Here is a 55735-nt window from a genome sequence, read left to right as displayed (position 1 = left end):
CGCGAGCTCCAGCCCGCGCACGATGGCTTCGCCCGCGGCCATGCCGAGCGAGCCGCCCATGAAATCGAAGTCCTGCACCGCGACGACGACGGCGGCACCTTCGAGCTTGCCGTAGCCGACCTTGATCGCATCGTTGAGGTTAGTGCGTGCGCGGGCATCCTTGATGCGGTCGACGTATTTCTTCTCGTCGCGGAACTTGAGCGGATCGGGCGTGACGTCGGGCAGCGCGACATCGAACCAGGTCTCGTTGTCGAAGATCGACTTCAGACGCGCCAACGCGCCCATGCGCATGTGGTAGTTCGAGCCGGGGATGACGAACTGGTTGGCCTCGACGTCCTTGTAGAACACGAGCTGCCCGGAATCCGGGCACTTGATCCACAGATTCTCCGGCGTCTCCCGCCGCAGCATGTTGCGGATCTTCGGCCGGACCACATTGGTAAGCCAGTTCATGGTTTGCTCCGATGTGCGATCCCGCTGGGAATCGCCTGAAGGAATATATGGCGGCCGGGCCCCTGCCCGGCAAGCCGCCGTGTCGCCCGCCCCAGAAGCGGAATTTTGGCCTATTCGGCCGCTTGTTTCGCGCCCTTGACGCCCTGGGCCAGAGCCGCGGTCAGCTCGGCCACGGCGTTAACGGTCTTGGCGGTGGCTCGTCCCTCGGCATCGAGGCTGTTTTTGAGCGCATCGACCAGCGCGGTGCCGACCACCGAACCATCGGCCTTCTCGGCAATGGCGCGCGCCGCCTCCGGCGTGCGGATGCCAAAGCCAACGCAGATCGGCAGCTTGGTATGCCGCTTGATGCGCGCGACAGCTTCGCCAACGGCATTGGCGTCCGCCGCCGCTGCACCGGTGATGCCGGCGATAGAGACGTAATAGACAAAGCCCGACGTGTTCGCGAGCACCGCGGGCAGGCGCTTGTCGTCGGTGGTCGGGGTCGCGAGGCGAATGAAGTTCAGGCCCGCCTTCAGCGCGGGAATGCAGAGCTCGTCGTCTTCCTCCGGCGGCAAATCGACGATGATCAGGCCGTCAACGCCGGCCGTCTTGGCATCAGCCAGAAACTTGTCGACGCCGTAAATGTAGATCGGATTGTAATAGCCCATCAGCACCAGCGGCGTGACGTTGTCGTCCTTGCGGAAGTCGCGCACCAGTTCCAGCGTCTTCTTCAAGGTCATGCCGTTCTTGAGCGCGCGCAGACCTGCGGCCTGAATCGAGGGACCATCCGCCATCGGATCGGTGAAGGGAATGCCGAGTTCGATGACGTCGGCGCCTGCCTTGGGCAGCGCCTTGACGATATTGAGCGACGTCGTGAGATCGGGATCGCCGGCCATCACATAGGTGACGAAGGCCGAGCGACCTTGCTTCTTCAGCTCGGCAAAACGGGTGTCGATACGCGTGGTCATGTTTCCGCGGCCGCTGTGCTATACCTCTCCCCTCCGGGGAGAGGTCGGCTGCGAAGCAGCCGGGTGAGGGGGATGGAGAGGTTCAAGTCCAGAGCGCGAAGGCTCCGCGAGTCGCAGACGAGCGCCGAAGCGAAGCTTTGGCAAGCGTTGCGCAACCGGCAGCTCGCCCGCTGGAAGTTTCGCCGCCAGCATCCGGTCGACCGATATGTCGTCGATTTCGTGACGCTGGACGGGAAGCTCATCATTGAGGTTGACGGCGTCACGCATTCCAGCCCGACCGAAATCGAACGCGATAAGGCGAGGACCGAAGTCCTTGAGGCCTGCGGATTTCTCGTCCTTCGTATCTCGAATACGGACGTATATGAAAATCTCGAGGGTGTGCTCGAGCTCATCGAGACATCACTGAGGTTCGAGTGAGCGGAAAGTCCCCTCACCCGGCTGCTACGCAGCCGACCTCTCCCCAACGGGGAGAGGTGAAGAGAGTGCGATACCCGCCTCACTTGCTCTTGCCCCTCAGGATGTCGCCGACCTGCGGGACGTCCTTGTCGCCGCGGCCGGAGAGATTGACGACCATCAGGTGGTCTTTCGGCCGCTTCGGTGCGAGCTCCATCACCTTGGCGATGGCGTGCGCGGGCTCGAGCGCTGGGATGATGCCTTCGAGCTTCGACAGCAGCTGGAACGCAGCGAGCGCCTCGTCATCGGTCGCGGAGAGATAATTCACGCGGCCGACCTCGTGCAGCCAGGAATGTTCGGGGCCGATGCCGGGATAGTCGAGACCGGCCGAGATCGAATGCGCGTCCTGGATCTGGCCGTCCGCGTCCATCAGCAGATAGGTGCGGTTGCCGTGGAGAACGCCGGGACGGCCACCCGCGATCGACGCGGCATGCAATTGCGTGAGGCCATGGCCAGCGGCTTCAACGCCGAAGATCTCGACAGAGGAATCATCGAGGAACGGGTGGAACAGGCCCATCGCGTTGGAGCCGCCGCCGATGCAGGCGACCAGCGAATCCGGCAGGCGGCCCTCGACCTCCTGCATCTGCGCCTTGGTCTCGTTGCCGATGATCGACTGGAAGTCGCGCACCAGCGTCGGATAGGGATGCGGCCCCGCCACTGTGCCGATGCAGTAGAAGGTGTTGTGCACGTTGGTGACCCAGTCGCGCAGCGCCTCGTTCATCGCGTCCTTCAGCGTGCGCGTGCCGGACTGCACCGGGACCACCGTTGCACCCAGCATCTCCATACGGATGACGTTGGGCTGCTGCCGCTCGACGTCGACAGCGCCCATATAGACCACGCATTCGAGGCCAAAGCGCGCGCACAGCGTCGCGGTGGCGACACCGTGCTGGCCTGCGCCGGTCTCGGCGATGATGCGCTTCTTGCCCATGCGCCGCGCCAGCATGATCTGGCCGAGCACGTTGTTCACCTTGTGCGAGCCGGTGTGGTTGAGCTCTTCGCGCTTGAGGTAAATCTTTGCGCCGCCGAGATGCTCGGTCAGGCGCTCGGCGAAATAGAGCGGCGAGGGCCGGCCGACATAGTTCTTGAGATAGCCGTTCATCTCGGCCTGGAAGGCCGGATCGGCCTTGGCCGCGGTGTAGGCCTTCTCGAGATCGAGGATCAGCGGCATCAGCGTTTCGGCGACGAAGCGTCCGCCGAAAATGCCGAAATGGCCGCGCTCGTCGGGGCCGCTGCGATAGGAATTGGGTTTGGCGATGTTCATCGAACGCTCAACTCTTGACTTGCATCCTGGGTGGCGCGCGCGGCGCGAATGAAGGCCTGGATCATCTCGGGGTCCTTGACGCCGGGGGCGCTCTCGACGCCCGAAGACACGTCGACGCCGCCGGCGCGGGTGACGCGGAGCGCTTCCGCAACGTTGCCGGCGTCCAGCCCGCCCGAGACCATGTAGGGCAGTTTCAGATCGAGGTTTTCGAGCAGGTGCCAGTCGAAGGGGGCACCAAGGCCGCCGGGCCGCGTCGCATCCTTGGGCGCACGGGCGTCGAACAGGATGCGGTCGGCGACCGCGGCATAGCCGGGCAGCACGGCAAGATCGGTAGCGGTTGCGACCGGGACGGCCTTCATCACGGGGCGGCCGAACCTCTGCTTGATGTCGCGCAGCCGGGCGACGCTCTCCTTGCCGTGGAGCTGGAAAATGTCCGGCGACAGCGCGTCCATGATGTTGTCGAGCGTGGCGTCGTCGGCATCGACCGTGAGCGCCACTTTAAGCGCGCGCTGCTTCACCTGGCGGCCGAGGTCCCGGCCAAGCTCCAGAGAGAGATGCCGCGGCGACGGCGGAAAGAACACGAACCCCACCATGTCGGCGCCGGCGTCGAGCGCTGTTTGAAGCGTCTCGCGCGTGGACAGGCCGCAAATTTTGACGAGCAGGGACATGGTCTCAAAGCGGTGTAGCGGCCACAAGCTGCGGCCGGAAAACGGGGTTTTCGGTCGGGGCCGCTTCTACAACGTCGCGCGCTGCTTGTCTCGCCCGATGGGCCCGTAAAGGCCTACCCCCGAGGGAACGGGGAGGCGCTGCGTCTCGGGCCTTGCCGCGGCCACCTGGGCCCGCAGATCGGCCAGTTCGCCCCGCACAGCCCGGGCGTCGGCCTCATGCCGGCGCGCGGCACGCCGCCAGCGCCGCTGCCCGAACCAGACCGCGCAGCCGCCCGCCACGACGCCCAGCCCCGCCACCAGGATCAGGAGCAGGAACAGCGGCATGGTGGCGGAGAATGAGGGGTCGTCGGAGATAAAAGGATCGAAGGAGACCGTGACGAAATGCCGGTTGGCCACCGCAAAGGTCGCCAGGATCAGGCCCAGCGGAATCACGATCAGCGCGGTCAGGAACTTTCGCATCTGGCTTCGCTCGCCTTGAATCAAGCTGCCGGCCGCATCGCTCGCGACCGCAAAAAATCCTGGCGCCGGCCTCAGTCTGCCGCGCCGGGATCCGGATGGTCGCGGTTCAACCGCTCGCGCATTTCCTTGCCGGTCTTGAAGAACGGAACGCTCTTCTGGTCGACGGGCACATGGGCGCCGGTGCGCGGATTACGCCCGGCGCGTGCTGGGCGATGCTTGACCGAGAAGGCACCGAAGCCGCGCAGCTCGACGCGGTCACCGCGTGCGAGGGCCGCTACGATCTCTTCGAGAATCGCATTCACAATGTTCTCGACATCCCGCTGGTACAGATGCGGGTTGTGCTCGGCGATACGCTGAACAAGTTCGGATTTGATCATCGAGAGATAGGACCCGGAAGCGTGCGGATGACCATTTCCGTGAAAATACCGTGATCTGTCAAGACGCTAAATCAAGGTTGAGCGTCGTGAAATTGCGTGACAAATGCCGAAAAAGCGGGCTGTCCCGACACTCGCAGCGCGAGAAAAGCTTCGGGAACTCGCCCATCCCAGTCAGTTTGATGCGGCCGGTTGCCACAACGCCAGCATTCCATCCATTCCGAGCCGGTCAACGGCCTGCGCGACGCCGGTTTGCCCGATTTGATGCGCGATCGAGCCCAAACCAAGCGCTTCCAGCGTCACGGCGGCCGCGGTCTTGAGGAACGGCAGATCGCCAAAGCGCGGCTGGAGCTTGTAATCGCGAACGGGAAGCCCCTTCTTGACGCCCTTCTGCTCGACCAGCCAGGTCACCGCGGCCTTCTCGTCGCCGATCTGATCGATCAGCTTGAGATCGATTGCCTGGCGTCCGGTGAAGACGCGACCGTCGGCCACTTTCTCGAGCTGTGCGTCATCCATGCCACGCCTTTCCTTCACCAGTCCCTTGAACCAGGCGTAGGAGTCTTTCACGAGCGCATCGAGCGCGGCGCGCGCTTCGGGACTCGTCGGCTCGAAGCCGTTGGGCGCCGCCTTCAGCGGCGAGGATTTCACCTCCTCGACCTTGACGCCGATGGTCTTCAGGAGCTCGGTGACGTTGGGGTACTGGAACAGCACGCCGATCGAGCCGACCAGCGAGCTCTGCTGGGCGATGATGTGGTCGCTCGCGATCGCCGTGATGTAGCCGCCGGAGGCGGCGAGACCTTCGACCACGACGACGAGCGGCTTCTTCGCCTTGAGCCGCACGAGCGAGTCATAGAGCTGCTCGGAGCCGGCGGTGGTGCCGCCCGGCGAGTTGATGTGAACGATCACGGCGGCGGCCTGCGAATTCTCCAGCCGCTCCAGCGCCTGCGTGCGATCGGAATCGCTGCGGATCAGTCCCTCGATCTGAACCCGTGCGATCGAGCCGGCGGCCGCGAACGTGCCGCGCGCACCGGGTGTCGCGATCAGCGCAAAGCTCGCAATCGCCGCGATCACGATCAGCGCCGCCATGACACGCCAGAACGTCAGCTTGCGGCGGATCCTGCGGCGATCGACGATGATGTCCGAATCGAGCGACATCGGAATATCTCCAAATGAAAGGCCAGAGGCGTTGTGCCGTCACAACGTAAGCATTGGCTTGTCTGGATACATCAATTGCGGCGCAATTTGAAGAAATGAAGGCTGGGCCTGGTGGAGGCCGAGCCCCTGTCACACACTCCTCGTCATCCCGGACAAGCGCAGCAAAGCGGAGCGCTGATCCGGGATCCATACCCACAGGATTGAGTTTGGCGAAGACTTGGAGTTACCAGCCCGCGCCAAACCGCTCCCTGTGGCGTCGCGACGAGCGCAAGCGCTCGCGCGGGGGTCCCGGATCTACGCGCGCTTTGAGCGCGCTTGTCCGGGTCGACAGCGGAGTTCGTGGATGCCGCAATAAAAAAGCCCCGGCTTGCGCCGGGGCTTTGATGCAGCAAAACGGAAGTTTCGCTTACTTGTTGTCGCGGTTCTTGAGCGCGGTGCCGAGGATGTCGCCCAGCGTCGCACCCGAATCCGAGGAGCCGTACTGCGCGATGGCTTCCTTCTCTTCGGCGACTTCGAGCGCCTTGATCGACACCTGGACCTTGCGGGCCTTCTTGTCGAACTGGATCACGCGGGCATCGACCTTCTCGCCGACGGCGAAGCGTTCGGCACGCTGGTCGTTGCGGTCACGCGCGAGCTCCGAGCGCTTGATGAAGGTGGTGAAGTCGGTACCGGCGATCTTCACCTCGATACCGCTCTCCTTCACTTCGAGCACTTCGCAGGTCACGACCGCGCCCTTCTTGACATCGCCCGGCTCGGCGAAGGGGTCGCCTTCGAGCTGCTTGATGCCGAGCGAGATGCGCTCCTTCTCGACGTCCACATCGAGCACCACGGCCTTCACCATGTCGCCCTTCTTGTAGTTGTCGATCACCTGCTCGCCCGGAAGCTTCCAGTCGAGGTCGGAGAGGTGGACCATGCCGTCGACGTCGCCCTCGAGACCCAGGAACAGACCGAACTCGGTCTTGTTCTTGACCTCGCCCTCGACCACCGAACCGGTCGGGTGACCTTCGACGAAGACCTCCCACGGGTTGCGCATGGTCTGCTTGAGGCCGAGCGAGATGCGGCGCTTGACGGAATCGACTTCCAGCACCTGCACGTCGACTTCCTGCGAGGTCGACACGATCTTGCCGGGGTGCATGTTCTTCTTGGTCCACGACATCTCGGAGACGTGGATCAGGCCTTCGATGCCCGGCTCGAGCTCGACGAACGCACCGTAGTCGGTGATGTTGGTGACGCGGCCGGTGAAGCGGGCACCCAGCGGGTACTTGGCTTCGATGCCCTGCCACGGATCGTCCAACAGCTGCTTCATGCCCAGCGAGATGCGGTGCGTCTCGTGGTTGATCTTGATGATCTTGACCTTCACGGTCTGGCCGATCGAGAGCACCTCGGTCGGGTGGTTGACGCGGCGCCACGCGATGTCGGTGACGTGCAGCAGGCCGTCGATGCCGCCGAGGTCAACGAACGCACCGTAATCGGTGATGTTCTTGACCACGCCGTCGATGACCTGACCCTCTTCGAGGTTCTGCACCAGCTCCTGACGCTGCTCGGCGCGGGTCTCTTCGAGAACCGTGCGGCGGGAGACGACGATGTTGCCGCGGCGACGATCCATCTTGAGGATCTGGAACGGCTGCGAGTTGTTCATCAGCGGCGCAACGTCGCGGATCGGACGGATGTCGACCTGCGAGCGCGGCAGGAAGGCCACGGCACCGTCGAGGTCGACGGTGAAGCCGCCCTTGACTTGGTTGAAGATGACGCCGTTGACCTTCTCGTTGTTCTGGAACGCCTTCTCGAGCTTGCCCCAACTCTCTTCGCGGCGCGCCTTGTCGCGCGACAGCACGGCTTCGCCGAGGGCGTTCTCGATGCGATCGAGGAACACTTCCACCTCGTCGCCGACCTTGAGGTCAGAGTCACGGCCGGGGCCGGAAAATTCGCGAAGGGCAACGCGGCCCTCAGTCTTCAGGCCGACGTCGATGACGGCCATGTCCTTTTCAATTGCAACCACCTTGCCCTTGACGACGGAGCTTTCCTGCAGGTTGCCACCTGCGAAGGACTCGTCGAGCATCGCGGCGAAATCGTCACGCGACGGGCTATAGGTATCAGCAGAAGTCGAAGCCATTTGTTCTCCAGTTGCGGAAGTCTTGCCGGCCGTTGGGTTCATGGGCGCATCGCACACGCAGTGTCGGAAGGTCCGCAAGACCTTCGAGCGACCGCTCGTTGCTCCGACCCTAAAGGCGGAACAGCGGAAGCGGGCCGGCAGAGGCCCGCGCGTTCGATACGTGAAAATCTTGTCCGGAGCCTGGATCGCGCCGGTCCCCGAAACAGGGACCGAGAGTATCGACCTCAAAGAGCGGGAGCGGGCGCTTCCTCCAATGACGGCGGCGGCTTAACCCCGCGACCGGCCCGCTCGGACGGCCTCGATAATGTCGATGGCGGCCCGGACGCCGCCTTCTATATCCAGTTGGGAGTTATCTAGCAAGTAAGCATCCGGGGCCGGTTTTAGAGGCGCAATCGGCCGGTTCTTGTCGCGTTCGTCGCGCCGGATGATGTCGGCGAGCACGGCTGCCTCGTCCGCCTCCTCGCCCCTCGCCCGCGCCTCCATGGTCCGGCGGCGCGCACGAACCTTGGGGTCGGCCACGACGAAGATCTTCACGTCGGCATGGGGGCAGATCACGGTTCCAATATCCCGGCCGTCCAGGACGGCCCCCGGCGGATCAGCGGCGAATTGCCGCTGGAAATTCACCAGGACCTCGCGCACCCCAGGGATCGCCGAGACGATCGAGGCACCCTCGCCGGCCTCCTGGGTCTTCAACGCGGGATTGCCGAACTTTTCGGGATCGAGCTCCAATGCAGCCTGCACCGCGGCCGCCTCGTCCCGGAGATCATGACCGGACTGCATCAAGGTGTAGGCCACCGCGCGATAGATCACGCCGGTATCGAGGTGACGATAGCCGTAATGGTGGGCGAGACGCTTGCCGAGCGTGCCCTTGCCCGAGGCCGCGGGCCCGTCGATGGCGATAATCATGAAAACTCGGCCCCTAGCGAACGCATCATCGGAATGAAATCCGGGAAACTGGTGGCGATGAAGGCGGTGTCGTCGACGGTCACCGGCTGGTCGGAGGCGCAGCCCATCACCAGTGCGGACATCGCGATGCGGTGGTCCATGTGAGTGGCGACGGTGCCGCCGCCGGGGACATGGCCCCTGCCCTCGACGATCAGATCATCACCGGACACCTCGACCTTGACGCCGTTGACGCGGAGCATGGCGGCAGTGGCCTCCAGGCGGTCGGATTCCTTGACGCGCAGCTCCTGCAGGCCGCGCATGATAGTGGTGCCTTCGGCGAAGGACGCCGCCACCGCAAGCACCAGATATTCGTCGATCATCGAGGGCGCGCGCTCCGGCGGCACCACGACGCCGCGCAGCTTTGACGCGCGCACGCGCAAATGCGCCATCGGCTCGCCGGCATCGCCCCGCACTTCGCTTTCCTCGATGAAGGCGCCCATTTCACGCAGCGTGGTGAACAGGCCGGTGCGCAGCGGATTGGTCATGACGTCGGACAGCATGACGTCGGAGCCCTCGACAATCAGCGCCGCGACGATGGGGAAGGCGGCCGACGACGGGTCAGCGGGCACCACGACATTGGCGCCGCGCAGCTCGGGCTGGCCCTGAAGCGTGATGCGGCGGCCGTGCTGACCTTCCTGCACCGAGGCGATGTCCGCGCCAAAATGCTTCAGCATCAGCTCGGTGTGGTCGCGGCTGGCCTCGGTCTCGATGACGGTGGTGATGCCCGGCGCGGCGAGGCCCGCCAGCAGCACGGCCGATTTGATCTGAGCCGAGGCGACCGGGGTCTTGTAGGTGATCGGCAGCGGATCGCGCGCGCCCTGGAGGGTCAGCGGCAGACGCCCGCCCTCGCCGCCGGCGATGACCTTCGCGCCCATCTTTTCGAGCGGATCGAGGATCCGGCGCATGGGCCGGCTGCGCAGCGAGGCGTCGCCATCGAACACGGCCGAGATCGGGCAGCCGGCAACGGCGCCCATGACCAGCCGGCAGCCGGTGCCGGAATTGCCGAAATCCAGCGGCGCCCTGGGCTGGGCGAAGCCGCCGACACCCACGCCGTTCACCTTCCAGGCGAAATCGCCGGTGCGCTCGACCCTGGCACCCAGCGCATGCATGGATTTGGCGGTGTTGAGGACGTCCTCGCCCTCCAAGAGGCCCGAAACCTTGGTCTCGCCGACCGCCAGCGCGCCCAGGATGAGGGCGCGATGGGAGATCGACTTGTCCCCGGGCACCCGTACTTTCCCGGTCAGGGGACCGCTGGCGCGAGACTGGAGCGGCCTCGGTTGGTCGGAATGGGTCAAGATTGTGTCCTTGGGTAGGCCCTTTGGGCTGGCGCGCAGGTACCACATGGTCTGCGCCCCGTCACGGGCATGTCTTTCTCCCGTAATGCGCTATTGACAGCGGGCCGCCAACTAGCCAAGTGAAACACCGCTTTTCAGACATTCCCAGGATTCCTGCCGTGGCCAAGTCCGAACTCGGAACCAAACGTATTTGCCCGACCACGGGCAAGAAGTTCTACGACCTCAACAAGAATCCGGTGATCTCGCCCTATACAGGCGAAGTCGTGCCGATCGCGCCCGTGGCGCCTGCGCGCGTGCCCCGCGGTGCCGAAGCCCGGCACGCTGCGACGGCAGATACCGCGCCGGAGCCGGCAGAGGTCGAAGAGGTCTCGCTCGAGGAGGCCGACGCCGAGGAGAACACCGGCAAGGTCAAGGCTGCCGTGCCCGAATCGGAGGACGATATCGAGGTCGACGAGACCCTCGACGACGATGACGACGATGATTCGACCTTCATTGCCGACGAGGAAGAGGGCGATGAGGACGTGACCGACATCATTGGTGATGTCGGAGGTGATGAAGAGACTTGAGATCAGTCCTGATCTGTGAAAAAGGGTGCACCGCGCGAGTCGGAAGGCTCGCCGGCCGGGACGGATCCCCCAGGATCCTCCCAACTGGAAGACTTAAGGGGCCATAGCTCAGCTGGGAGAGCGCTTGCATGGCATGCAAGAGGTCGGCGGTTCGATCCCGCCTGGCTCCACCAGCCTTCGCTCGCTTCGCGAGCTTCGGCTGGGCAAGCCCGGGAAGTCCCTCGTAGCGAAGTGAGCGAAGGCTGTCCCGCCATAGCCCGAAGGGCGACGGCGGACTTTTGAGTTTAATCTCCCCTACTCCCCAATCACCGCATTCAGCCGGTCGCGCAGCGCGATGATCTCGTCCTTCATCGCGACCAGCTCCGACACCGAGCAGTCCGATGCCGCGAGGATCGACTGCGGCACGCTACGCGCTTTCTCCTTCAGTGCATGGCCCTGCGCCGTCAGGGCGATCATGACCTGACGCTCGTCCTCGCGCGAGCGGGTGCGCTTGACCAGATGGGCGGCTTCGAGGCGCTTGAGCAGCGGGGTCAGCGTGCCCGAATCCAGGAACAGCTTTTCGCCGATCTCCTTGACTGGCACGTCGTCGCGCTCCCACAGCACCAGCATGACCAGATATTGCGGATAGGTCAGGCCGAGCCGATCGAGCAGCGGCTTGTAGACGCGGTTGAAGGCGTGCGCGGCGGAATAGACCGCGAAGCAGATCTGGTTGTCGAGCCGCTGTGGGTCGAGGGTCGATAGTTTCCGGGCCATAGAGAATCTCACGCGTTTCTTCCATTCTGGGCCCGGCCGTCGCCATATTCAATTGCGAACAATTAAATGTGAGGCATGCCGATTTATATTGCACACAATCTAATTGCCTGCAATAAAGATCGCACCCCAACCCGGAAAGACCCGAGGAGACGACAATGTCCGTGAACGTGCTCTACAAGATCAGCGCAAAAGCCACCGGCGGCCGCGACGGCCATGCTGCGACCCTCGACGGCGCGCTCGACGTCAAGCTGACCACGCCGAAGGAGCTTGGCGGCGGCGGCGGTGCCGGCAACAATCCCGAGCAGCTGTTCGCGGCCGGCTATGCCGCCTGCTTCATCGGCGCGATGAAGTTCGTGGCCTCGCAGGGCGGCCCGAAGGTTCCGGCCGACGCTTCCGTCACCTCGACCGTCGGCATCGGCCCGCGTTCCGAGGGCGGTTTCGGCCTCGACATCGACCTCGCCGTCTCGCTGCCGGGCCTTGCCCGCGCGGAGGCCGAGGCGCTGGTCGCGAAGGCGCACCAGGTGTGCCCGTACTCCAATGCCACGCGCGGCAATGTCGACGTTCGCCTGACGGTCGTCTGATCAAACGGCGGATTGGCTGGCCCGGGATCCCCCTCGGGCCGGCCGCTTCCGCGTGATTTGCCACCCCGCGGGATAGACGCGCGGCGGCGCATACGGCTCCACGCGAGGGGCCATTGCTGGCGCAAACAAACCTCGCTAGGCCTGTGATCCAATGATCGTTAGAGGGGAAGCGAAGGCATGACTGAAGCCGTTTTGGGCGCAATGAGCGGACTGCGCGTCATCGATCTCACGCGCGTGCTCGGCGGTCCCTATTGCACCCAGATCCTCGCCGACCATGGCGCCGACGTCATCAAGGTCGAGCCGCCCGCGGGCGACGAGGTGCGCGAATGGGGCCCTCCCTTCCACGAGGAGGACGCGGCCTATTTCGTCGGCATCAACCGCAACAAGCGCTCGATCGGCCTCGACCTCGCCTCCGAGGGCGGCCGCATCGTGCTGCTGAAGATGCTGGAGACGGCCGACGTCCTGATCGAGAATTTCAAGCCGGGCACGCTGGAGAAATGGGGCATCGGCAACGATGTGCTCAGCAAGAAATTCCCGCGCCTCGTGCATTGCCGGATCTGCGGCTTCGGCGCCGACGGCCCGCGCGGCGGCAATCCCGGCTATGACGCCATCATCCAGGCCATGACCGGCATGATCGCGGCGACCGGCTCGCCCGAGAGCGGGCCGATGCGGATCGGCGTGCCGCTGGTCGACATCACCACCGGACTTTATGCCGCGATCGGCATCCTGATGGCGCTGTCGGAGCGGCAGCGCTCGGGCAAGGGCCAGTTCCTGGAGACCACGCTGTACGAGACCGGCCTTGCCATCATGCATCCGCACACCGCGAACTATTTCATGCACGGCAAGCCACCCTCGCTCACCGGCAACGAGCATCCCAACCTCGTACCCTATGCGATCTTCCCGACGAAGACCGACAACATCTTCATCGGCGTCGGCAATGACGGCACCTTCCGCAAGCTTGCCAAGGAGATCGGCAAGCCCGAACTCGGCACCGATCCGCGCTTTGCCCGCAACAAGGACCGGATCGCCAACCGCGAGGCGCTGCGCGCCGAGCTCGCCGCGGTGTTCAGCCAGCACGAGGCCGAGCCGCTGTGCAATCGCCTGCTCGCGGCCGGCCTGCCCGCAGGTCCGGTGCAGAAGATCGACCAGGCGTTGACGAACCCGCACACGATCGCACGCGGCGATATCATCGAGAAGGACTGGTACAAGGGCGTGGCCTCGCCGATCCGGCTCGATCGCAGCAAGCCGAGCCTGCGCCGCCTGCCGCCGAAATTCAGCCAGCACGCAGCCGAGGTGCTGGGCGAGTTCGGCTATTCCAAAACCGAGATCGACGCGATGGTCGAGAAGGGCACCGTCTGCGGCCCCGAGCGCAAGCGCTAGGCGCCCTCGCCTTCACAGCCTCCAATGCCGCACTGCGGCGCGCCCACGCATGTGCAGCGCGAACGGCTGCGGCTGTCGCTGCGCATTCGCCTATTTGACGGCTTCCCTTTTCCAGCGCTTGCCGCTTTCGTTTCGGCCGCTTACACAGTCATGTGAACGTCATATGGCGCTGCTAGCGCAAGCGCTTCTTTAGTGACGGGCAAGGGAGGTTTTCTTGATGGCTCTTCGACATTTTGGCGCGGCTGCTGCTGTCGCACTCACGGTTGGTCTCGGCGCCTCGCCGGCCCTGGCCGTGACCGAAATCCAGTGGTGGCATGCGATGACCGGCGCCAACAACGACGTCATCGTCAAGCTCGCCAGCGACTTCAACGCCTCGCAGACCGACTACAAGGTGATCCCGACCTACAAGGGCAACTACCCCGACACGATGAACGCCGGCATCGCCGCGTTCCGCGCCGGCAACGCTCCCCACATCATGCAGGTGTTCGAAGTCGGCACCGCCACCATGATGGCCGCGACCGGCGCCGTGAAGCCGGTCTACAAGCTGATGGCCGAGACCGGCGAGAAGTTCGATCCGAAGGCCTACCTGCCCGCGATCACCGGCTACTACTCGACCTCGAAGGGCGAGATGCTGTCGTTCCCCTTCAACTCATCGTCCACAGTCATGTGGATCAATCTCGACGAGCTGAAGAAGGCCAATGTCGAGATCCCCAAGACCTGGCCTGAAGTGTTCGAGGCCGGCAAGAAGCTGAAGGCCGCCGGTCACGACACTTGTGGCTTCTCCGGCTCCTGGATCACCTGGGTCAATCTCGAGCAGCTCTCCGCCTGGCACAACGTGCCGCTCGCCAGCAAGGCCAACGGCCTCGACGGCTTCGACACCGTGCTCGAATTCAACGGACCGCTCCAGGTCAAGCATCTCGAAAACCTGGTCGAGCTGCAGAAGACCAAGGTCTACGACTATGCCGGCCGCACCAACACCGGCGAGGGCCGCTTCACCTCGGGCGAATGCCCGATCTACCTGACCTCCTCGGCGTTCTTCGGCAACGTCAAGGCGCAGGCCAAGTTCAACTTCACCGCGGTGCCGATGCCCTATTATCCCGACGCCAAGGGCGCGCCGCAGAACTCGATCATCGGCGGCGCTTCGCTCTGGGTCATGGGCGGCAAGCCGGCCGACGATTACAAGGGCGTCGCAAAATTCCTGACCTTCCTCTCCGACACCGATCGTCAGGTCTACATCCACAAGGCCTCGGGCTATCTGCCGATCACCAAGGCGGCCTACGCCAAGGCGAAGGCAGATGGCTTCTACAAGGATCAGCCCTATCTCGAGACACCGCTGCTCGAGCTGACCAACAAGGAGCCGACCGAGAATTCGCGCGGCCTGCGCCTCGGCAACATGGTGCAGCTGCGCGACGTCTGGTCGGAGGAGATCGAGCAGGCGCTCGCCGGCAAGAAGACCGCCAAGCAGGCGCTGGATGCCGCCGTCGAACGCGGCAACACCATGCTGCGGCAGTTCGAAAAGACCGCCGTGAAGTAAGGCGACTGGCGGCAGGCCGTTCACGCGGCCTGCCGCTGCTGGGGCATCATGCAGAAGCAAGCCATTTTCCAATCGAAGCTGTTGCCCTACGCGCTGGTTGCGCCGCAGCTCGCGATCGTCCTGATCTTCTTTTACTGGCCGGCCCTGCAGGCGGTGATCCAGTCCTTCCTGCTCCAGGACGCCTTCGGCCTCTCGACCAGCTTCGTCTGGTTCGAGAATTACGTCGAGCTGTTCAAAGACCCCGCCTATTTCGCGGCGGTCGTCCGCACCTTCTTCTTCTCGTTCGCCATCGCGATCTCGTCGCTGTCGTTTGCGCTGCTGCTCGCCGTGATGGCCGACAAGCCGCTGCGCGGCTCGATGCTCTATCGCACGCTGCTGATCTGGCCCTATGCGGTCGCGCCGCCCGTGGTCGGCGTGCTCTGGATCTTCATGCTGCATCCCTCGCTCGGCGTGATCTCGCGCTACTTGCGCGCCGCCGGCGTCGACTGGAATCCGCTGCTCGACGGCAACCAGGCCGCCGGCCTCATCATCCTCGCCGCAGCCTGGAAGCAGATCTCCTACAATTTCCTGTTCTTCCTCGCCGGCCTGCAGGCGATCCCGAAAAGCGTGTTCGAGGCCGCCGCGATCGACGGCGCGCGTCCGATGCGGCGGTTCTGGACCGTGACCTTCCCGCTGCTGTCGCCGACCATCTTCTTCCTGCTGGTCGTCAACATCGTCTACGCCTTCTTCGACACCTTCGGCATCATCGACACCATGACCCGCGGCGGTCCCGGAACGTCGACGGTGACGCTGGTCTACAAGGTCTATTCGGACGGCCTGCTCGGCGGCAATCTCGGCAGCTCGGCGGCGCAGTCGGTGGTCCTGATGATCATGGTCATCGTGCTCACCGGCATCCAGTTCCGCTTCGTCGAACGCAAGGTGACCTACTGATGGTCGAGGACGAGGGCATCAGGCGCTACGTCGCCCATTTCATCCTCTGGATCGGGATCGCGATCGTCGCATTCCCGGTCTACATCGCGATCATCGCCTCGACCCAGGACAACGCGCTGATCGCGAACGGGCAGATGTCGCTGCTGCCGGGCGGCCACTTCTTCGAGGTCTACTACCAGACCATCTTTGTCGGCACGAGCGGCTCGACCCGCGAGCCCGTCGGCAACATGATGCTCAATTCGCTGGTGATGGCGCTGGCGATCGCGATCGGCAAGATCGCGATCTCGATCATCTCGGCCTACGCGATCGTGTATTTCCGCTTTCCGTTCCGGATGTCGATCTTCTGGATCATCTTCATCACGTTGATGCTGCCGGTCGAGGTCCGCATCTATCCGACCTACAAGATCGTCGCCGACCTGCACATGCTCGACAGCTACGCCGGCCTGTCGCTACCGCTGATCGCCTCGGCTACCGCGACGCTGCTGTTCCGCCAGTTCTTCATGACCGTGCCGGACGAGCTACTGGAAGCCTCGCGCATCGATGGCGCAGGCCCCTTGCGCTTCTTCTGGGATACGCTCTTGCCGCTGTCGCGCACCAACATGGCGGCGCTGTTCGTGATCCTGTTCATCCTCGGCTGGAATCAATATCTCTGGCCGCTGCTCATCACCACCCGCGACGACATGCAGACCATTCAGGTCGGCATCCGCAAGATGATCACCACCACCGACGCGCTGACCGAATGGCCGATCGTGATGGCGACCGCCGTGCTGGCCATGCTGCCGCCGGTGTTCGTCGTCGTCGCCATGCAGAAATTGTTCGTGCGCGGCCTGGTCGAGACGGAAAAGTAAGAAGTGAGTTTTCATGGCTAACGTCACCCTGCGCAACGTCCGCAAGACCTACACCGGCGGCTTCGAGGCCATCAAAGGCGTCAACGTCGATGTCGCCGACGGACAGTTCTGCGTGCTGGTCGGCCCTTCCGGCTGCGGCAAGTCCACGCTGCTGCGCATGGTCGCAGGCCTCGAGACCGTGACCGGCGGCGAGATCGACATCGGCGGCCGCGTCGTCAACCAGATCGAGCCCGCCGATCGCGACATCGCGATGGTGTTCCAGAACTACGCGCTCTATCCGCATATGAGCGTCTACAACAATATGGCTTACGGCCTGCGCAACCGCGGCATGGCCGAAGCCGAGATCAAGACCCGCGTCGAGGAAGCCGCGCGCGTGCTCGAGCTCTCGGCGATGCTGGAGCGCAAGCCGCGCCAGCTCTCCGGCGGCCAGCGCCAGCGCGTCGCCATGGGCCGCGCCATCGTGCGTCAGCCGAAGGTGTTTTTGTTCGACGAGCCGCTCTCCAACCTCGACGCAAAACTGCGCATCGCGATGCGCGTCGAGATCCGCAAATTGCAGCGCCGGCTGAACACCACGTCGATCTACGTCACCCACGACCAGCTCGAGGCGATGACGCTCGCCGACATTCTGGTGGTGATGAACGGCGGCCAGGTCGAGCAGGTCGGCAATCCGCTGGCGATCTACGAGAAGCCGGCCACGACCTTCGTCGCCTCCTTCATCGGCGCGCCGCCGATGAACCTGATGTCGACGCGCCCCGACGAGATCAAGTCACAGCTCGACGGGGCCGCGGACGAGGCCGGCATCGTCGGCATCCGCCCCGAGGATTTCGCCATCACCGACCAGACCCCGGCCGGCGGCGTGGCATTGCCGCTGACCGTGGAAGCCATCGAGCGCGTCGGCGCCGAGACCTTCGTCTACGGCTCCCGCGAGCAGGAGGACCAGCGCGTCGCCGCCACTCCTGGCGAGCTGCCGCCCGGCGAGGTCATCGTCCGCATCCCCGGAACCGACGCCCCCGCCATCGGCCAGAAGATCCGCGTCGCGGCGGTGCGCCCAAAGCTGCATTTGTTCAGCGGCGACGGACGGACGCGGATCGAGGCCTGACAGGCTCCACAAGGCCCCTCACTCAAAAAAGCGCGAAAACAACCCCATGCACAGTAGAAGGGGACCTGTTTTCATTGGGGAATTTCTACCCACGTAGATCGCCATACGGCTTAATCCGGACACTTCCCTAACGGGGTATTCATGGACACAAGCTGAGGCATCGGTGCGGGTCTCAAGACCTCATCCCGGGACTAATTGTCCTGATTTTCAGGCCGATTGTTCGATAGATCGTCGTTTCCCGTTGGGGAAAACCTGGATGGCCACAGGAATCAGCGCCGCTGGCGTGGACTCCGGAAACGCGAGACATCACCATGATTGCGTGAGTCGGCTCGCCGATTCGTATGTGGTGGCAGGGCCGGTCTTGACCTGCGAAGTTTTGATCCGGCCCCGCCCCACTGGCGATCCGTGTACTCTCGCCTGAGAGCTACTGGACCATTCAAACGGCTCGTTGGGAGCAATCCCTTCGGGCCGTTTGTTTTTGCGAATCGGGATTCACCGATCCGACCATCAGTTGCAGCGTATGCAACAACGCCGGGACCGTAAATCCGTTTTCCACTGTTTCACGTAAAACATCCCAAGCTCTGTGAAACAACAATCACTAACGCCAATCGAACCCCAAATCCCAAATCAACCCCAGATCAGCACTAATAGGAATGAGGCTGTGCAGGCCCCCGCTACGTCCTTGAACCCACAAGCGGATATGCCCATATTGCTGACCAAGGGGTGCCTTGATCGGGCCCCGAAACACCAAAGTCGCTTCGAGAGGACTTTGTAAACTATGTCTCGTGTTCCCACGTTATCCAGTCCGTTCCTTCTGGGCTTCGACGAGATCGAGCGCGTGCTCGACCGCGTCGTCAAAGGCGCCGACGGCTACCCTCCCTACAATATCGAGAGGTGTGACCGGTCGGACGGCCAGCCCGAGCGGCTGCGTATCACGCTGGCGGTCGCCGGATTCACGCGCGACCAACTCGATGTAACCATTGAGGAAAACCAGCTCGTGATCCGCGGGCGGCAGCAGGACGACAAGACCCGGCAATACATCCATCGCGGCATCGCCGCGCGCCACTTCCAGCGCACCTTCGTGCTGGCGGAGGGGATGCTGGTGCTGGGGGCGGATCTGAAGAACGGGTTGTTGTCGATCGACCTGGCCCGGCCTGAACCGGAGAGGATCGTTAAGACAATCGCTATCAATGAGCACGAATAATGGAACGAGTAGCGGACTCGACCGCTTAGTTTCTGTGAAGGAGTCGAGACCATGAGTGAAGGTCACGTTGCGTTCGAATACGAAGCCAAGAACGTCTCTCCGGAGACGCTGGCAACCCTCGGCGAAGGTCACATCGCCTATGTGAAGCAGATCCGTTCCGAGGACGTGCCGGACCTGTTCCCCGAGGCGCCCAAGATTGCGCCGGGCCTCAAGCTCTTCGCGCTCCACGCCGCCGACGGCACGCCGATCATGCTGACCGACAGCCGCGAAGCCGCGATCGCCAACGCCTGGAGCAACGAGCTGCAAGCCGTCAGCGTGCACTGAGCGCACGCGCGTCGCAAAAATAGAGTTTCAAACGGGCATGCCTTCACGCGAAGGCGTGCCCGTTTTGCTTTGAGACCTCCACGTTGCGCCGTCCAAATTGATCGTCGAATTCGAAGCTGCTTAGATACGGCATGTCGCTCAAAGCTGAACGTCTGCCCAAGCAGCAATTGTGGTTTCCGGCCGGACGCTATTTCCTGCGCTCAATAAAGCGCGATGACGCCTCGCAGCGCTGGGCGGACTGGTTGTCCGATCCCTGGACGGTGCACGTCCTCAACACGTCACCGCGCGCGATGACCAAGGCGGAGGTCGCCGACTACATCAAATCCTTCGATCAGCGCGAACGGCTCCTGCTCGGGATTTTCGAGCGCGGCAGCCGCACGCATGTCGGCTTCATCCGCCTCGACATCAACGCGGCGGCGAGTGAGGCGCTCGTCAGCGCCGTGATCGGAGAAAAGGAGCATCGCAATGCCGGAGCAACGGTGAACACCTTCATTCCGCTGCTCAAGTTCGTGTTCGATGATCTCAAACTGAGCCGCATCCGCGCCTTCGTGCTGGAGCGCAATCAGACGACCATTCAATATCTGTCGAAGCTCGGCTGGACGCTCGAGCCCGAGCCCGAAAAGCCGGTGCGATCGCACACCGACGGAACGCTGCTGGTGCTGCGTCGAATGAGCTGGGACCGGCCGGGTTTCCAGACCTGGCTGAAGAGCCCGGTCGGGCAGCGCATCGTCAATCGCATGGAAGCGGCGCGGGGCTGAGCCCGGCCGCTCCGTACGTCAACCCGCAATCAGTACTTCGCGACGACGGGCGATCCGCCGAAGCGGTAGTTGATGCCGACCTTCACGATGTCGATGTCCTGACGGATATCGAGCGAAGCCCTGATCGGGAGGTCAGCATGCGCAAAGCCGACGCGCTTGCTGTCGAAACCGTAGTGATCGTACTCGACCAGGGCCGACCAGTTCGGCGCGAAGGCCCACTCGAAGCCGACGCCTGCAGTCCAGCCGACCCGGTCGGTGCTGGCGCTGGAGTTACAAGCTACGAAGAAGGCAAACGGTCCGCAGCTGGCTCCAGCGATGAAGGCAAAATTGTTCAGGCTGTAGCGATCATGCGCAAAGCCGACGCCGCCCTTGCCATAAACCAGGAACCGATCCCAGGTGTAGCCGACACGTCCCGTGACACTGGCGACCCAATCCGTTCGGCTGGAGAGCGTTGCCGGATTTCCGGCCTTGCCGCCGAAGAACGGGTCGTTCGCGACGCCATGGATATCGGTTGCGGTGAAATCGCCCGCGATGCCGATGACCCAATTGTTCGAGAACTGGTAGTCGCAGCCCACTTGGACGCCGCCGACGGCGCCAACATCTCCATTCACGCCGATCCGGTCACCCGGCGCCAAGCCGGTCGTCATCACCACTGCGCCGGGGATCTGCGTCGAAATGCCCGGATCCGTGAAGCCCGTCCGGCTCGCGCCGCCGCCGACATGGCCGCCGACATAGCAGCCGGTCCAGCTGAAGGGGACGGCCGCCGCGACCGGCGCTTTCGTGTAGGGACGAGCTCCGAGATCGGCACCTTGAGCAGAGCCTGCGACAATCAGAGCCGACGTCGCCAGCAGCAGTCGTTTCATTCGTGATTCCCCCAAACAATCAGCAATAGAAATTTCCGGCAAGGTACATCGGTGGACTGACTCGCGCTGTATTCAGTCAGCAACAGTCAGACACATTCAGAAATGCCCGTTCCGTTCAAAAGTGAACTCAACGCGCCGCTGCACGGCGCCTCGAGCTTGAAGACGACGCTTCAGACCTGATTCTTGGCGAGCGTGCCTTCACGCGAAGACGTGACGCGAAGACGTGTCCGTTTTCATGTGTGAGATTGTCGACAGTCTCGTCGTTATGCCGGAGCTTATCCCTGCGATGACGCCGCGGAGATGTCGGCGTGCACCAAAGGTGATGCGAGCGATCGGCTCCGACCTAAGCCGCGCTTGCCGGCGGCAACGCGAGGACCGAGTAGATCGCCTGGGCGTCGCGCGAGGCTCGGAGCTTCTTGGCGATGTCCTGGTCGCGCAGGAGGCGGGCGATGCGGGCGAGCGCCTTGAGGTGGTCGGCGCCGGCGCCTTCGGGGGCGAGCAGCAGGAAGACGAGATCGACCGGCTGGCCGTCCATCGCCTCGAAATCGATCGGGCGATCGAGCCGCGCGAACAGGCCGAAGATCTTTTCCAGCTTGGGCAGCTTGCCGTGGGGGATGGCGACGCCGTAGCCGACTGCGGTGGTGCCGAGCTTCTCACGCTGCAGCAGCACCTCGAACACCGAGCGCTCGTTCTGCCCGGTCAGCTCGGCGGCCTTGGCCGCAAGCTCCTGCAAGGCCTGTTTCTTGCTGTTGACCTTCAATGCCGGGAGAATCGCCTCGGGTGCGACCAGATCGGTAATCGGCATGGAAGGTTTCCGAGGTGAATTAAACCGACGGGTTCCGAATTGGCCAGCTTGGAAAGAACCACGCCGGGCCGGCGTCAAGAAGGTCAAGCAGGAAGGGGACTTAGCCCCGATCCTGATGTGGGGCGCTTCTACTCCAACGCAATCCCGGTGCCAACTGCTGCGTGCGGCTTTGCCCCGGTCATTGTTAAGGCCTGCGGATGATACGGGGCCCGATTTTCGGCCCTAACCGCCCGCCTTGCCGTCGGCTTTGGCCCCGGGCGGGTCGATCCAGCCCACATTGCCATCGGCGCGGCGGTAAATGATGTTCACCCGGCCGCTCGAGCCATGCTGGAATACCAGGCAGGGTGCCCCGCTGAGGTCGAGTTCCATGACGGCTTCGCTGACCGAGAGCTGCTTCAGCGAGGTGGTTGCCTCGGCGATGATCACGGGGCTGTAGCCGGTGATCTCCTGCTCGTCCTCACCTTCGCCAGGCGCCTCCAGGACGTAAGCGGTGGCGTCGAGCGCGGCCAGCGCCGCATTGGCGACATGGGTCTTGCGGGCCGAGCGATCCTTGAGCCGGCTCTTGTAGCGCTTGAGGCGCTTCTCGATCATCAGGAGGGCCTGGTCGGCGCTGGCATAGGCGTCGGGCGCGTTCGAATCGGCCTCCAGCGTTATTCCCGAATCCAGATGCAGCGCGCAGTCGGTGCGGAAGCCGAAGCCATCCTTGGAGAGCGTGATGTGGCCGGAATAATTGCCGTCGAAATATTTGCGCAGGACCTCTTCGGTCCGGTCGGTAACGCGGCCGCGCAGGGCCTCGCCGACGCTGACACTCTTTCCCGAAATTCGAAGGGTCATGTGATGCCTCGCTTGGTTACGCCGAGCTGCGATGATGCGTCATCGCAGCTGGGGTTGTTCCCTGCGCATGGTCAGCTCGGAAAACCGCTCGGCACTTTTCCGGATCATGCGCATGCTTGGACCGGTCTCGATGGGGGATGTGAGAGTAGCGCGATTTGGCGCGAGCGCAATCAGGCCGGCTCGGTGTTGCGGGAGCGATCGGACAGTGCGGTGGAGAGGACGTTACCAAGAGCGCTCTGCTTGTCGCGGCGGCGTTGCACCGAGGAGGGAATGCGCATGGCTTCGCGGTACTTCGCGACCGTGCGGCGGGCAATATCAATGCCCGAGGCGCGCAACCGTTCCACGATGGTGTCGTCCGACAGGATCGCGGAGGGCTCCTCCGAATCGATCAGCTGCTTGATGTGGTGGCGCACGGCTTCGGCCGAATGCGCCTCGCCGCCGTCGGCCGAGGCGATCGAGGCCGTGAAGAAATATTTCAATTCGAATGTGCCGCGATTTGTCGCCATGTACTTGTTGGCGGTGACGCGCGACACCGTGGATTCATGCATCTGGATGGCGTCGGCGACGGCCTTCAGGTTCAACGGCCGCAAATGCGCGACGCCGTGGGTGAAGAAGCCGTCCTGCTGGCGCACGATCTCGGTTGCAACTTTCAGGATGGTGCGGGCGCGCTGGTCGAGCGCACGCACGAGCCAGGTGGCGTTCTGCAGCGCATCGGTGAAATAGGACTTGTCGCCGTCCTTGCCGATCTTCTTCGACAGCTCGGAATAATAGGTCTGGTTGACCAGCACGCGCGGCAAGGTGTCGCTGTTGAGCTCGACATGCCAGCCGCCGTCCGGACCCGGGCGGACATAGACGTCGGGCACCATGGTCTGGAGCCGGGCCGAGCCGAACTTCATGCCGGGCTTGGGATTGAGGCGGCGGATTTCGCCGATCATGTCGGCGATGTCCTCGTCGTCGACGCCGCAGAGCTTGCGCAGGGCGGCGATGTCGCGCTTGGCGAGCAGGTCGAGATGCTCGACGAGGGCCTGCATCGCCGGATCGTAGCGGTCGAGCTCGCGGAGCTGGATCGCGAGGCATTCGCTCAAGTTACGCGCGCAGACGCCGGGCGGATCGAATTTCTGCAGCACGGCAAGGACGTCGTCGACCTCCTGCTGCGACGCGCCAAGACGTTCGGCAGCCTGGCCGAGATCGGGCGGCAGATAGCCGGCCTCGTCGACGAGATCGATCAGGTACTGGCCGATCATCCGCTGCGCGGACCCGGTGAAGGCAACCGAGAGCTGCTCGGCCAGATGGTCCGACAGCGTTGTCTCGGCCGCGACAAAAGCTTCGAGATTGTAGTCTTCGTCACCCGAGGCGCCGCCGCCCCATTCGGTATAGGTGGTCGGCGCCGCGTCCTGGGCGTTGCGCGCGGCGGCCTCGGCCGGCTCCTCGGAGAAGACGTTGTCCAGACCCGTATCCAGGGTCTGCTCGATCTCGGCGCGGGTGCCGAGATCCTTGCTCATCCATTCTTCCTGGCCGGGCTCGAAGGCGTCGGCACTGCCGCTGAAGCCGTCCTCGCCATGGCCCTCGCCTTGCCCCTCGCCCTGGCTGCCGTCGGAATCGCCGTAACTGGCAGCCTCGGCCGGGGCTTCGCCCACGGGGCCCTCGTCACTGGCCCGTTCCAGCAGGGGGTTACGCTCGAGTTCCTCTTCCACGAAGGTCGTGAGATCGAGATTGGACAATTGCAGCAGCTTGATCGCCTGCATCAGCTGCGGCGTCATGACCAGCGACTGCGATTGCCGGAACTCTAATCTCTGCGTAAGCGCCATGAAGCAAGAACCGATCCCGAAAAGTTGGTCCGATTTTTGCTTATCCTACTCCGAGCCCGATGTACACGTCTTGACGAAACGCAAAAACGGGCTAGAGGCGGAATTCCTCGCCAAGGTAAAGGCGGCGGACATCCGGATCGGCGACGATCTCATCCGGGGTGCCCTCGGTCAAGATTTCACCGGCATAGACGATATAGGCACGATCGGTGAGGCCGAGCGTCTCGCGCACATTGTGGTCGGTGATGAGCACGCCGATGCCGCGATTGGTGAGATGGCGGACGAGGTCCTGGATGTCGCCGACCGCGATCGGATCGATGCCGGCGAAGGGCTCGTCGAGCAGCATGTAGTTCGGACGCGTCGCCAGCGCGCGCGCGATCTCGACGCGGCGACGCTCACCGCCGGACAGCGCGATCGACGGTGATTTCCTGAGGCGCGTGATGTTGAATTCGTCCAGCAGCGAATCGAGCTGCTGCTCGCGCTTCTTGCGCGAGGGCTCGACCACTTCGAGCACGGCACGGATGTTCTGCTCGACGGTGAGGCCGCGGAAGATCGATGCCTCCTGCGGCAGATAGCCGATGCCGAGCCGCGCGCGCTGATACATCGGCAGCTTCGTGACGTCGTGACCGTCGAGCTCGATCGCGCCGCGATCGGCCTTGATGAGGCCGGTGATCATGTAGAACACGGTGGTCTTGCCGGCGCCATTCGGGCCGAGCAGGCCGACCGCTTCGCCGCGGCGGACATAGATGCTGACGCCGCGCACCACCTGGCGGCTGCCAAAGCTCTTTTCCACGCTATGCACAGCCAGGAAGCCCGGCCGCTTCAGGAGCTGCGGCCCGCCGGCGCCGTTCGGCTTGGCGGCAGCCCTGACCGGGTGGACCGCCTGCGCACGCGGTGCCTCGGCCTGATAGTCGGCCTGATAATCGACTTGATAGTCCCCTTGATAATCCCCTTGGAACTGGTCGGGCGCAGGCATCAGCTGGTCACGGGCGATCGGCGGCGCGTCCCGCACGGGGCTTGGCACCAGCCCGCCGACGCTGTCACCCAGGGCGGTGATGTCCTGACGTGCAAATCCTGGCCGGCCGCGCTTGGCGGGGCGCCGACGGAACATGCTGAAGAGATCGACCATCCCCGCCTTCTAACTTTTCGCGGCATTCGCGCGATCTGCCGCCCCGGCCCTATCGAGTAGCCGACGCAGCATGAGTGGAGGGATGTCCCATGCCCAATGAAACACGCCCGGTAAGCGGCGGACCCCGCTTCGAAAGCCCTTCGCGCTAGATACAGTCTCGCCGGGCAAGCTTCAACCTCGGATCGGGAGCTTCCGAAACAAGTCTTTGAAGTTACTTCGGTTTACTTGCACCGGGCAGTTGCAAAGGCGGAGCCGCACCGGACTTGCCTCCCTGGCCGCCTTGCCCCCCCGAGCCGCAATCATTGCCGCCCCCCTGCGGCAGCAGAACCTGAACGCCCCGGCCGCTATCGGATTCCACACGAGAGACGCCGGTGGTCATGTCCACTGTCAGCCGGTCGCCACGCATCACATTCTTGCACTGTGTCATGACCACAGGACCCGAGCCACCGCCGAACATGGTGATGAGGTTGGTCTTGGTGTCGAACACGGCGATCTCGCCGGTCACCACCTGATCCTTCTGGGTGACCACGACGTTGCCGCGCGCCTCCAGCCGCTTGATCGAGGAGCTGCCGCCGGGGCCCGGCGTCGCCGACTGCATCGGCGCACCCTTGGTCGCCTCCTTGGCCCCCTTCGCCGCAGGCGGCGGCGTGGCAGGCTTGTCGCCACCCGACTCATAGAACACCACCAGCGTCTTCGAGGTCATGGTGGTGTCGCCCTGCACGACCTTCACATTGCCGGAGAAGGTCGCCTCCTTCTTCTTGTCGCGCATCTCGAGAGCGGCCGCTTCGATCTGGATCGGCTGATCGCGGTTCTGCGAGAAGCCCTGCATCGCGTTTGGCGGTGCCTGCATGGCGCCTTGCGCACGCGCCGCATTCGTTGCGATCAACGCGACACCAACCACAAGCCCGGCCGCACCAAGAATGGCGCTCCGCTTATGGTCGTTGCGCGAAAAAAAACCGATCATGAAAATCACTTTGAGTTGGCAGATTTGTTCTGAGGCGTGCGCGTCTTCGCAGGCGGCGGCGCAGGCTCGACCGGAGGCGCGGGCTGCGCCGCGGGCTCGTCCAGCTTGTCCAGATGCATCACCACGTTGCCTTCGAAGCGGATGACATCGCCGCCCTCCGTGATTCGCAGGCGATCCGCCGTCAGCGTGCCGTTGGTCAGCTTGACGTCGACACGCTCGTCCGAGGAGATCGTGCCCTTGCCCATGTCGACGAAGGCGGAGTTCAGCCGTGCCTCATAGCCGGTCGAGGTGCGCAGGAAGATGTCCTTGTGCAGGTCGAGCTGCTGCTGCTTGTTGTCGAAGCGGCCGGTGCGCGCGTCGAGGAACAGGGTGGACTGATCCTCCATCAGCACCTTTGCGCGCAGATCGGCGAGATCGACATGGTCAGGGTCGGTGATGTCCTGCGTTGCCGTCTTGGCCCAGAGCTCGTAGGGCCGCCGGTCCGGCGTGAAGCCGGACATATGCGGCGCTTCCATCGTGATCCTGGTGCCTGTCACCACGAGATTTCCGGAGTCGAGCTTGATGGGGATCGTGAAGGGATTGAGGAAGGTCGAGACGGCGACGATCACGGCGATGGACGCGGCCACCGCCGCCGGCACGGCGACGCGCAGAATCCGCACCAGGCGGCTGTGGCGCGCCGCGCTGGCAAACTTCGCCGCAAGCGCGGCGTCGTAGGTGGGATTCTGGGCCGAATTCACCGCTGCTCCAGAGGGTCGCTCGCCTTGTCCGGTTGAAGGCCGCGCCATTGTACCCGGCGGCGACCGAATGTGCAGCCCGCGAGAGGCCGCAGGAAAGTGTCCGAAACGGGGCGGCCCGCTCAGGCCTCAGGAATGCGCAAAGATGTCCTCTTCCTCCCAGCCCTGGAGGTCGAGCAGGGCGCGGGTCGGCAGGAAGTCGAAACAGGCCTTTGCCAGGGCGGTGCGACCTTCCCGGACCAGCATGGCGTCGAGCCGCTCGCGCAAGGCATGCAGATGCAGCACGTCGGAGGCGGCATAGGCGAGCTGCGGCTCGGTCAGGCTGTCGGATCCCCAGTCGCTGGACTGCTGCTGCTTGGAGAGGTCGACATTGAGCACCTCTCGCACGAGGTCCTTCAGGCCGTGACGGTCGGTATAGGTGCGGGTCAGGCGGGAGGCGATCTTGGTGCAGTAGATCGGCCCGGTCATGACGCCGAAGGTCTGGTACAGCACCGCCACGTCGAACCGCGCGAAGTGGAAGATCTTCGTGATGTCCGGATTGGCCAGCAGGGCCTTCAGGTTCGGTGCGTCGGTGTGACCCTTGGGGATCTGCACCACGTCGGCGCTGCCGTCGCCGGGCGAGAGCTGCACCACGCAGAGCCGGTCACGGTGGGGATTGAGCCCCATGGTCTCGGTGTCGATCGCCACCGCTCCGGTGTAACGGGACAGGTCGGGCAGGTCGCCGCGGTGCAGGCGTACGGTCATGGCGTTTCAAAACCTCGGGTCAAATCGGTCAATCGGCACAATAGGCTCACTTCGGATTGCCCGCGATGTATCCACTCGGGGCAGGCCGCGCAAGCGCCCGTTCAGATCGCGGCCAGCATGATGCAGATCATCGCCGCGACCGTGGTGCGGCTGGGGCCGTCGCGGAAGGCGTAGAGGATCGGATCATCCGGCATCTCGCGGCGATGCGCCATCATCAGGGCCCGGCCGAACCAGTACAGCAGCAGCGGGGTCATGAGCCACAGCATCCAGGGGCGGCTGTAGAGCGGCATCACAGCGGACGAGGACACATAGAGCGAGAACACGGTCACCGCGTTCATGGCGCTCGCCGCCGCCATCGCGGCGATGACATGCAGATCGGTGATCCGGTAGTCGCGGTTGGAGGGATCGGCGAGCCCGGCGCCCTCGCGCATGCTGAGCTCGCTGAAGCGCTTGATCAGCGCCAGCGAGGTGAACACGAACAGCGAGAAGATCAGCAGCCATTCCGACAGCACGACGCCGACACCGACGGCGCCGGCGACGATGCGCAAGCTGTAGAGCCCGGCGAGCGTGACGACGTCGACCAGCATCTTGCGCTTGAGCACGAGCGAATAGGCGATTGTGGTGGCGAGATAGGCGCCGAGCACGCCGAGGAACAGCGGCGAGATGAAGAGGGAAGCTGCGACCGCAAACAGCCACAGCGCGGGGATCGCCGACAGCGCGGACGAGATCTTGAGATCGCCGGCCGCGAGCGCGCGGTGGCGCTTGGTCGGGTGCTGCCGGTCGGCGGCGAGATCGAGCAGGTCGTTCATCAGATAGGCGCCGGAGGCGCAGGCCGAGAACGCCAGGAACGCCAACAGCGCGTAGCCGAGCGTCGAAAGATTCATCTGGTGCGCGGTGATGACAGGCACGAACACCAGCGTGTTCTTGGCGTATTGGTAGACGCGCAGCGCGTTCGCCCAGGTCTTGAGGCTCGCGCGGTTGCCGTTGCGTGCGCCGATGCGCTCGATCGAGGCCTGATCGAACGGCAGGCTGCCCGTGGCGAGATCGGCCGGCGTGACGACGCCATCGAAGCCGAGATGCGCCGCGATGGCGGCGGCGTGCTCGGCGAAACGTCCCGCGACGAGATAGATCTTCTCACCGCGTGCCCGCGCCGCCAGCGCCCGGTTCAGCACGTCGGGATCATAGGGCAGATGGGCGTAGTCGATCCGCGCCCGCGCCAGGATCGCCGTGAGCGCTGCCATCCCTGCGCGTCCGCCGGCGCCGAAGCGGGCCAGCATGCGGCCGGGACTGGAGAACAGCGCCTCCATCAGCAGCTCGGACCGCAGCAGGGCGCCTTCGAGATCGATCACGAGCGTCCGCGCCGCCGCCGGGGTTGCCGACGGCTCGGGCACGCTGGGATCGTAACTCCAGGCAGGCTGCTCCATCCGAAAACGCTCTTACTTGCCGCGACATGACCGGCCCCAAGGGGCCGGGGAGCAGGGGAAATGGATGGCCGGAACCCTATGCGAGCATTCGCTAAAGGCGGCTTAATCGGCCGGTTTCGGCTCGCTCGCCGCTTGCTGCAGGAGCCGTTCAATAATAGTTATTAAGGTGGACATTGGCGGAGAAAACCAGCATGGCGGTCAGTGCAGATCTCGGCGAAGCCCTTGAAACCTTTGTAACAAAACTCGTGGCATCGGGGCGCTATCACTCCAAGAGCGAGGTGCTGCGGGAGGGCGTACGGCTGATCCAGGAGCGCGAAGCGCGGCTCGCCGCCTTGGACGCCGCGATCGCGCGCGGACTCGACGATGCGGACGCGGGCCGGACCAAGCCGAGCTCGGAGGTTTTTGACCGGCTGGAGGCGAAACTCGCCGCCAAGACGGGCCGCAAGACGGACTAGACGTGAACGTCGTCGTCACCGCGGAAGCCGAAGCCGACCTCGAGGGCATCGCATCCTACGTCGCCGAGCAAAGCCCGCGGAGCGCGCTCACGCTCATCCGGGGGCTGCGTGAGAAGTGTGAAACCCTTGCCGATGCGCCGCGCGCCTAACGCAAGAACGTCCAAACAGTGAAAGATGCCTAGAAGAACTTCGAGGCATCCAAGATAATATCACATCAGGACTGCCAACGCGGTTCGACATCTTCGATTTTGGCTTAAACATTAAGGAGCCGTCAGCGTGCTCGATCAAAGGAGATCTCATCCCGCTAACCAGATCCTCGATTTGGCACGCGATCGCACTGAAAGCGGAATTCAACATTAAACTGGCCTACGCGATCGACGCCTATATTTCCGCCGTCGAAAGCAAGAATCCTTTTTCAACCTTTTTGAGTGCACGATATTTGCTGGAGCTCGTCGCAACAATCAGCGATGTGGATTTCGAACTAGACGATTGCATCAACATTGACTTGGGAGAATGGAGCCGCCGCGCCACGACCTTCCACGCAATCCTCTACCGAGCAAGGCATACAACCTCGGACGAAAAGCATAAACTGGCCTTCACGAAGGCGGGCGTTCCTGCCGAACTCGTGCATCCGATTAGAATATCCTTCACGGTCTTCGGGCTCACGCCGCTTTGAACGCGATAGTCTTTGAAGCGAACGATGTCCTCGGGCGTCACCCGGTTCGCCGTGTCATGCTTCAGGAATGTCACGAGACGCGCCATCGAGTTTCGATAGCTCTCATAGGTGCTCTGCTTGCGGCCGGCCCGCTTGGCCTCCTTCCACCAGTCCTCGACTAGTCCGGTGAGGGAATTCTTTGAGGCGCCCCGCTTTGGCTTCTCCTTCGGCACATCTGCCGGCGCCTGCCATTCAGGGAAGCGGGCGGCCTTGGGGTCGAGCGAATAGTCTCCCCCAGCGTTCCGTTGGCGGCTCGCGAAGGCGTCACGCAGCGCCATCCAAAAGGCGGTGAGCAATAGCGCACGCGATTCGCTGTCCACACGGCGGATGCCCTTGTTCAGCAAGAGGCGGTCCACGATGAGCCCGAGAGCCTTCTCTAGTTTCTTGGCCTCACCGTCTCGGCCGACCTTCTCCCACATCTCCGTTACGGCCGCCCAGTAGGCTTCCTGCTCCTCCTGGCTCTCCGTGTCAGGCGCCCAGCCGACTCCGGGCGTGTGCACCATAGCGACACTCCGGGCGCGGCTCTCGCTGTCCGCCCAAACGCGATAGAGTTCGCCTGCCAAGGCCGTCGCCTGCCGGTGGGTTAGGTGCACGGGAGCGTCGTTACGGAGCGCCTCCCAGACGGTCGCCAGAGAGGCCGCCGCGAGCGCCTGACGCGTCTTGACCTCGCTAGGTTCCGTGGTGCGAAGGGAGAACCGGACGGCCTGTGCGCCCTCGCTAGGCGTCACGAATACGAAGCCATCACCGAGCGGAATCGCCAGTTCGATACCGACCGCTTTGCGCCGGACATCAGCCGGAATGCGCTGCACGAAAAGAGGAAAACGAGACCCGCCCCGGCGCATCGGCCGAACAACCCTGAACAGCAATGTTACACCCCATTGTTACACAGTCGGGGCCAACGCAACACTCTGAAAGGGCTTATCTATCTGGATTTGTTTGCGATCCAGAAATGTATGGTGCCCAGGAAAGGACTCGAACCTTCACGGCCGTTAAGCCACTGGCACCTGAAGCCAGCGCGTCTACCAATTCCACCACCTGGGCATGCCGTTTGGGGCACGGAGGCGGTTACTACGGTTCGGTGACGCCGTTGTCAATTCATGCGTTGCGATGCGGATTGCGCATCGCAAACCGGCCCGATACAAGCCTGATAATACGCACTCTTCCCGCAGGAATGGACCCCCATGGCATCGAATCTGGAAACTCTCGTCACGGTTTTCGGCGGATCGGGGTTTTTGGGCCGGAATGTCGTCCGGGAGCTGTGCCGGCGGGATTACCGGGTCCGTGTTGCGGTGCGGCGGCCGGAACTGGCCGGCTACCTGCAGCCCTCCGGCAAGGTCGGGCAGGTCCATGTCGTGCAGGCCAATCTGCGCTATCCGGCCTCGGTCGAGGCGGCGCTGCGTGATTCGGATGTCGTGATCAACCTCGTGGGGATTCTGGCCGAAAGCGGCGCGCAGACCTTCGACGCCGTCCAGGCCAAGGGCGCCGAGACCGTCGCCAAGGCGGCCGCGGCGGCGGGTGCGCGCCTGGTGCACGTCTCCGCGATCGGCGCCGATGCGCAGTCGCCCTCGCACTATGCCAAGGCCAAGGCGGCCGGCGAGGTGGCGGTGCTGGCCGCGGTGCCCTCGGCCACGATCTTCCGCCCCTCCGTGATATTCGGCCCCGAGGACCAGTTCACCAACCGCTTTGCGGCTTTGGCCCGGATGTCGCCGGTGCTGCCGCTGATCGGCGGCGACACCCGGATGCAGCCGGTCTATGTCGGCGACGTCGCCACCGCGATCGCGGATGCCGTCGACGGCAAGGCCAAGGCGGGGGCGACCTACGAGCTCGGCGGGCCGGAAGTGCTGACCATGCGCGAGATCATCGAGGCGATCCTCGAAATCACCAACCGCAAGCGGATGCTGGTGCCGCTGCCGTTCGGCCTCGCCCGCTTCCAGGCCAACTTCCTGCAATTCGCGCCGGGCGCGTTCAAGCTGACGCCGGACCAGGTCACGCTGCTCGAGCGCGACAATGTGGTGTCGGATGCGGCGAAGGCGGCCGGGCTGACGCTGGAAGGTCTCGGCATCGCGGCCGATTCGCTGGAAGCGATCGCCCCGCAATATCTCTGGCGCTTCCGCGCGGCCGGTCAGTTCCAGCGCATGAGCGTGTGAGGGTTTCTTTCTTCACCTCGCCCCGCTTGCGGGGAGAGGTCGAGCGCTCCCGGCGATGCGAAGCATCGTCCGGCGCGATCGGGTGAGGGGGTACAGGTCTCTCGTAGATCTCGCGTGTGGAGAGAGGCCCCTCACCCCAACCCTCTCCCCGTAAGAACGGGGCGAGGGGGCGCACTGCCGCTGGGGCGAAGACTGGCCCGTCACACGTCTTTCAAAGCTTCAGCTTCTTGAACACCGCTTCCGGCAGCGTCTTGATGATCAGCATCACGAGGCGCCATTTGCCGCTGACATAGACGACGTCGGTCTTGTTCTCGACGGCGCGAAGGATCGCATCGCCCACGACGGGCGCCTCGACGGTGAGCGGGCCGATCAGCTTCATGCCCTCGGTCATCTTCGTGCGGACGAAGCCGGGCTTCACCGTGACGACGTGCACGCCACCACGGCCGGCGCGGGCGCGTAAGCCCGACAGGAAGGCGGAGAAGCCGGCCTTGGCCGAGCCATAGACATAATTCGAGGCGCGGCCGCGATCGCCCGCGACCGACGAGACGCCGACAAGCGTACCGCTGCCGCGCGCCAAAAACTTTTCCACGAACAGGCCGAGGATCAGCGATGGTCCCTCGTAGTTGGAGCGCATGATCGTGGTGGCGTGGGCGAGATCGCTCTGCGCGCTCTCCTGCGTGCCGAGCAGTCCGACGATCGAGATGACGACATCAGGCAGCGCCGGCAGACTGCCGACAAAGCCCTCGAACGAGGCGGTGTCGAGCACATCGAACCTGTAGACATCGACATCGACACTATAGCGCACGCGCAGATCGGCGGCGTCAGGCTCCAGCGCGGCAACGTCGCGGCCTGCGAGGCCGACATCGTAGCCGCACTTGGCAAAGGCGCGCGCGGCGGCGCGGCCGATATCGGAGGAGCCACCCAGCACCAGAACTGTCTTGCGTGACGTCACGGCCTAGACCTCATCGAACAGGCGTTGGGAAAGTTTCGAGCGGATGTTGCCTTTGGGATCGAGCGATTTGCGGATCGCGTTGAAGCGGCGCAAGGCCGGATAGCCGGCCTCGAACGTGGTGCGCGACTGGCGCGCGTCCTTGGCGAGATAGAGCCGGCCGCCGGCAGCGACGACCAGACGGTCGATCTCGTCCAGGAAGCTCAGGATGTCGCCCTTCACCGGGAAATCCAGCGCCAGCGTGTAGCCGGGCAGCGGAAACGACAAAATGCCGTCGCCCTGGCCGAGCTTTTTCAGCACAGCGAGGAAAGAGGCATCGCCGCGCCGTGCGACGCGATCGAGGATGCCGCCGAGCACAGCGCGCGCGCCGGTTTCCGGAATCACGCATTGATGCTGCAGGAAACCGCGTTTGCCGTAGATGCGATTCCAGTCACCGAGGCTGTCGAGCGGGAAGAAATAGGGATAGAGCGAGACCACATGGCTGCCGCCGGCGCGCCGCGCGCCCATGCGGTAGTAGAGCTCGTTGAAGGCGCGGATGCTGTAGCGGTTCAGCGTCATCGACGGCAGATCGATCGGCACGCTGAGGCCGGGATTCTTGCCGACCGGAAATGCGTCGGCACCGTCCGCAAGCTCATCCTTGCCGGCGTGCTCGCCGAGATAGATCAGCGAACGGCCGAGGTCGCGTCCGCGTGCCACGCAATCGATCCACGCCACCGAATAGGTCGCGGTGTCACCCGCATCGAGCGCGCGCATCGCCGCATCGAGGTCGGATGCGGCGATCACCCGCTCGCGGATCCATCCTGTTTCGACCCGCCGCAGCCGTATCGTCGCCTCGAGGATCACGCCGGTGAGGCCCATGCCGCCGACGGTCGCGAAGAAGGCATCGGAATTCTGTTCGCGCGAGACCTCGATGGTCTCGCCTTGGCCAGTGCGCAGCAGGATGCTCTCGACATAGCGGCCGAAGCCGCCCTCGCAATGATGGTTCTTGCCGTGGACGTCGGCAGCAATGGCGCCGCCGACCGAGACGAAGCGCGTGCCGGGCACGACGAAGGGCAGGAAGCCGCGCGGACCAAAAATGTCGATCAGGTCCGAAAGCAGCACGCCGGCCTCGAGGCGAACACGGCCGGTGGCCGGATCGAACGACCTGACCCGGTCGAAGCCGGTCATCGCGACGGTCCTGGCAGCGCCGATCGCGGCATCGCCGTACGCGCGACCGTTGCCGCGGGCCACCGAGCCGGTCAGGGCCGCGACGGCATCGCCCACGGCCTCGAACGAGCGCGGACGCTGCAGATCGGTATCGACGACCGGAAAGCGTCCCCAGCCGGAGACGAGGGTCATGGTTCAGCTCCTGTGCGAGGTGCGCGCCGCGCCCTGCTCTGGAAACTGCCTAGCGATCAAAAGCTTATTTTGCGTTGAAGGCGTAGTGGACGCGTAGCCCGGATGGAGCGCAAGCGTAATCCGGGAACGTGCCACAAGTGACGCCGGCCCCGGATTACGCTTACGCTTCATCCGGGCTACGGGCCGCAACAAGTTTCTAAAGGTTAACGCCCCAGCGCCAGCGCGATCAGGCCGAGGGTGCCGACGATGACGCGCCACCAGGCGAACAGCACGAAACCGTGGCGGGTGACGTAGGTCAGGAACGTCTTGACCACAATGATCGCCGTGATGAACGACACGATGAAGCCGATCGCGACGACGCCCATATGGTCCATCGTCATCTCGGAGCGGTTCTTGTAGAAATCGTAGGCGAACGCGCCGATCATGGTGGGAATGGCGAGGAAGAACGAGAACTCCGCCGCCGCGCGCTTGTCGGCGCCGAGCAGCATCGCGGCAACGATGCTGGCGCCGGAACGCGACACGCCCGGGATCATCGCCACACACTGCGCGATGCCGATATAGAGGTACATCAGCAGCGGGAACTTGGTGGCGTCGTGCTCGCGCGGCTTGAGGTCGAGCTTGTCGACCCAGAGCAGGACGGCGCCGCCGACGATCAGCGTGAAGCAGACGACCCAGGGGTTGAACAGCACGCTCTTGATGTATTTGCCGGCAACGAGGCCGACGATGACAGCCGGCAGGAACGCGACCAGCACGCCGATCACGAAACGGCGCGCATAGGCATCGCCCGTGAACATGCCGATCGTGACGTCCCAGAGCTTCCTAAAATACAGCCCGACGATCGCGAGGATCGCACCGAGCTGGATCAGAACGGTAAACGAGTCCCAGAAGGCGCCTTCACCAAGATGGAAGAAACGCTCGGCGAGCAACAGGTGGCCGGTCGAGGACACGGGAAGGAACTCGGTCACACCCTCGATGATGCCGAGGATCACTGCCCGTATTGCATCTGACATATTTACGGTCCATTTCGGCTGGAAAAGCGGGGGCTCTTCTCGCCTATTCCCTCCAATGCTGCAATCGCAAAATGCTGCATCGCGCTCTTGCTTCGCGGTTTTGAAGGACTAGTGTGGCGCCGCACAAACATTGATGGATTCTTAAGCACCATCAAATAGTCAAAGGCTTCATGTTTACGCTGTTTCATCATCCGTTCTGTCCGCATTCGCGCTTCATCCGCCTGATCGCGGGCGAATACGGGCTCGACCTCAAGCTGGTCGAAGAGCGCAGCTGGGAACGGCGCGAGGCATTTTTGCTGCTCAACGCGGCGGGCACGACGCCCGTCCTGATGGACGACGAGCAGCCGCCGATCCCGGGCGCGGCGATCATCGCCGAATATGTCGACGAGGCCTATGGCGCCGGGATGGGACCCAAGCGCCTGATGCCGGAAACGACCTTCGAGCGCGTCGAGGTGCGCCGGCTGATGGCCTGGTTCAACGAGAAGTTCTTCGAGGAGGTTTCGCACCCTCTCGTCACCGAGCGCATCTACAAGCGCTTCATGAGCGAGGAGAATGGCGGCGGCCCGCCCTCGGCCGACGTCATGCGCGCGGCCAAGGCCAACGTGCGCTATCATCTGGCCTATATCGGCTGGCTGGCGCAGACGCGTAACTTCCTCGCCGGCGATCAGCTCACCTACGCGGATCTCGCCGCCGCGGCGCATCTCTCGGCGATCGACTATCTGGGCGACGTGCCATGGAGCGAGGACGACGCAGCAAAGGCGTGGTACGCGCGGGTGAAATCCCGCCCGTCGTTCCGTCCGCTGCTGAGCGAGTGGCTGGCCGGCGTGCCGGCGTCGCGCACCTACGTGGACCTCGATTTCTGAGCTCCGACCCGACTGAACTGAAGGCGGCGCTCGAACGCGAGGCGCGCGCGCTCGGCTTCGACTGCATCGGCGTTACAGCGCCCGGCACGATCGAGGCGGCCGGAAAGCACTTCCTCGAATTCATCGCCTCCGGCGGCCATGGCGACATGGACTGGCTCGCGGCACAGCCGGAGCGCCGGGTCGATCCGCGCGGGCTGTGGGCCGACGTGCGCAGCGTGATCATGCTCGGCGTCAATTACGGTCCCGACTCCGATCCGCTCGCAATTCTCGCGCAGCGCACGCGCGCGGCAATCTCGGTCTATGCGCAGGGCGACGACTATCACGACCTCATCAAGAAGCGGCTGAAGGCGCTGGCGCGCTGGCTGGTCGCGACCGCCCCGTCGGACGTGAAAGTGTTCGTCGACACCGCGGCCGTGATGGAAAAGCCGCTGGCGCAGGCCGCGCATCTCGGCTGGCAGGGCAAGCACACCAATCTGGTCTCGCGCGAATTCGGCTCCTGGCTGTTTCTCGGCGCGATCTACACGACGCTGGAGCTGCCGCGCGACGGCGCCGAGATCGATCATTGCGGCTCTTGCCGGGCCTGTCTCGACATCTGCCCGACCGCGGCGTTCCCCGCGCCCTACAAGCTCGATGCGCGGCGCTGCATCTCGTATCTCACCATCGAGAACAAGGGGCCGATCCCGCGCGAGTTTCGCAAAAGCATCGGCAACCGCATCTATGGCTGCGACGATTGCCTTGCCGCCTGCCCGTGGAACAAGTTTGCGCAGGAAGGGCGCGAAGCCAAGCTCGCCGCGCGCGATGAATTGCGTGCGCCTGGTCTCACCGAGCTGGCACGGCTCGATGATGCCGCGTTTCGTGCGCTGTTCACGAAGTCACCTGTCAAGCGCATCGGCCGCGACCGCTTCCTGCGCAACGTGCTGATCGCGATCGGCAACTCGGGTGAGGTGGCGCTGGCAGAGGAGGCGCGGCGATTGCTGGATGACGAGAGTGCACTGGTGCGTGGCGCCGCGGTGTGGGCGCTGGGGCAACTGGTGTCGCGCGAAGAGTTTGAGGCGATGAAGCTGACTGCGGTGAGCAACGAGCACGACGACAGCGTTCGTGAGGAGTGGCAGGCCGCCTCCTAGCCCACCGCTGTCATTCCCCGCCTGGTGCGCAAGTGCGCACAAGGCGGGTGATGACAGTAGTGCTTGTGGCAACGACGCTCGCCACCACCCTTGATTTCCCCACCCGTTCCCGCAAAGTCGCGCGCCATGACAAACATGCCTTTCTTCACGCGCAACAGTGACACATTCCATCCGACAGAAGTCGCCAATGGTCCGTGGGACCCGAAATCGCTGCACGGACGCGTCATCGTCGGCCTGCTTGGCTTCGCCATCGAGGAACGCCATTCCGGTCCCGGATTCGTGCCGGCGCGGCTCACGGTCGACATGTTCCGGTTGCCGACCATCGACAAGCCGATCGAGGTGACGACGCGGCTCGTCCGCGATGGACTGCGCATCCGCGTGGTCGAAGCGGAGTTGTTTTCCGGCGGCGTCAGCATGGCGCGCGCCTCGTGCCAGCTGCTGCGCAAAACGCAGAATCCTGACGGCAATGTCTGGTCGCCGCCGAACTGGGACGTGCCGAAGCCATCAGACATTCCGAAACCGACCGATCCCCGGCTCGGCATGAACGGCAAATGGACGACGCGCCCCATTGTCGGGCACATGGGCTCGCTCGGGCCGCGCCGGCTGTGGATGAGCGAGGTGCGCGAGCTCGTCGCCGGCGTTGCGATGACGCCGTTCGTCCATGTCGCTGTTGGTGCCGATTTCGCCAGCCCGTTTGCGAACGCCGGCGACAAGGGACTCGGCTACATCAACAGCGACGTCACGCTCTATCTGCACCGCCTGCCGGTGACGAAGTGGATCGGCTTCGACGTGGTGAACCATCATGCCACCGACGGCGTCGCGATCGGCGAATGCTGGCTCTATGACGAGCAGGGCCCGATCGGCACCGCCACCGTCGCAGCGCTCGCGCAGCGCAAGCCGATGCCGAAGGTGCCGCCGCCGTAGGTTTTGTCATTCCGGGGCAGCCCGCAGGGCTGAACCCGGAATCTCGCTCAACAACCTCTGGATTCCGGGTTCGCGCCAAGTGGCGCGCCCCGGAATGACGGCTAGATGAGGTGCCGCTGCATCTCCGGCCGCGCCTTCAGCTCGGCGCCCTGCTTGGCGACGATCTTCGCAATTCTTTCAGGCGCGAACTTCAGGTCGACGAAAGCCGGCGCGGTGTTGGCGACCTCGCGATACCCAGCGATCCTGCCATCCTTCAGCGTCATGATCGCCACGCCCTCGAACATCGCCCGCGCGCCGTTCGCTTCGGGCAGGGTCGATTTGTAGCTGAACGTGTAGCGCGCATAGAGCGTGGTGCCGTCGGTGACGGGATCGTGCATGTCCCAGCGGAAATCGGTGGCCGTGCGATAGAACCAGTCGTCGATCATCGCGGCGATCCTCTCGCGGCCAGCGAAGGCGCCGTAGAACACGTCGTGATAGACGCCGTCCTCGGTGAACAGTTCGGCGAAGGCCCGGCCGTTGCGCTGCTCGACGGCGTCGCAGAAGGCGCGCAGCATGGCGGTGGTGGTCATTGGATTGCCTCCCGGTGCTTCTTGCTGTGCCCTCTCCCCTTGTGGGAGAGGGCAGCTCCGCTCGTCGACGCGCATTCACTTGGGTGAGGGGTTGCTTCCGCGAGTCCAACTCTCATTCGGACTCGTGGAGAGAACCCCTCATCCGGCTTCGCTTCGCGAAGCCACCTTCTCCCGCAAGGGGAGAAGGAAGAGAAACACCTCACCCGATCTCCGCCACCGCGGCAAGAATGCGTGCGATGTCCTGCGGGCGTGACAAGCGGTGGTCGCCGTCCTGGATCATGGTCAGCACGACGTCGTCGGCCGGCAGGCGATGCGTCAGCGCGAACGCGTGCCGCCAGGGCACGTCGGGGTCCTGCGCGCCTTGCAGGATCCGGACGGGGCAGCCGAGATCGATGGCGCTGCCGAGCACGAGATGATTGCGCCCTTCCTCGATCAGCTTGCGCGTGATCGGATAGGGCGAGCCGTCGCCATAGTCCGACGGCCGCAGCCAGAAGCCTTTGGTCTCGATCTCCTTCTTCACCGCGGGCGAAAAATTCTTCCACATCAGTTCCTCGGTGAAGTCGGGCGCCGGCGCGATCAGCACGAGGCCGGCCAGCGATCCCTTGCTGCTGCGCTTCTTGATCTCGCGCGCGAGCAGCAGCGCCATCCAGCCTCCCATGGAAGAGCCGATCAGGATTTGCGGGCCATCGCAGAACCGCTCGAACACGGCGACGCTGTCCTCGAGCCAGCTTCCGATGGTTCCGTCGGCGAAATCGCCGCTGGATTCGCCGTGGCCGGAATAATCGAACCGGACCACCGCGCGGCCGTTGTCTCGGGCCCAGGCGTCCAGCGCCACGGCCTTGCCGCCCTGCATGTCCGACTTGAAACCACCGAGCCAGACAAGGCCTGGTCCCTTTCCGGCACGGTGGCGCACCGCGATCCGGCGCGCGGACGGACCATCGCCCAATTCGATGAAATCTAGCGCGGCATCGGAAATTGCTTCGGTCATGGAACGTTTACTCTTGCTGTGCGGTTTGAGCTGTTTGCGACGCTGCCGGACTCGGCATTGGCCCTTTGGGACGCTTGCGGAACAGAAACAAGGTGTCTATGTCCGTCAACGTGCCGGAAGACGTGGCCAAAATGCCTCGCATTTGAGGGTATTTCGACCGGGGCACGAGCGACTTGCTTGCCGGCAAACGCATCTTCCTTCAAAATAGCCGCTTCTTTCACAACTTTGGAGAACCACCCATTCGCCGTCCTAATAAAGCTCCGCCCGCTGCCAGCAAAGACGGGCCGCGCATCAATGATGATATCCGCAATGCGCAGATCCAGCTGATCGATCAGACCGGTGATAATAAAGGCACGGTCGAGACCGTCGTCGCCATCCGGATGGCCCAGGAAGCTGGCATGGATCTGGTCGAGATTTCGCCGAATACCAGCCCTCCCGTCTGCAAGATCATGGACTACGGGAAGTACAAGTATTCCGCTCAGAAGAAAGCCGCGGAAGCCCGCAAGCGGCAGAAGACCGTCGAGATCAAGGAGATCAAGCTCCGCCCGATGATCGACGATCACGATTACGACGTGAAGATGCGCGCGATGCAGCGGTTCTTCGAAGAGGGCGACAAGGTCAAGATCACACTGCGCTATCGCGGCCGCGAAATGGCGCACCAGGAGATCGGCACCAAGCTGCTGGACAAGATCAAGACCGACGTCGCCGAGCTCGCCAAGGTGGAGCAGGACGCGCGGTTCGAAGGCCGTCAGGTCGTCATGGTGCTGGCGCCGCGCTGACGCCAAGCGCTCTGGAACTTTAAGAGTTCAACGGCCCGTCCGGATTTCCGGCGGGCCGTTCGTGTGTCAGGTCCTCGTCGCCTGCCAGGTGCCGCTGCACTGGTCGCCGGAGATGATTCCCCTCCACGACCCGGCGCCGTTCACGCCGGCGAGCCGGCCGCCGCCGCTGGCATGGGAGGCGCCGACCGAGACCTGGACGGCGACAGCGCCGGAGCGTTTGACCCGGCCCGAGACCCGGCCGCCGCCCGCGGACGAGACGCGGCCGCCGATCACGGTGAAGGGAACGCTGTAGCCCGAGCTGCAATTGCCGCGGGTGGTGGCGAAGGTGACGTTCCAGATGCCGTCATAGCCGCCGGCGCGAGCCTCGGCAGTTGACGGCAACACAGCCGTGGCAAGCACGGCGAACAGCGCCAGATGGCGCGGACGGGCGAAATCCGCCAGCGAAGGGAGAAATTGCGGGAAATGGGCCATTTTGGACCTGCTTCAGGCGACAAGACTTGGACATGAGGGTGGTAACCTCCAATAGTCGGCGGGCAGGTTTCGACGGTTCATCGTTGCCAATTGGCCCGTCCTCTGTCATAAGCCCAGCCTTCATCGCCCGGCTGATTAAGGGCTGCCGTGGCGGTGTTTCGTGCGGGTTTCGCGCTTGTCCGCAAAACCTGAGCACAATCAACGCTCTAACGAGCATTTTTGACGGCCAGCCGCCTTCGCGGGCGGATCTCTATGGCCATTAGGAGAGCCAAATGCCCAAGCTGAAGACCAAATCGGGCGCTAAAAAGCGCTTCAAGGTGACTGCCACCGGCAAAGTGATGCACGCCCAGCGCGGCAAGCGTCACGGCATGATCAAGCGGACGAAGAAGCAGATCCGTCAGCTCCGCGGCACCCGCGTGCTGTTCAAGACCGACGGCGACAACGTCAAGAAGTACTTCTTGCCGAACGCCTGATCGCGTCCACGATCACTGCCATCCCTGCCGCATTCCGTGCGGCAATCCGATAACCAAAGTCATCTCTGAAGGATTTCGTCATGTCTCGCGTCAAACGCGGTGTGACCGCCCACGCCAAGCACAAGAAAGTCTACAAGGCCGCCAAGGGTTTCTACGGCCGCCGCAAGAACACCATCCGCGCCGCCAAGCCGGCCGTGGAGAAGGCCCAGCAATACGCCTTCCGCGACCGCAAGCGTAAGAAGCGGACGTTCCGCGCGCTCTGGATCCAGCGCATCAACGCTGCCGTCCGTCCGTTCGGCCTGACCTACAGCCGGTTCATCGACGGCATGGCCAAGTCGGGCATCACCGTGGACCGCAAGGTGCTGTCGGATCTCGCGATCAGCGAGCCCGCGGCGTTCCAGGCGATCGCCGAGAAGGCCAAAGCCGCTCTGGCTGCCTGAGGCTTGCGCTAGCGGGCCTTCGGGCCCGCAGCCTTCAGCGCGCGCTGCGAGTGGCGCTGGGCGACCTCCGCCCGGCAAAAAGCTGCGAACGAGAGATACATGGTGCCGGACTTGTTCCGGTATTTCTGGTCGCAGACGCGCATCTCGCGTTTGTAAGCCTGTTGCTGAGCCGTGTTGAGACCGGGCATGAAATCCGCCTCGCACTTCTTCTCGACGGCGGCGCCGAGCTGGACATCCCCGCTCGCGGTCAATTGGCAATCCTGAAACACTTTCATCGCGCTTTCGCAGCTCTTCTGCTTGTTGATGGTGTCGACGACCTCATCCAGCGTCATGGATGTCTCCATGCAGACCATGGCGCGCGCAGGGGTGCCTCCGACCGGCAGGACGACCGCCAGGACGGCAAGAAGAACGGCAAGACAGGATTTCGACAGCATCGCAAAGGTCTCCTCGTATCCCCACTTGGTGCCGGGTCCCCGCGCAGGGTTCAACCCAGCCGGCCATGTGCCCGAAATGACCGGCTTTTTGCTTGACGTTACGGCCTTCGGGCGGCGACAACCCAGCCGAATTTAGAGCCAAGGATTTGACTGTGTCCGACCTCGCAACGCTCGAAACATCCATCCTCGACCAGATCGCCACTGCGGGCGATGAAGCCGCCCTCGAAGCGGTGCGCGTCGCAGTCCTCGGCAAGAAGGGCTCGATCTCGGCGCTGCTTGCCACGCTCGGCAAGATGTCGCCGGACGAGCGCAAGACGCAAGGCGCTGCGATCAACCTCGCCAAGGACAAGGTCACGCAGGCGCTCGCAGCACGGCGCGACGTGCTGAAATCGGCGGCGCTCGATGCGCGGCTCGCGTCGGAGACCATCGACGTGACGCTTCCGCTGCGAGATGCGGCGGCTGAGGCCGGCCGCATTCATCCGCTGAGCCAGGTCTGGGACGAGCTCACCACGATCTTCGCCGACATGGGATTCTCGGTGGCCGAAGGTCCTGACATCGAGACCGACGACTACAACTTCACAAAACTGAATTTTCCGGAAGGCCATCCGGCGCGCGAGATGCACGACACGTTCTTCTTCCATCCGAAGGAAGACGGCTCGCGCATGCTGCTCAGAACCCACACCTCGCCGGTGCAGGTGCGCACCATGCTGAGCCAGAAGCCGCCGATCCGCGTGATCTGCCCGGGCCGCACCTACCGCATCGATTCGGACGCGACCCACACGCCGCAATTCCACCAGGTCGAAGGCCTCGTCATCGACAAGGGCTCGCATCTCGGCCACCTCAAATGGATCCTGCACGAGTTCTGCAAGGCGTTCTTCGAGGTCGACCACATCAACATGCGCTTCCGGCCCTCGTTCTTCCCGTTCACCGAGCCGTCGCTGGAAGTCGACATCCAGTGCCGCCGCGACAAGGGCGAGATCCGCTTCGGCGAGGGCGAGGACTGGCTGGAGATTCTCGGCTGCGGCATGGTGCATCCGAACGTGCTGCGCGCCTGCGGCATCGATCCCGACGAGTACCAGGGCTTTGCCTGGGGCATGGGCATCGACCGCATCGCCATGCTGAAATACGGCATCGCCGACCTGCGCCAGCTGTTCGACAGCGACGTCCGCTGGCTGTCCCACTACGGCTTCAAGCCGCTGGAAGTCCCGACGCTCGCGGGGGGATTGAGCACGTGAACCTGAGCGCCGTCCCGGAGCAATATCGCGGCCTGCGGTCGTTCGCCTTCGGCGACGGACCGGCTCTGGCCGACGAGTTGCTCGATCTCGTGATCCGGGGCGTCAAGACCGCGACCTGCTCGACCGAGGACGAACCCAACACCTCGACGCCGGGCGAACGCTGGATCGTGCTCAATGGGCGCGGAGAGCCACGCTGCATCATCGAATCGACCGAGGTGAGCTATCGCCGCTTCGGCGAGGTCGATGCGGCCTTTGCCTTCGACGAGGGCGAAGGTGATCGCAGTCTCGACTACTGGCGCAACGCGCATCGCAACTATTTCGGTCGGCAAGGCAAGTTTCGCGAAGACATGATGCTGATGTGCGAACGCTTCCGCCTGGTCGAGGTTTTCTAGGAACGCAAAATGAAATTCACGCTCTCCTGGCTGAAAGACCATCTCGAGACCGACGAGCCGCTGGACAAGCTCGCCGACAAGCTCACCATGATCGGGCTCGAGGTCGAGAACATCGAGGACAAGGCGAAGGCGCTGAAGCCGTTCACCATCGCCAAGGTGATCTCGGCCGAGCAGCATCCGAATGCGGATCGCCTGCGCGTCTGCATGGTCGACACCGGCGACGGTGGTGCGCCCGTGCAGGTCGTGTGCGGCGCGCCGAATGCGCGTGCGGGGCTCGTCAGCGTGTTCTCAGCCCCCGGCACCTACATTCCCGGCAAGGACATCACGCTCGGGATCGGCACCATCCGCGGCGTCGAGAGCCGCGGCATGCTGTGCTCGGCGGCCGAGCTGCAGATCTCGAACGACCATGACGGCATCATGGAATTGCCGGCCGATGCACCAATCGGCGCCGGCTATGCCGAATGGGCCGCGCTCGGCGATCCCGTGGTCGAGATCAACCTGACGCCGAACCGGCAGGACTGCACCGGCGTGCACGGCATCGCACGCGATCTCGCGGCCGCCGACATGGGCAAGTTCAAGGACCCCACCATCAAGCCGGTCAAGGGCGAATTCCCTTGTCCCGTGAAGGTCACGGTCGAGGACGCCACGCTCTGCCCGGGCTTCGCGCTCCGCCTCGTGCGCGGCGTGAAGAACGGGCCGTCGCCGGAATGGCTGCAGAAGCGCCTGACCGCGATCGGGCTGCGCCCGATCAACGCGCTGGTCGACATCACCAACTTCATGACCTACGACCGCGCCCGCCCGCTGCACGTGTTCGACGCCAAGAAGGTGAAGGGCAATCTCGTCGTGCGCCGCGCGCGCGAGGGCGAGACGCTGCTGGCGCTCGACGGCCGCACCTACAATCTCGATCCCGCGATTTGCGTGATCGCCGACGAGCACGGCGTTGAATCGCTCGCCGGCATCATGGGCGGCGAAGCCTCGGGCTGCGATGAGAACACCACGGACGTGCTGATCGAATCGGCGCTGTGGAACGAGATCAACATCGCCCAGACCGGCCGCAAGCTCGGGATCAATTCCGATGCACGCTACCGCTTCGAGCGCGGCGTCGATCCGGCCTTCATGGTGCCCGGCCTCGAGCTCGCGACCAAGCTGGTGATGGAGATGTGCGGCGGCGCGCCGTCCGAGAACGTCGTGGTGGGCAAGGCCTTTGGCGACGACCGCGTGATCGACTTCCCGGTCACCGAGGTGAAGCGGCTCTCCGGCATCGAGGTGCCGCAGGTCGAGATGAAGCGTATCCTGACCCATCTCGGCTTCATGATGGCGGGCCCAGGCCCGGTGGTGAAGGTCGCGGTGCCGTCGTGGCGCACCGACGTGCACGGCAAGGCCGACATCGTCGAGGAGATCGTCCGCATCTTCGGCGTCGACAAGGTGCCGATGACGCCGTTCGAGCGCGGCGAGGACGCGCGCAAACCGGTGCTGACGCCGCTGCAGCTGCGCACCCGTCGCGCGCGGCGCGCGCTGGCGAGCCGCGGCATGGTCGAAGCCGTCACCTGGTCGTTCATCGCAAAGCCCGCAGCCGAATTGTTCGGCGGCGGCCAGCGCGTGCTCGAAGTGGCGAACCCGATCGCATCGGATCTCTCCGACATGCGCCCGACGCTGCTCGCCGGCCTGATCGCGGCGGCGCAGGCCAATGCCGATCGCGGCCTTGGCGATGTGGCGCTGTTCGAGGTCGGCCAGGTCTTCAAGGGCGATCGCCCGCAGGATCAGTTCATGGCGGCGAGCGGCGTGCGCCGCGGCCTTGCTTCGTCCGAAGGTCTCGGGCGGCACTGGACCGGCTCGGCACAGGCTGATGTGTTCGACGCCAAAGCCGATGCGCTGGCGGTGCTGGCTGCGGCCGGCGCGCCGATGCAGGCACTGCAGATCGTCTCCGGTGGACCGTCCTGGCTGCATCCGGGTCGCTCCGGCACGATCCAGATCGGGCCGCAGAATGTGCTCGGCACTTTCGGCGAGGTGCATCCGCGCGCGCTCGAGGCGCTCGGCGCCGACGGGCCGCTGATGGTGTTCGAGGTGATCCTCGACCGCATCCCGGAGGCGAAGAAGAAGCCGACCCGCGCCAAGCCGCTGATCGAGCTGTCGGCGTTCCAGCCGGTGTCGCGTGATTTTGCTTTCATCGTCGACCGCAGCGTGAAGGCCGGCGACATCGTGCGCACGGCGCAAGGTGTCGACAAGAAGCTGATCACCGGCGTCAACGTCTTCGACGTCTACGAGGGCAAGGGCATCGACGATGGCAAGAAGTCGATCGCGGTCGCGGTCACGCTTCAACCGCGTGAGAAGACCCTGACCGATCAGGAGATCGAGGCCGTCGCGGCGAAGATCGTCGCCGAGGTGACGAAGAAGACCGGCGGCACGTTGAGAGCATGATGCCGAAAAGTGTGAAGCGGTTTTCGGACAACATCATGCTTCAAAATCATCGAGCATGACCTTCGCGGATTTACTCCCGAAGGACGTCAGCCTCACCATTGCGGCGGCGCTCTGCGCCGTCGCTTTCATTTCCGGCACCGCGCGCGGCTTCTCCGGCTTCGGCTCGGCGCTGATCTTCATGCCGCTGGCGAGCAGCATCGCGGCGCCGCGGCTCGTTGCCGCGCTGCTGCTGGTGATCGATTTCGTCGCAGCCGCGCCGCTGCTGCCGGATGCGTGGCGAAAGGCCGATCGCAAGGCCACCGCGGTGATCGTGCTGGGCGCGCTGATCGGCGTGCCCGTCGGCACCTATTTCCTCAGCGTGCTCGAACCCGTCACCACGCGCTGGATCATCTCCTGCTTCGTTGCGGCACTGCTGCTTCTGCTGCTGTCGGGCTGGCGCTATCGCGGCAAGGACCACGCCTGGCTCTCGGTCGGCATCGGCGGCCTCTCCGGCTTCTGCAGCGGCCTCGCACAGACCGGCGGCCCGCCGATCGTCGGCTACTGGCTCGGCCGTCCGATCGCGCCGATCGTCGCGCGCGCCAACATCCTGCTGTTCTTTGGCGCATCGGATCTGTTCTCGATGATCAGCTACGCCACGACCGGCCTGATCAGCCGCGAGTCGCTGGTGCTGTCGCTGATCGTCGGCCCGGTCTACGCCCTCGGCGTCGCCTTCGGCGCGTCGCTGTTCGGTCGTGCCAGCGAAAAAGTGTTTCGCGGGATTTGCTATGCGTTGATTGCGATGGCGGTGATCTTTGGGCTGCCGGCGCTGGATGGCGTGTTGCGGTAAATCATCTCGGGTCGTCCTGGCGAAAGCCAGGACCCATTACCCCGGTCAGCGTTTGTAGTGCGAACTGGTAACCACCAGCCGTCGCCAAACTACTTCCTGGGGTAATGGGTCCTGGATCTGCGCTCCGCTACGGGACAGCGCTGCGCGCTGCCCGGCGCTCCGCTTGTCCAGGACGACGACAGAATTAATTGCTCTGCGGCTTGGCCCGCCGCTTCTTCGTCGATTGCGTCGGCACGTCGGCCGGCTCGTCCTTGAGCGCGCCGATCTTGCGCAAGGCGGCGTCTGCCGCGCGCTCGCCGCTTTCCCAGGCGCCGTCGACGGTGCCCCACAATGTCTCGTGGGTAGCTTCGCCGGCGAGGAACACATTGCCGATCGGCTCGGTCAGGATTTTTCGCGAGAGCTGGCCGCCGGGCGAGGACGCCGACATCGCGCCCATCACGTAAGGCGAGGCGTTCCAGCGCGTCGCGCTGGTCTTCTGCACGGCGACCGCGGCCTCGCTGCCGAACAGCTTTGTGATCCATTCCTTCGCGAAGGCGGCCATGGCCTTCTCGCCCTGCTCGGAGAGATCGCGGCCGAACGAGCCGCCAACATCGATCGAGCACAACGATGAGCCGCCGATATTGGCAAACATCAGCGCCGTGCGCGTCGAGTTGCTCTGCTCGATCAGGATGTCGTCGCGCGACAGGCCGAGCGGATTGCCGGGGAGCTGCAGCACGATGTGGTCGTAGCTGCCGAGGGTGAGCTTGGAGGCCGCGTCCAGCGTGCGCTTGGGAATGTCGGGTGCGAACTTGATCGCGCCCGATGTCAGCACGTTGGTCGAGACCGTGACGATGGCGGCGCGCGCGGCGATCTTGCCGCTTTGCGTCTCGACGCTGACGTCGCGATTGCTCCAGACGATCCGGCTCGCCGGTGTCGACAGCGCGACCGGCGCCTGTTCGCCGAGCTTGGTGATCAGCGTGCCCAGCCCCTGGCGGCAGGCGATCGCGGCATTGCGGTCCTGCGCGCGCGCCTTGTCGATCGCCGACAGCTCCTTCAAGTCCTTGCCGGCAAAGCTCGCGCCCAGCATGAACTCGGCCGCGCCGGCCCAGTCGCCGAGATCCTTCGGCAGCACGGACGCGCAGGACGTATCGAGCTTGCCGCGCGCGGCCTCGTCGATGGCGCGGTTGGCGCGGACCAACGCCGCCAGGAATTCCTCGGTCTCGCCCGCGCGTGCGTTGCGGCGGCCGATGCGCATCTTCTGGCCGGCCGGCGCCGGCAGCACGTCGAGCCCGGCGCTGCGCGCCAGCCGGATCATCGGATTGGTCTCGGGATTGTGCATCCAGCGCGCGCCGCGGTCGAACGGCACGTCGAAGGTCGTGGTATCCGTGATGCAGCGGCCGCCGACCTGCGAGGCCGCCTCCACCACCACGACCTTGCGATTGGCCGCCATGATACGCCGCGCCGCAGCGATGCCGGCGGCGCCCGCGCCGATCACGACGATGTCGGCCTCGCGCGGGAGAGGTGCGGCGGTTGCGCGCAGGACCGGCATGGCGGCAAGGGCCGCCGACGCCGAAAGGAAACCGCGGCGCGTGATTGTCATGTCATGGTTTCCGGAGACTTGCGGCAAACGGGAACAGCCCGCGAACCTTGCCGCATCTGATGTTGCACGGCAACCATCATGGTGAATCAATCGTGCTTGATCTCACAGAGTGATGAACCGAATTGCAAGACGTTTCGACCATGATAGAGAAGGGAAAAAAGACGGCCGCAAAAGGCTGTGGGGGAGTTCGACATGGGGACGGTCCTTGATTCAGTCGGCAAGCTGATTGCCGCGTACCTCTCGAAGGAGGTGCCGGGCTATGAGCCGTTCACGCCCAGCGACCCCGAGCACCTGCGCGGCATCATCGAGCCCGGCGACGTGCTGCTGGTCGAGGGCAACAACCGCATCTCCGGCATCATCAAATATCTGACGCAGTCGACCTGGTCGCATGCCGCGCTCTATGTCGGTCCGGTCGAGGGCGCCGTGGAGCCCAACGGCGAGCCGCATGTGCTGATCGAGGCCAATATCGGCGAAGGCGTCACCTCCGCGCCGCTGTCGAAGTACTTCCCGTATCACACCCGCGTCTGTCGCCCGGTCGGGCTGTCCCATGAGGACCGCACCACGGTCTGCCGTTATGCGATCAACCGCATCGGCTTCGGCTATGACACCAAGAACATCCTCGACCTGATGCGCTTCCTGTTCCCGCTGCCGGTGCCGCAGCGCTGGCGGCGGCGCATGATCGCGCTCGGCTCGGGCGATCCGACCAAGATCATCTGCTCGGCGCTGATCGCGCAGGCCTTCGACGCGGTGCGCTATCCGATCCTGCCGAAGATCACCAAGGCCGGCAGCCGCGCCGCACGGCGCGAGATCCTGCACATCCGCGATTCCTCGCTGTACATGCCCCGCGACTTCGACATCTCGCCCTATTTCGAGGTGGTCAAGCCGACCATCGTCAACGGATTCGACTACACCGCCCTGCACTGGGCCGACAAGCAAAAGCCGCTCGAGGAGGTGGCGGGCACTTTCAGTGTGTTTCCAGAAACGCTCCGTGCGCCGCCGCTCGTTCCTGAGGCGATTGACGAAGAAGCGCCGGATGAAGTTCCGGCTGCGGAAGTGAACGCGCAACCCGCGCAGGCCGGCGTCGCGTTCTCCGAACATTTCGTGCTGCTGAGCGAGCTCGCGATGTACCGCGCGCGGGCGCGGGTGATGGCGGCGTAAACCTCGCTGTCCTCCGACGTCGTCCTGGCGAAAGCCAGGACCCATTACCCCTGAAAGTCGTTTGGCGAAGACTCGTCGTTCGGTACGCCTGCCGAGCGCAATCGATGGATTCCGCGGTATGGGTCCTGGCTTTCGCCAGGACGACGCTAGAGGAAACAGCGTGCGTCCCTCTCCACCGTCATTGCGACGACCACCCTACCGCTCCGCCCGTCCGATCACCGCCATCAGCTCCGCGATCTTCGCGCGCTGGTCGGCCTTGTCGCCGCTGGTGATGGCGTGCTCGACGCAATGGGCGACGTGGTCCTTCAGGACCTCCTCCTCGACCCGGCGCAGCGCGGCGCGCACCGCCGAGATCTGCGTCACGATGTCGATGCAGTAGCGGTCTTCCTCTACCATTTTCGAGAGGCCACGAACCTGGCCCTCGATCCGGCCGAGACGTTTTCCGACAGATGCCTTGATGTCTTTGCGCATGCCGTCTATATACCCCTACCGGGTATGGGTTGCAAGCCCGAGTACAAGACCAGGCACAGGCCGGAGCATGGGAATGAACAATAGCGAACACGAGCATCGTCACGACGCGGAAACGCATTCCGGATGCGGCTGTTCCACGAAAGCAGCGCCGCCGGCAGCGAAGCCCGCGGCCTCCTCGTGCTGCGGTGGCCACGGCGATCATTCCGGTCATGCCCATCATCACGGCCATGACCACGGTGACGCGACCAAGGTCAAAGATCCCGTCTGCGGCATGACGGTCGATCCCGCGACGTCAAAACACCACTTCGAACATCACGGCGAGACCTTTCATTTCTGCTCGGCCGGCTGCCGCGCCAAGTTCGCCGCCGATCCCGCGAAATACCTCGCCAAGAAAAACGAGGAGCAGAAGGCACCCGAGCCTGAGATGCCTGCAGGCACGATCTACACCTGCCCGATGCATCCCGAGATCCGCCAGGTCGGTCCCGGCACCTGCCCGATCTGCGGCATGGCGCTGGAGCCGGAGGTCGCAAGCCTTGAGACCGGGCCCAATCCGGAGCTGGCCGACATGACGCGGCGGTTCTGGATCGGTGGCGTGCTGTCGCTGCCGCCGGTGGTGCTGGAGATGGGCGGCCATCTCGCAGGTCCGCACAGCTGGATCGATCCGACGCTGTCGAACTGGATCCAGCTCGTCTTCGCCACGCCGGTGGTGCTGTGGGCCGGCTGGCCGTTCTTCGTCCGCGGCTGGCAGTCGCTGCTGACGCGCAACCTCAACATGTTCACGCTGATCGCGATGGGCACGGGCGTTGCCTATGTCTACAGCCTCGCCGGCACCATCGTGCCGCAGATCTTCCCCGCCACGTTCCGCGGGCATGAAGGCGCGGTCGCGGTCTATTTCGAGGCCGCGGCCGTCATCACCGTGCTGGTGCTGCTCGGCCAGGTGCTGGAGCTGCGCGCCCGCGATGCGACGTCGGGCGCGATCAAGGCGCTGCTGCAGCTTGCGCCCAAGACCGCGCGCCGCGTCGATGCCGACGGCAGCGAGCATGAGGTCGAGATCGACACGCTCCATGCCGGCGACCGCTTGCGGGTTCGTCCCGGCGAGAAGGTGCCGGTCGACGGTGTCATCCTCGAAGGCCGCTCCTCGCTCGATGAGTCGCTGGTGACAGGCGAATCCATGCCGGTCACCAAGGAAACCGGCGCAAAAGTCATCGCCGGCACGCTGAACCAGTCCGGCAGCTTCATCATGCGCGCCGACAAGGTCGGGCGCGAGACGCTGCTGTCGCAGATCGTGCAGATGGTCGCGGATGCGCAGCGCTCGCGCGCGCCGATCCAGCGCCTGGCCGACCAGGTCGCCGGCTGGTTCGTGCCGGCCGTGATCGTCGTCGCCGTCGCCGCCTTTGCCGCATGGGCCTGGTTCGGACCGGAGCCGCGGCTCGCCTTCGGCCTCGTCGCCGCCGTCAGCGTGCTGATCATCGCCTGTCCCTGTGCGCTGGGCCTTGCGACCCCGATGTCGATCATGGTCGGCGTCGGGCGAGGTGCGCAAGGCGGCGTGCTGATCAAGAACGCCGAGGCGCTGGAGCGGATGGAGAAGATCGACACGCTGGTGGTCGACAAGACCGGCACACTGACCGAGGGCAAGCCCAAGGTGGTCGGAATCGTGCCCGCGTCCGGCTTTGCGGAAGACGACATCCTGCGCATTGCCGCCACCGTCGAGCGCGCCAGCGAGCATCCCCTGGCCGACGCCATCGTGCGCGCGGCGAAGGAGAAGCAGCTCGCGCTCGGCCAGGTCGAGCAGTTCGATTCGCCGACGGGCAAGGGTGCGACCGGCAAGGTCGACGGCAAGACCGTCGTGCTCGGCAATGCCAGATATCTGTCGTCGATCGGCATCGATACCAGGACGCTCGACACGGAGGCCGAACGGCTGCGCGGCGATGGCGCGACCGTGATCAACATGGCCGTCGACGGCCGGCTCGCCGGCCTGTTCGCGATCGCCGATCCCGTCAAGGCCTCGACGCCGGAGGCGCTGAAGGCGCTGGCCGACGAAGGCATCAAGGTGATCATGCTGACCGGCGACAATCGCACGACGGCAGAGGCCGTGGCGCGCCGGCTCGGCATCGCCGAGGTCGAGGCCGAGGTGCTGCCCGACCAGAAGAGCGCGGTGGTGACCAAGCTGCAAAAGGCCGGCCGCAGCGTCGCGATGGCCGGCGATGGCGTCAACGACGCCCCGGCGCTGGCTGCCGCCGAGGTCGGGATCGCCATGGGCACCGGCACGGACGTGGCGATGGAAAGCGCCGGCGTCACCCTGCTCAAGGGCGATCTGGTCGGCATCGTCCGCGCGCGAAAACTGTCGCAGGCGACGATGAGCAACATCCGCCAGAACCTGTTCTTCGCCTTCATCTACAATGCCGCCGGCATTCCGATTGCGGCCGGCATCCTCTATCCGACCTTCGGCCTGCTGCTCTCCCCGATCATCGCGGCGGCGGCGATGGCGCTGTCCTCGGTGAGCGTGGTCGGCAACGCGCTGCGGCTTCGCGCGACGCGGCTGTGAGACAAGCAAGTTAAAATCGTAGCCCGGATGGAGCGCAGCGAAATCCGGGTTCTGCTAGCATGCCGGCACTGTCCCGGATTGCGCTGCGCTCCATCCGGGCTACGCAGTAACGGATTGGGCAAGACGCGGAGAGGACCTGATGCAGCGGATAACGATCACGATCGAGGACGACCTCCTGGCGGAGATCGACGCCGCGGCGGAGGCGCGTGGCTACCAGAACCGCTCCGAGATCATTCGCGACCTCGCGCGCGCCGGCCTGCAGCAGAGCACCGAGGACACGGCGCAGACCGGCCAATGCGTCGCCGGTCTCGTCTATGTCTACGACCACGCCGCGCGCGATCTGTCGAAACGGCTGGTGCAGGAATTCCACGGCCATCACGACCTCGCGCTGGCGACGCTGCACGTCCACCTCGACGACAACAATTGCATGGAGATGACGGCACTGCGCGGCGCCGCCGATGAGGTCAGGCATTTCGCCGACCACATCATCGCCGAACGCGGCGTGCGCTACGGCCGCGTGGTGATGATTCCGACCGGCGAGGGCAAGCAGGTGAAAGCGCGCAAGCACGGGCACCGGCACGAGTAGGCGTGCCGCGCAGACGGTACAAACCCTCTCCCCTTGCGGGCTACGACATTCACACTTCTCGGAAGGCTTGTGGCCGGGCTCGGAAGCTGACTCTCTATGGGCAAGATTCGCACACGGGAGGGAACGATGGAGCTGAGCCTGGGAGCATTTGGGGACGAGCGCCTGGCAAAAGGGGGGCCTTTTTGTATAGGCGCCTTGTTGGGTACGGCGGCGGGGGTGTCAGCGTCAGGCGGCTGGGCGGCGACCGCGCCGGCGAGATGCGGATTACGCGGTTCCTGCACAATCCCAAGGTGACGCTCAGCGCGATGATCTCGGCGGCGCGGGCGCGCACCTGTGGTCAGGTTGGCGGGCGGCACGTGCTCGCCATTCAGGACACCTCGGCCCTGCGGGTGGACGAGAAAGGCGTGGGGCTGTCCTTTCACCCTGTCATCGCGGTGGACGCCAATACGGGGGCAACACTTGGGCTTGTCGACAACCTCTTTCTGACGCGCCAGGGCGGCGAACGCGAGAAGCGCGGGCAAAAGACATTCGAACAGAAGGACAGCCGGCGCTGGTTGTCCGGCGCCGAGAGCGCCAGTGCCTTGGCGCAGGCTGGCGCGACCTGTGTCACGGTCGTCGAGGATCGCGAAGGCGACATCTACGAATGCTTCGCCTTCAAGCCGGCCAATGTGGAGAAGCTGGTGCGCGCCGCTCAGGACCGCAGCCTCGTCGATGGAGACTTGCTGTTCTCCAAGGCCGAGACGTGGGCCGAAGCTGGCCGCATGACGGTGGAATTGCCGGCCACACCCGGCCGGAAAGCCCGCAAGGCCGAGTTGTCCATCAGGTTTGGCAAGGTGGAGATCAAGCGGCCGAAACATCGCGCGGCCAACGGCGGGCTGCCCGCGGCCATCAGCGTGACACTCGTCATCGGCCGCGAGATCGATCCTCCCGCAGGCGAAGAGCCGGCGTTGTGGTTCCTGCTCACCACCCATCAGGTCAACGACATCGCCGACGCGCGCCGGATCATCGGCTTTTATCGTTTGCGCTGGACCATCGAACAACTGTTCCGCACGATGAAGACCAAGGGCTTCGACGTCGAAGCCTTGCGGCAGGAGCAGGACGGACCGCTCGAAAAGCTCGTCACGGTCATTCTGATCGCTGCGATCAAGGTGATGCAGCTCGTCGCCGAGCGTGAGGGCGAAGCCAAGCGCCCACTCCGTGATGTCTTCGATCCCGACGACCAGCCTGTCTTGGAGCGTGTCTGCCAAACTCTCGAAGGCAAGACCGCCAAGCAGAAGAACCCGCATCCCAAAGGCTCGCTCGCCTACGCCGCCTGGGTCTTCGCAAGGCTCGGTGGCTGGACCGGCTATTACGGAAAGCCGGGCCCCATCGTCATGATCAGAGGCCTCACCCAGTTCCACGCCATCAAGCATGGTTGGAGCCTCCGAAATGTGTGAATCTCGTAGCC

58 protein-coding genes and 2 tRNA genes (1 of these 60 cut by a window edge) are annotated in these 55735 nt (G+C 64.4%); 29 read left to right on the top strand and 31 right to left on the bottom strand.

Annotated elements, in window-relative coordinates; all coding sequences use genetic code 11:
- Both accD and trpA read right to left on the bottom strand, forming a co-directional pair.
- Positions 1-450, bottom strand: partial view of an acetyl-CoA carboxylase, carboxyltransferase subunit beta gene (gene accD / locus JQ592_RS13840; RefSeq protein ID WP_211403398.1) — the 5' end (the start) only. The gene continues 492 nt to the left of window position 1, outside the view; 450 of the gene's 942 nt are visible here — the first part of the coding sequence; the start codon lies at positions 448-450; its stop codon lies off the left edge, out of view.
- Between the two features lie 110 nt (positions 451-560).
- On the bottom strand, positions 561-1397 hold the full coding sequence (gene trpA / locus JQ592_RS13835; RefSeq protein ID WP_211403397.1) for a tryptophan synthase subunit alpha: 837 nt from the start codon (positions 1395-1397) through the stop codon (positions 561-563).
- 72 nt (positions 1398-1469) lie between these two features.
- On the opposite strand from trpA, the gene JQ592_RS13830 reads away from it, so the two are divergent.
- Positions 1470-1814: an endonuclease domain-containing protein gene (locus JQ592_RS13830; protein WP_211403396.1), complete on the top strand. Its 345-nt coding sequence runs from the start codon at positions 1470-1472 to the stop codon at positions 1812-1814.
- A 79-nt stretch (positions 1815-1893) separates the two neighbouring features.
- Here the strand turns inward: JQ592_RS13830 and trpB are convergent, their stop codons facing one another.
- The 8 genes from trpB to aroA form a co-directional block, all read right to left on the bottom strand.
- Positions 1894-3111: a tryptophan synthase subunit beta gene (gene trpB / locus JQ592_RS13825; protein WP_211403395.1), complete on the bottom strand. Its 1218-nt coding sequence runs from the start codon at positions 3109-3111 to the stop codon at positions 1894-1896.
- Positions 3108-3779, bottom strand: a complete 672-nt coding sequence (locus tag JQ592_RS13820) for a phosphoribosylanthranilate isomerase (protein WP_211403394.1) — start codon at positions 3777-3779, stop codon at positions 3108-3110. The genes trpB and JQ592_RS13820 overlap by 4 nt, the downstream gene beginning before the upstream one ends.
- 66 nt (positions 3780-3845) lie before the next feature.
- Positions 3846-4238, bottom strand: a complete 393-nt coding sequence (locus JQ592_RS13815; protein ID WP_211403393.1) for a lipopolysaccharide assembly protein LapA domain-containing protein — start codon at positions 4236-4238, stop codon at positions 3846-3848.
- A gap of 71 nt (positions 4239-4309) precedes the next feature.
- Complete coding sequence (locus JQ592_RS13810; RefSeq protein WP_008539997.1) at positions 4310-4615, bottom strand: integration host factor subunit beta; 306 nt, start codon at positions 4613-4615, stop codon at positions 4310-4312.
- 171 nt (positions 4616-4786) lie between these two features.
- Positions 4787-5767: a signal peptide peptidase SppA gene (sppA, locus tag JQ592_RS13805; protein WP_211403392.1), complete on the bottom strand. Its 981-nt coding sequence runs from the start codon at positions 5765-5767 to the stop codon at positions 4787-4789.
- A 406-nt stretch (positions 5768-6173) separates the two neighbouring features.
- A complete protein-coding gene (rpsA, locus tag JQ592_RS13800; RefSeq protein ID WP_027576919.1) occupies positions 6174-7880 on the bottom strand; it encodes a 30S ribosomal protein S1 in 1707 nt (568 codons plus the stop codon).
- 267 nt (positions 7881-8147) lie between these two features.
- On the bottom strand, positions 8148-8786 hold the full coding sequence (gene cmk / locus JQ592_RS13795; protein ID WP_211403391.1) for a (d)CMP kinase: 639 nt from the start codon (positions 8784-8786) through the stop codon (positions 8148-8150).
- Positions 8783-10120: a 3-phosphoshikimate 1-carboxyvinyltransferase gene (gene aroA / locus JQ592_RS13790; RefSeq protein ID WP_211403390.1), complete on the bottom strand. Its 1338-nt coding sequence runs from the start codon at positions 10118-10120 to the stop codon at positions 8783-8785. Before aroA ends, cmk begins: the two co-directional genes overlap by 4 nt.
- Positions 10121-10278: 158 nt before the next feature.
- Here aroA and JQ592_RS13785 point away from each other — a divergent pair, with 158 nt between their 5' ends.
- Positions 10279-10686, top strand: a complete 408-nt coding sequence (locus tag JQ592_RS13785; protein WP_183250106.1) for a TIGR02300 family protein — start codon at positions 10279-10281, stop codon at positions 10684-10686.
- A gap of 97 nt (positions 10687-10783) precedes the next feature.
- A tRNA-Ala gene (locus JQ592_RS13780) sits at positions 10784-10859 on the top strand.
- 121 nt (positions 10860-10980) lie between these two features.
- Here JQ592_RS13780 and JQ592_RS13775 read toward each other — a convergent pair.
- Positions 10981-11439, bottom strand: coding sequence for a MarR family winged helix-turn-helix transcriptional regulator (locus JQ592_RS13775; protein ID WP_211403389.1), 459 nt, complete (start codon positions 11437-11439; stop codon positions 10981-10983).
- Between the two features lie 155 nt (positions 11440-11594).
- Here JQ592_RS13775 and JQ592_RS13770 point away from each other — a divergent pair, with 155 nt between their 5' ends.
- From JQ592_RS13770 to JQ592_RS13730, 9 genes are all read left to right on the top strand, one after another.
- Positions 11595-12020 (top strand): organic hydroperoxide resistance protein, encoded by a 426-nt coding sequence (locus JQ592_RS13770; RefSeq protein WP_211403388.1) that lies wholly within the window; start codon positions 11595-11597, stop codon positions 12018-12020.
- 177 nt (positions 12021-12197) lie between these two features.
- On the top strand, positions 12198-13400 hold the full coding sequence (locus JQ592_RS13765; RefSeq protein WP_211403387.1) for a CaiB/BaiF CoA transferase family protein: 1203 nt from the start codon (positions 12198-12200) through the stop codon (positions 13398-13400).
- A gap of 217 nt (positions 13401-13617) precedes the next feature.
- On the top strand, positions 13618-14934 hold the full coding sequence (gene ugpB / locus JQ592_RS13760; protein WP_211403386.1) for a sn-glycerol-3-phosphate ABC transporter substrate-binding protein UgpB: 1317 nt from the start codon (positions 13618-13620) through the stop codon (positions 14932-14934).
- Positions 14935-14982: 48 nt separating this feature from the next.
- Positions 14983-15864 carry a sn-glycerol-3-phosphate ABC transporter permease UgpA gene (gene ugpA / locus JQ592_RS13755; RefSeq protein ID WP_211403385.1) on the top strand — a complete coding sequence of 294 codons (882 nt, stop codon included), beginning with the start codon at positions 14983-14985 and terminating at the stop codon, positions 15862-15864.
- Complete coding sequence (gene ugpE, locus JQ592_RS13750) at positions 15864-16712, top strand: sn-glycerol-3-phosphate ABC transporter permease UgpE (protein ID WP_183250070.1); 849 nt, start codon at positions 15864-15866, stop codon at positions 16710-16712. Before ugpA ends, ugpE begins: the two co-directional genes overlap by 1 nt.
- 13 nt (positions 16713-16725) lie before the next feature.
- Complete coding sequence (locus JQ592_RS13745) at positions 16726-17811, top strand: sn-glycerol-3-phosphate import ATP-binding protein UgpC (RefSeq protein WP_211403384.1); 1086 nt, start codon at positions 16726-16728, stop codon at positions 17809-17811.
- A 778-nt stretch (positions 17812-18589) separates the two neighbouring features.
- A complete protein-coding gene (locus JQ592_RS13740; RefSeq protein ID WP_011083554.1) occupies positions 18590-19015 on the top strand; it encodes an Hsp20 family protein in 426 nt (141 codons plus the stop codon).
- A 51-nt stretch (positions 19016-19066) separates the two neighbouring features.
- Positions 19067-19339, top strand: coding sequence for a DUF1150 family protein (locus JQ592_RS13735; protein ID WP_035704148.1), 273 nt, complete (start codon positions 19067-19069; stop codon positions 19337-19339).
- 131 nt (positions 19340-19470) lie between these two features.
- A complete protein-coding gene (locus JQ592_RS13730; RefSeq protein WP_211403383.1) occupies positions 19471-20097 on the top strand; it encodes a GNAT family N-acetyltransferase in 627 nt (208 codons plus the stop codon).
- Positions 20098-20126: 29 nt separating this feature from the next.
- Here the strand turns inward: JQ592_RS13730 and JQ592_RS13725 are convergent, their stop codons facing one another.
- The 9 genes from JQ592_RS13725 to JQ592_RS13685 form a co-directional block, all read right to left on the bottom strand.
- Positions 20127-20960, bottom strand: a complete 834-nt coding sequence (locus JQ592_RS13725) for an outer membrane protein (protein WP_211403382.1) — start codon at positions 20958-20960, stop codon at positions 20127-20129.
- A gap of 343 nt (positions 20961-21303) precedes the next feature.
- A complete protein-coding gene (gene ptsN, locus JQ592_RS13720; protein WP_027528272.1) occupies positions 21304-21765 on the bottom strand; it encodes a PTS IIA-like nitrogen regulatory protein PtsN in 462 nt (153 codons plus the stop codon).
- Between the two features lie 222 nt (positions 21766-21987).
- Entirely contained in the window at positions 21988-22599 is a 612-nt protein-coding gene (gene hpf, locus JQ592_RS13715; RefSeq protein WP_211403381.1) for a ribosome hibernation-promoting factor, HPF/YfiA family, read from the bottom strand.
- Positions 22600-22769: 170 nt separating this feature from the next.
- Positions 22770-24407: an RNA polymerase factor sigma-54 gene (rpoN, locus tag JQ592_RS13710; protein WP_211403380.1), complete on the bottom strand. Its 1638-nt coding sequence runs from the start codon at positions 24405-24407 to the stop codon at positions 22770-22772.
- Positions 24408-24498: 91 nt separating this feature from the next.
- Positions 24499-25533, bottom strand: a complete 1035-nt coding sequence (gene lptB / locus JQ592_RS13705; protein ID WP_211403379.1) for an LPS export ABC transporter ATP-binding protein — start codon at positions 25531-25533, stop codon at positions 24499-24501.
- Positions 25534-25744: 211 nt separating this feature from the next.
- Entirely contained in the window at positions 25745-26497 is a 753-nt protein-coding gene (locus tag JQ592_RS13700) for an LptA/OstA family protein (RefSeq protein WP_211403378.1), read from the bottom strand.
- A gap of 5 nt (positions 26498-26502) precedes the next feature.
- Entirely contained in the window at positions 26503-27234 is a 732-nt protein-coding gene (lptC, locus tag JQ592_RS13695) for an LPS export ABC transporter periplasmic protein LptC (protein ID WP_211403377.1), read from the bottom strand.
- A 126-nt stretch (positions 27235-27360) separates the two neighbouring features.
- Positions 27361-27975 (bottom strand): ribonuclease D, encoded by a 615-nt coding sequence (locus JQ592_RS13690; RefSeq protein ID WP_211403376.1) that lies wholly within the window; start codon positions 27973-27975, stop codon positions 27361-27363.
- A gap of 101 nt (positions 27976-28076) precedes the next feature.
- Positions 28077-29399, bottom strand: a complete 1323-nt coding sequence (locus tag JQ592_RS13685; protein WP_211403375.1) for a UbiA family prenyltransferase — start codon at positions 29397-29399, stop codon at positions 28077-28079.
- Between the two features lie 191 nt (positions 29400-29590).
- On the opposite strand from JQ592_RS13685, the gene JQ592_RS13680 reads away from it, so the two are divergent.
- Both JQ592_RS13680 and JQ592_RS38575 read left to right on the top strand, forming a co-directional pair.
- On the top strand, positions 29591-29854 hold the full coding sequence (locus JQ592_RS13680) for a type II toxin-antitoxin system ParD family antitoxin (protein ID WP_211403374.1): 264 nt from the start codon (positions 29591-29593) through the stop codon (positions 29852-29854).
- A 2-nt stretch (positions 29855-29856) separates the two neighbouring features.
- Complete coding sequence (locus JQ592_RS38575; RefSeq protein WP_211403373.1) at positions 29857-30003, top strand: type II toxin-antitoxin system RelE/ParE family toxin; 147 nt, start codon at positions 29857-29859, stop codon at positions 30001-30003.
- 400 nt (positions 30004-30403) lie between these two features.
- Here the strand turns inward: JQ592_RS38575 and JQ592_RS13670 are convergent, their stop codons facing one another.
- Entirely contained in the window at positions 30404-31435 is a 1032-nt protein-coding gene (locus tag JQ592_RS13670) for a DUF6538 domain-containing protein (RefSeq protein ID WP_246820404.1), read from the bottom strand.
- Between the two features lie 88 nt (positions 31436-31523).
- Positions 31524-31610 (bottom strand) — tRNA-Leu (locus JQ592_RS13665).
- A gap of 140 nt (positions 31611-31750) precedes the next feature.
- On the opposite strand from JQ592_RS13665, the gene JQ592_RS13660 reads away from it, so the two are divergent.
- A complete protein-coding gene (locus JQ592_RS13660; RefSeq protein ID WP_211403372.1) occupies positions 31751-32716 on the top strand; it encodes a complex I NDUFA9 subunit family protein in 966 nt (321 codons plus the stop codon).
- Between the two features lie 211 nt (positions 32717-32927).
- Here the strand turns inward: JQ592_RS13660 and JQ592_RS13655 are convergent, their stop codons facing one another.
- The 3 genes from JQ592_RS13655 to JQ592_RS13645 form a co-directional block, all read right to left on the bottom strand.
- A complete protein-coding gene (locus tag JQ592_RS13655) occupies positions 32928-33668 on the bottom strand; it encodes an SDR family oxidoreductase (protein WP_211403371.1) in 741 nt (246 codons plus the stop codon).
- Between the two features lie 3 nt (positions 33669-33671).
- Positions 33672-35003: an FAD-binding oxidoreductase gene (locus tag JQ592_RS13650; RefSeq protein WP_211403370.1), complete on the bottom strand. Its 1332-nt coding sequence runs from the start codon at positions 35001-35003 to the stop codon at positions 33672-33674.
- Between the two features lie 203 nt (positions 35004-35206).
- The gene (locus JQ592_RS13645; protein WP_211403369.1) at positions 35207-36013 is read right to left on the bottom strand and encodes an undecaprenyl-diphosphate phosphatase; all 807 of its coding nucleotides are present in this window, start codon (positions 36011-36013) and stop codon (positions 35207-35209) included.
- A gap of 170 nt (positions 36014-36183) precedes the next feature.
- Here JQ592_RS13645 and JQ592_RS13640 point away from each other — a divergent pair, with 170 nt between their 5' ends.
- The 3 genes from JQ592_RS13640 to JQ592_RS13630 all read left to right on the top strand — a co-directional run bounded on the left by JQ592_RS13640 (position 36184) and on the right by JQ592_RS13630 (position 38924).
- Positions 36184-36876: a glutathione S-transferase family protein gene (locus JQ592_RS13640; protein WP_211403368.1), complete on the top strand. Its 693-nt coding sequence runs from the start codon at positions 36184-36186 to the stop codon at positions 36874-36876.
- Complete coding sequence (gene queG, locus JQ592_RS13635; RefSeq protein WP_211403367.1) at positions 36825-38000, top strand: tRNA epoxyqueuosine(34) reductase QueG; 1176 nt, start codon at positions 36825-36827, stop codon at positions 37998-38000. The genes JQ592_RS13640 and queG overlap by 52 nt, the downstream gene beginning before the upstream one ends.
- A gap of 126 nt (positions 38001-38126) precedes the next feature.
- Positions 38127-38924 carry an acyl-CoA thioesterase domain-containing protein gene (locus JQ592_RS13630; RefSeq protein WP_211403366.1) on the top strand — a complete coding sequence of 266 codons (798 nt, stop codon included), beginning with the start codon at positions 38127-38129 and terminating at the stop codon, positions 38922-38924.
- Positions 38925-39025: 101 nt separating this feature from the next.
- On the opposite strand, the gene JQ592_RS13625 is transcribed toward JQ592_RS13630, so the two are convergent.
- The gene (locus JQ592_RS13625; protein WP_211403365.1) at positions 39026-39493 is read right to left on the bottom strand and encodes a nuclear transport factor 2 family protein; all 468 of its coding nucleotides are present in this window, start codon (positions 39491-39493) and stop codon (positions 39026-39028) included.
- 199 nt (positions 39494-39692) lie between these two features.
- A complete protein-coding gene (locus JQ592_RS13620; RefSeq protein WP_211403364.1) occupies positions 39693-40481 on the bottom strand; it encodes an alpha/beta hydrolase in 789 nt (262 codons plus the stop codon).
- A gap of 239 nt (positions 40482-40720) precedes the next feature.
- On the opposite strand from JQ592_RS13620, the gene infC reads away from it, so the two are divergent.
- Positions 40721-41260, top strand: a complete 540-nt coding sequence (gene infC, locus JQ592_RS13615; RefSeq protein ID WP_080134054.1) for a translation initiation factor IF-3 — start codon at positions 40721-40723, stop codon at positions 41258-41260.
- A 66-nt stretch (positions 41261-41326) separates the two neighbouring features.
- Here infC and JQ592_RS13610 read toward each other — a convergent pair whose 3' ends face one another.
- Positions 41327-41731: a hypothetical protein gene (locus JQ592_RS13610; protein WP_211403363.1), complete on the bottom strand. Its 405-nt coding sequence runs from the start codon at positions 41729-41731 to the stop codon at positions 41327-41329.
- A 272-nt stretch (positions 41732-42003) separates the two neighbouring features.
- On the opposite strand from JQ592_RS13610, the gene rpmI reads away from it, so the two are divergent.
- Both rpmI and rplT read left to right on the top strand, forming a co-directional pair.
- A complete protein-coding gene (rpmI, locus tag JQ592_RS13605) occupies positions 42004-42204 on the top strand; it encodes a 50S ribosomal protein L35 (protein ID WP_008539890.1) in 201 nt (66 codons plus the stop codon).
- A gap of 80 nt (positions 42205-42284) precedes the next feature.
- A complete protein-coding gene (gene rplT / locus JQ592_RS13600; protein ID WP_027561620.1) occupies positions 42285-42644 on the top strand; it encodes a 50S ribosomal protein L20 in 360 nt (119 codons plus the stop codon).
- Positions 42645-42652: 8 nt separating this feature from the next.
- On the opposite strand, the gene JQ592_RS13595 is transcribed toward rplT, so the two are convergent.
- Entirely contained in the window at positions 42653-43078 is a 426-nt protein-coding gene (locus JQ592_RS13595; protein ID WP_211403362.1) for a hypothetical protein, read from the bottom strand.
- 152 nt (positions 43079-43230) lie between these two features.
- Here JQ592_RS13595 and pheS point away from each other — a divergent pair, with 152 nt between their 5' ends.
- Genes pheS through JQ592_RS13575 form a run of 4 tightly spaced genes read left to right on the top strand, consistent with a single transcriptional unit; the run spans position 43231 to position 47949 of the window.
- Complete coding sequence (gene pheS / locus JQ592_RS13590) at positions 43231-44313, top strand: phenylalanine--tRNA ligase subunit alpha (protein ID WP_211403361.1); 1083 nt, start codon at positions 43231-43233, stop codon at positions 44311-44313.
- 2 nt (positions 44314-44315) lie between these two features.
- Positions 44316-44705 carry an ASCH domain-containing protein gene (locus tag JQ592_RS13585; protein WP_211403621.1) on the top strand — a complete coding sequence of 130 codons (390 nt, stop codon included), beginning with the start codon at positions 44316-44318 and terminating at the stop codon, positions 44703-44705.
- 9 nt (positions 44706-44714) lie between these two features.
- Positions 44715-47123 (top strand): phenylalanine--tRNA ligase subunit beta, encoded by a 2409-nt coding sequence (gene pheT, locus JQ592_RS13580; RefSeq protein ID WP_211403360.1) that lies wholly within the window; start codon positions 44715-44717, stop codon positions 47121-47123.
- 55 nt (positions 47124-47178) lie between these two features.
- Positions 47179-47949 carry a sulfite exporter TauE/SafE family protein gene (locus JQ592_RS13575; RefSeq protein ID WP_211403359.1) on the top strand — a complete coding sequence of 257 codons (771 nt, stop codon included), beginning with the start codon at positions 47179-47181 and terminating at the stop codon, positions 47947-47949.
- 184 nt (positions 47950-48133) lie between these two features.
- Here the strand turns inward: JQ592_RS13575 and JQ592_RS13570 are convergent, their stop codons facing one another.
- Complete coding sequence (locus tag JQ592_RS13570; protein WP_211403358.1) at positions 48134-49528, bottom strand: flavin monoamine oxidase family protein; 1395 nt, start codon at positions 49526-49528, stop codon at positions 48134-48136.
- A 192-nt stretch (positions 49529-49720) separates the two neighbouring features.
- On the opposite strand from JQ592_RS13570, the gene JQ592_RS13565 reads away from it, so the two are divergent.
- On the top strand, positions 49721-50686 hold the full coding sequence (locus tag JQ592_RS13565) for a YiiX/YebB-like N1pC/P60 family cysteine hydrolase (RefSeq protein ID WP_211403357.1): 966 nt from the start codon (positions 49721-49723) through the stop codon (positions 50684-50686).
- A 195-nt stretch (positions 50687-50881) separates the two neighbouring features.
- Here the strand turns inward: JQ592_RS13565 and JQ592_RS13560 are convergent, their stop codons facing one another.
- Positions 50882-51157: a metal-sensitive transcriptional regulator gene (locus tag JQ592_RS13560; protein WP_028172468.1), complete on the bottom strand. Its 276-nt coding sequence runs from the start codon at positions 51155-51157 to the stop codon at positions 50882-50884.
- A 73-nt stretch (positions 51158-51230) separates the two neighbouring features.
- Here JQ592_RS13560 and JQ592_RS13555 point away from each other — a divergent pair, with 73 nt between their 5' ends.
- The 3 genes from JQ592_RS13555 (at position 51231) to JQ592_RS13545 (ending at position 55724) form a co-directional block, all read left to right on the top strand.
- Positions 51231-53702 carry a heavy metal translocating P-type ATPase gene (locus JQ592_RS13555; protein WP_211403356.1) on the top strand — a complete coding sequence of 824 codons (2472 nt, stop codon included), beginning with the start codon at positions 51231-51233 and terminating at the stop codon, positions 53700-53702.
- 139 nt (positions 53703-53841) lie between these two features.
- Entirely contained in the window at positions 53842-54288 is a 447-nt protein-coding gene (gene nikR / locus JQ592_RS13550; protein ID WP_211403355.1) for a nickel-responsive transcriptional regulator NikR, read from the top strand.
- Between the two features lie 257 nt (positions 54289-54545).
- Positions 54546-55724, top strand: a complete 1179-nt coding sequence (locus JQ592_RS13545; RefSeq protein WP_246820415.1) for an IS4 family transposase — start codon at positions 54546-54548, stop codon at positions 55722-55724.
- Positions 55725-55735: the final 11 nt, after the last annotated feature.

Origin of the sequence: Bradyrhizobium iriomotense (genome assembly GCF_018129405.1) — a bacterium.
GTDB classification, from domain to species: Bacteria; Pseudomonadota; Alphaproteobacteria; order Rhizobiales; family Xanthobacteraceae; genus Bradyrhizobium; species Bradyrhizobium iriomotense_B.
Note: the sequence above shows the minus strand (reverse complement) of the source record. Positions and strands in the feature narration are given on the sequence as shown.

Bases quoted from the DNA above. Each gene is read 5' to 3' on its own strand.
- trpA (WP_211403397.1), bottom strand. From the start codon at position 1,397: ATGACCACGCGTATCGACACCCGTTTTGCCGAGCTGAAGAAGCAAGGT.
- JQ592_RS13830 (WP_211403396.1), top strand. From the start codon at position 1,470: ATGGAGAGGTTCAAGTCCAGAGCGCGAAGGCTCCGCGAGTCGCAGACG.
- trpB (WP_211403395.1), bottom strand. From the start codon at position 3,111: ATGAACATCGCCAAACCCAATTCCTATCGCAGCGGCCCCGACGAGCGC.
- JQ592_RS13820 (WP_211403394.1), bottom strand. From the start codon at position 3,779: ATGTCCCTGCTCGTCAAAATTTGCGGCCTGTCCACGCGCGAGACGCTT.
- JQ592_RS13815 (WP_211403393.1), bottom strand. From the start codon at position 4,238: ATGCGAAAGTTCCTGACCGCGCTGATCGTGATTCCGCTGGGCCTGATC.
- JQ592_RS13810 (WP_008539997.1), bottom strand. From the start codon at position 4,615: ATGATCAAATCCGAACTTGTTCAGCGTATCGCCGAGCACAACCCGCAT.
- sppA (WP_211403392.1), bottom strand. From the start codon at position 5,767: ATGTCGCTCGATTCGGACATCATCGTCGATCGCCGCAGGATCCGCCGC.
- rpsA (WP_027576919.1), bottom strand. From the start codon at position 7,880: ATGGCTTCGACTTCTGCTGATACCTATAGCCCGTCGCGTGACGATTTC.
- cmk (WP_211403391.1), bottom strand. From the start codon at position 8,786: ATGATTATCGCCATCGACGGGCCCGCGGCCTCGGGCAAGGGCACGCTC.
- JQ592_RS13775 (WP_211403389.1), bottom strand. From the start codon at position 11,439: ATGGCCCGGAAACTATCGACCCTCGACCCACAGCGGCTCGACAACCAG.
- JQ592_RS13770 (WP_211403388.1), top strand. From the start codon at position 11,595: ATGTCCGTGAACGTGCTCTACAAGATCAGCGCAAAAGCCACCGGCGGC.
- JQ592_RS13765 (WP_211403387.1), top strand. From the start codon at position 12,198: ATGACTGAAGCCGTTTTGGGCGCAATGAGCGGACTGCGCGTCATCGAT.
- ugpB (WP_211403386.1), top strand. From the start codon at position 13,618: ATGGCTCTTCGACATTTTGGCGCGGCTGCTGCTGTCGCACTCACGGTT.
- ugpA (WP_211403385.1), top strand. From the start codon at position 14,983: ATGCAGAAGCAAGCCATTTTCCAATCGAAGCTGTTGCCCTACGCGCTG.
- ugpE (WP_183250070.1), top strand. From the start codon at position 15,864: ATGGTCGAGGACGAGGGCATCAGGCGCTACGTCGCCCATTTCATCCTC.
- JQ592_RS13745 (WP_211403384.1), top strand. From the start codon at position 16,726: ATGGCTAACGTCACCCTGCGCAACGTCCGCAAGACCTACACCGGCGGC.
- JQ592_RS13740 (WP_011083554.1), top strand. From the start codon at position 18,590: ATGTCTCGTGTTCCCACGTTATCCAGTCCGTTCCTTCTGGGCTTCGAC.
- JQ592_RS13735 (WP_035704148.1), top strand. From the start codon at position 19,067: ATGAGTGAAGGTCACGTTGCGTTCGAATACGAAGCCAAGAACGTCTCT.
- JQ592_RS13730 (WP_211403383.1), top strand. From the start codon at position 19,471: ATGTCGCTCAAAGCTGAACGTCTGCCCAAGCAGCAATTGTGGTTTCCG.
- JQ592_RS13725 (WP_211403382.1), bottom strand. From the start codon at position 20,960: ATGAAACGACTGCTGCTGGCGACGTCGGCTCTGATTGTCGCAGGCTCT.
- ptsN (WP_027528272.1), bottom strand. From the start codon at position 21,765: ATGCCGATTACCGATCTGGTCGCACCCGAGGCGATTCTCCCGGCATTG.
- hpf (WP_211403381.1), bottom strand. From the start codon at position 22,599: ATGACCCTTCGAATTTCGGGAAAGAGTGTCAGCGTCGGCGAGGCCCTG.
- rpoN (WP_211403380.1), bottom strand. From the start codon at position 24,407: ATGGCGCTTACGCAGAGATTAGAGTTCCGGCAATCGCAGTCGCTGGTC.
- lptB (WP_211403379.1), bottom strand. From the start codon at position 25,533: ATGGTCGATCTCTTCAGCATGTTCCGTCGGCGCCCCGCCAAGCGCGGC.
- JQ592_RS13700 (WP_211403378.1), bottom strand. From the start codon at position 26,497: ATGATCGGTTTTTTTTCGCGCAACGACCATAAGCGGAGCGCCATTCTT.
- JQ592_RS13690 (WP_211403376.1), bottom strand. From the start codon at position 27,975: ATGACCGTACGCCTGCACCGCGGCGACCTGCCCGACCTGTCCCGTTAC.
- JQ592_RS13685 (WP_211403375.1), bottom strand. From the start codon at position 29,399: ATGGAGCAGCCTGCCTGGAGTTACGATCCCAGCGTGCCCGAGCCGTCG.
- JQ592_RS13680 (WP_211403374.1), top strand. From the start codon at position 29,591: ATGGCGGTCAGTGCAGATCTCGGCGAAGCCCTTGAAACCTTTGTAACA.
- JQ592_RS13660 (WP_211403372.1), top strand. From the start codon at position 31,751: ATGGCATCGAATCTGGAAACTCTCGTCACGGTTTTCGGCGGATCGGGG.
- JQ592_RS13650 (WP_211403370.1), bottom strand. From the start codon at position 35,003: ATGACCCTCGTCTCCGGCTGGGGACGCTTTCCGGTCGTCGATACCGAT.
- JQ592_RS13645 (WP_211403369.1), bottom strand. From the start codon at position 36,013: ATGTCAGATGCAATACGGGCAGTGATCCTCGGCATCATCGAGGGTGTG.
- JQ592_RS13640 (WP_211403368.1), top strand. From the start codon at position 36,184: ATGTTTACGCTGTTTCATCATCCGTTCTGTCCGCATTCGCGCTTCATC.
- JQ592_RS13630 (WP_211403366.1), top strand. From the start codon at position 38,127: ATGACAAACATGCCTTTCTTCACGCGCAACAGTGACACATTCCATCCG.
- JQ592_RS13625 (WP_211403365.1), bottom strand. From the start codon at position 39,493: ATGACCACCACCGCCATGCTGCGCGCCTTCTGCGACGCCGTCGAGCAG.
- JQ592_RS13620 (WP_211403364.1), bottom strand. From the start codon at position 40,481: ATGACCGAAGCAATTTCCGATGCCGCGCTAGATTTCATCGAATTGGGC.
- JQ592_RS13610 (WP_211403363.1), bottom strand. From the start codon at position 41,731: ATGGCCCATTTCCCGCAATTTCTCCCTTCGCTGGCGGATTTCGCCCGT.
- rpmI (WP_008539890.1), top strand. From the start codon at position 42,004: ATGCCCAAGCTGAAGACCAAATCGGGCGCTAAAAAGCGCTTCAAGGTG.
- rplT (WP_027561620.1), top strand. From the start codon at position 42,285: ATGTCTCGCGTCAAACGCGGTGTGACCGCCCACGCCAAGCACAAGAAA.
- JQ592_RS13595 (WP_211403362.1), bottom strand. From the start codon at position 43,078: ATGCTGTCGAAATCCTGTCTTGCCGTTCTTCTTGCCGTCCTGGCGGTC.
- pheT (WP_211403360.1), top strand. From the start codon at position 44,715: ATGAAATTCACGCTCTCCTGGCTGAAAGACCATCTCGAGACCGACGAG.
- JQ592_RS13575 (WP_211403359.1), top strand. From the start codon at position 47,179: ATGACCTTCGCGGATTTACTCCCGAAGGACGTCAGCCTCACCATTGCG.
- JQ592_RS13570 (WP_211403358.1), bottom strand. From the start codon at position 49,528: ATGACAATCACGCGCCGCGGTTTCCTTTCGGCGTCGGCGGCCCTTGCC.
- JQ592_RS13565 (WP_211403357.1), top strand. From the start codon at position 49,721: ATGGGGACGGTCCTTGATTCAGTCGGCAAGCTGATTGCCGCGTACCTC.
- JQ592_RS13560 (WP_028172468.1), bottom strand. From the start codon at position 51,157: ATGCGCAAAGACATCAAGGCATCTGTCGGAAAACGTCTCGGCCGGATC.
- JQ592_RS13555 (WP_211403356.1), top strand. From the start codon at position 51,231: ATGAACAATAGCGAACACGAGCATCGTCACGACGCGGAAACGCATTCC.
- nikR (WP_211403355.1), top strand. From the start codon at position 53,842: ATGCAGCGGATAACGATCACGATCGAGGACGACCTCCTGGCGGAGATC.
- JQ592_RS13545 (WP_246820415.1), top strand. From the start codon at position 54,546: ATGCGGATTACGCGGTTCCTGCACAATCCCAAGGTGACGCTCAGCGCG.